The following is a 57,671-nucleotide window of genomic DNA, read 5'->3' as shown; positions in this document are numbered from 1 at the left end:
GCTAAAAACCGTCGTGCCGTACTGGTTTACTAAGAGAATTGCATGAACAGTAACCTCAGACATCACTTGTTGAGTCTGTCGTTACTGGTTGGCATAGCGGCCCCCTGGGCCGCTACTGCTCAGGCGCCAATCAGTAGTGTCGGCTCAGGCTCGGTCGAAGACCGTGTCACTCAACTCGAGCGTATTTCTAACGCTCATAGTCAACTTTTAACCCAACTCCAACAACAACTCTCTGATAATCAAAATGATATTGATTCCCTGCGTGGTCAAATTCAGGAAAGCCAATACCAATTGAATCAGGTTGTTGAGCGTCAGAAGCAGATTCTCTTGCAGATAGACAGCCTTGGTAGTGGTGCAGCAGCAGGCCAGGCGGCAGGCAGTACCGATCAGGGTGCCGCTGCAGCGGCAACACCTGATGCCGGTGCGGCAGCTCAGACACCTGCAGCAGCAGCCCCTGCGCAGGGTGGTGATGCTAACAGCGACTACAATGCGGCTATTGCCATGGTGCAGGATAAGTCCCGTCAGGACGAAGCCATTGCTGCATTTCAGAGTTTTGTTAAGAAGTACCCAGATTCAACTTACCAACCAAATGCAAATTATTGGTTGGGTCAGTTGAATTACAACAAAGGGAAAAAGGATGATGCGGCGTTTTATTTTGCCTCCGTGGTGAAAAATTACCCGAAATCACCTAAGGCACCGGACGCAATGTTTAAAGTCGGTGTGATCATGCAAGACAAAGGCGATACCGCCAAAGCGAAAGCTGTCTATCAACAAGTGATCAAACAGTTCCCAAATACCGATGGTGCACAGCAGGCGCAAAAACGTCTGAATGCAATGTAATGAGTGCGGCCTGACCAGATATCGCTGCTTTTCTGGTCAAGCCGAACAAAACACAAGCCATTAGGTGATCTTGATCGAAATTCTTGTTGCGTCAAAATCTTAAATCAGTAATATATGCCGCCGTTGCCAAGGGATATCAAACAAACCGAAAGTGACACGAAATTGGGGCGTTAGCTCAGTTGGTAGAGCAGTTGACTTTTAATCAATTGGTCGCAGGTTCGAATCCTGCACGCCCCACCAATTTCGATGTAGTACGAAGTCAGTGAATCGTGAAGGGTTTGAACCTGCAGCAGGTTCGAGTTGAGCGAAAGCGAAACAGCGTTGCGTAGCAACGACCCGGAGGGTGAGGCCAAAGGCCGAGTCATCCTGCACGCCCCACCAATTTCGATGTAGTAAGTATTTGAAGAAGCAGTAAACCGCATTGCGGGGCGTTAGCTCAGTTGGTAGAGCAGTTGACTTTTAATCAATTGGTCGCAGGTTCGAATCCTGCACGCCCCACCAAATTAGTTGTAGTGAGTATTTGAATAAGTAGTAAACCGCATTGCGGGGCGTTAGCTCAGTTGGTAGAGCAGTTGACTTTTAATCAATTGGTCGCAGGTTCGAATCCTGCACGCCCCACCAATTTTTAAGTAGTGCGAAGTAAGTGAGTCGTGAAGGGTTTGAACCTGCAGCAGGTTCGAGTTGAGCGAAAGCGAAACAGCGTTGCATAGCAACAACCCGAAGGGTGAGGCCAAAGGCCGAATCATCCTGCACGCCCCACCAATTTTTAAAGCAGTACCGAAGTTTGGGTGATTAGCTCAGTTGGTAGAGCACCTCCTTTACACGGAGGGGGTCGGCGGTTCGAGCCCGTCATCACCCACCATTCGGGGCGTTAGCTCAGTTGGTAGAGCAGTTGACTTTTAATCAATTGGTCGCAGGTTCGAATCCTGCACGCCCCACCAATGTAAAAAGGCGCCCTAAAGGCGCCTTTTTGCTATCTGCAATTCTTCCGAGTTGAAATTAAATTCCCCACGACAATACAGTCATAATTCGCTATCTTGTTTAGCATACAAAACAACCTTAGCCATTTCTGGTCAGTCTTCATCAGAATAGTGCTAATTTGGTTAAGTCAGGCAAACGAGAAAGCACTATGAGCGTAATGTTCGATCCAGAAACAGCGATTTACCCTTTCCCACCTAAACCACAGCCTTTGAGCGCGGATGAAAAGCAATTTTACCGTGAGAAAATCAAGCGTCTGCTGAAAGAGCGGAATGCTGTGATGGTGGCACATTACTACACCGACCCTGAAATCCAGGCTCTGGCCGAAGAAACGGGCGGTTGTATCTCTGATTCCCTTGAGATGGCCCGCTTCGGAGCTAACCATCCTGCATCAACGCTATTGGTGGCCGGGGTTCGCTTTATGGGCGAAACCGCAAAAATTCTGAGCCCGGAAAAAACCATTCTGATGCCAACACTTAATGCAGAGTGTTCTTTGGATCTCGGTTGTCCAATCGATGCATTTAACGCTTTCTGCGATCAGCACCCTGACCGCACAGTCGTGGTCTATGCTAATACTTCCGCAGCGGTAAAAGCGCGGGCGGATTGGGTTGTGACCTCAAGTATTGCCGTTGAATTAATTGAACATCTCGATAGTCTTGGCGAGAAGATCATCTGGGCGCCGGATCGCCATCTGGGGAGCTATGTACAAAAGCAAACCGGTGCTGATGTGCTGTGCTGGCAGGGCGCATGTATCGTGCATGACGAGTTTAAAACTCAGGCGTTGACGCGCATGAAGGCGCTTTACCCTGATGCCGCGGTACTTGTCCATCCAGAGTCGCCGCAGGCAGTGGTAGATTTGGCTGATGCTGTCGGTTCGACCAGCCAACTGATTGCAGCGGCTCAGACATTGCCTAACAAGCAACTTATCGTGGCCACAGACCGCGGTATCTTTTACAAAATGCAGCAGGCGTGCCCGGATAAAGAGTTGTTTGAAGCACCGACTGCAGGCGAGGGTGCAACCTGTCGCACCTGCGCTCATTGCCCGTGGATGGCGATGAACGGCCTTAAAGCCATCGCTGAGGGATTGGAAGAGGGCGGGGCGGCACATGAGATTCATGTTGATGCTGCGCTGCGTGAAGGCGCGCTGGTGCCTTTAAATCGAATGTTAGATTTTGCGGCTGATTTACGACGCAATATTAAGGGTAACGCGTAGGGAATACATCACAGGAGCGAATATGGATTTTTTTAGCACGCAGAACATTCTGGTCCACATCCCCATCGGGGCGGGCGGGTATGATTTATCATGGATTGAAGCGGTTGGTACCATCGCCGGGTTGTTATGTATCTGGCTTGCGAGTCTGGAAAAGATCAGCAATTACGCATTCGGTTTAATTAACGTCACGCTATTTGCGATCATTTTCTTTCAAATCCAACTGTATGCGAGCCTGTTGCTACAGCTGTTCTTCTTTGCGGCCAATATTTATGGTTGGTATGCCTGGTCGCGGCAGAACAGTGAAAATGGGGCGGCACTTCATATTCGCTGGTTACCCTTGCCTAAAGCGTTGGCTTGGATTTCGGTTTGCGTAGGGGCTATAGGTCTGATGACCGTCTTTATTGACCCGGTCTTCGCATTCCTGACCCGTACGGCGGTCGCTGTTATGCAGGCTCTGGGCCTGAATGTCACGATGCCAGAACTTCAGCCTGATGCATTCCCGTTCTGGGACTCTTGCATGATGGTACTGTCGATTGTGGCGATGATTCTGATGACTCGCAAATACGTCGAAAACTGGCTGTTATGGGTGATCATCAACATTATCAGCGTTGTGGTCTTTGCTTTGCAGGGCGTTTATGCGATGTCACTCGAATATTTGATCCTGACATTTATTGCGCTCAACGGTAGCCGTATGTGGATCAACAGTGCGCGTGAACGTGGCTCACGCGCGTTGTCTTAATCAGTGGTGGTGATGAGCATGATCGTGATGGTCATGCTCATTTAAATCACAATCCAGGCCATGGCAAATCTGGTACTCCATTTGCACTGTGGCATGTTCGATTTGATACTCTTCTTTCAGAAAATGGTGGATGCGCGCAAGCAAGGCATCGTGATCGTGCGGTGGCACCACCTGAGCATGCAGCGTCATTAAAGGTTTCTCACCCACTAACCAGATATGCACATGGTGCACGTTACGCACCTCGGGAATCGTTCTGGTTAACTTGCGTTTCAGCACTGCGATATCAATGCTGTGGGGCGCGCCTTCCAGCAATTCATTGAGGCTTTCTTTAAGTAAATTCCACGCACTGCGTAACACCAGGCAGGAGACCAGGATTGAAAGGATCGGGTCAATCGGTGTCCAGCCCGTCCATAGAATGACCAGCGCAGCAGCGATAGCGCCCACCGAACCTAACAAATCCCCCAGCACGTGCAGTGCAGCAGCACGCACGTTAATGTTCTTTTCTTCATTCCCGCGATGCAAAACCCAGAACGAAAACAGGTTCGCTAACAGTCCGGCGAAGGCAATAATCAGCATCGTCCAACCTTGAATGGGTTGTGGATGATAAAAACGAGTAATCGCTTCCCAGACAATCAGAATCGTTATTACCACCAGAGCAATCGCATTCACAAATGCCGCAAGAGTGGTAAGCCTTAGCCAGCCAAAAGTGTGGCGGGCGTTGGGTGGGCGACGGGCAAATTGTACCGCCAGTAAAGCAACCAACAGAGCAGCTGCGTCAGTCAGCATATGGCCTGCGTCGGCAAGTAGGGCAAGTGAGCCTGAAATCACCCCACCGATAACCTCAGCCACCATAAAGAGAGCCGTAACGGCAAAGGCCCAAAACAGGCGTCTGGAGTTAGAATCACCCGAAGAATGTTGATGTGTATGTGCCATGGTTTCTCTGCATTCGAAAGCGATAATGCGCTAATTATAACCACTAACGCTGATTAACTTGTTGAATAAAACACATAAAAAAGGAGAGCCTAAGCTCCCCTCTGGTTTAACCGATTCTCAATTACTGCGAGGTGCCGTCCACTTTCGTGTTTACGTCATCGCCGCTACCAGTTTCAACCTTTTTATTGGTATCCGGGCATTTACCGTCTTTACACATCGAGTTCTTATGAATCTCGTCACTCGTCATACCTTCACCCGTCATACTGCTGTTACTGGTGGTGCCGTTTGGGTGAAGCATTGTGCCGCCATTGTTAATGTTGCCATTATCAACGCCTTTCGGCGCGAGGTTCTGATTCGCATCCGGCGCTACCTGTCCTGCTGATGCAGCGGCGTTCGCCTGGCCGTTATTGTCGCCACTGGTGTCTGCTGCCATAGCCAGACTACTCGCGACGGAAAGGGTTGCTGTCAGGAAAAGTGCGGTTAATTTTTTCATCTTAATGCTCCTGTTCTGGTCGTTATTGCTGGATAACTTCTTCCAACAGTGCACTTACTTATTCTGATTCTGGAGATTTGGTCGGTTAAACATGCCACTAACTAAACCCATGTCAGAATACAATTTTGATAAATGCTTACTTTTTAGTGTTAACAATTAAAAATTGTAGTGGCAAACGGGAGTTTTGCCATTTTTTGACGCCTTTTAGGCCGTTTCCAGGAATATTCTGCCTGAAGTGTAAAAGCCCGTTTACACTTCAGGCTTGAAGCGATAGATTGAAGGGATTGCAACTAGGTTAAAACTCAAGGCCATTCCCGGAAATATCATGAATTATCAGAACGACGACTTACGCATTAAAGAAATCAACGAACTTTTACCGCCAGTAGCGCTGCTCGAGAAATTCCCCGCCACTGAAAAAGCCGCTGCCACCGTCTCTGGCGCGCGCAAAGCGATTCATAAAATTCTGAAAGGAAATGACGATCGTCTGCTGGTTGTCATTGGGCCTTGCTCCATTCACGATGTTAAAGCGGCGAAAGAGTACGGCGCGCGCTTGCTAACACTGCGTGAAGAGTTGCAAGGTGAGCTGGAAATTGTGATGCGTGTTTATTTTGAAAAACCGCGTACCACAGTTGGCTGGAAAGGGCTGATTAACGACCCGCATATGGACAGCAGCTACCAAATCAACGATGGCCTGCGTATTGCCCGTAAGCTGTTGTTAGATATCAACGACTCAGGTTTGCCTGCGGCAGGTGAGTTCTTAGATATGATCACCCCGCAATATCTGGCGGATCTGATGAGCTGGGGTGCCATTGGTGCACGTACTACAGAATCTCAGGTGCACCGTGAACTGGCGTCTGGCCTGTCATGCCCGGTCGGTTTCAAAAATGGTACTGACGGCACAATGAAAGTGGCGATTGATGCGATCAACGCCGCGGGTGCGCCGCACTGCTTCTTGTCTGTGACCAAGTGGGGCCATTCAGCCATCGTAAACACTAGCGGGAATGGTGATTGTCATATCATCCTGCGTGGTGGCAAAGAGCCAAACTACAGCGCCGCTCATGTTGCTCAGGTGAAAACCGATCTGGAAAAAGCGGGCCTGCCTGCTCAAGTGATGATCGACTTTAGCCATGCGAACAGCAGCAAGCAGTTTAAGAAGCAAATGGAAGTGTGCACAGATGTTTGCCAGCAAATTACGAGTGGCGATGCCGCGATTACCGGTGTGATGATTGAAAGTCACCTTGTAGAGGGCAACCAGAACCTGGAAGGTGGCGAGCCGCTGGTTTATGGCAAGAGCGTCACTGATGCGTGTATCGGTTGGGAAGATACTGAAACTGTACTGCGCCAACTGGCAGATGCCGTTAAAACACGCCGCGGTTAAGTTTTACGCGACACAAATAAAAAAGGCGTGGTGAAAACCACGCCTTTTTCACATCTAACGAATTACTTCGCTTTACCCTGGTTTGCTACCGCAGCGGCTTTTGCTGCGATTTCATCAGCATTGCCCAGATAGTAACGCTTCAGCGGTTTGAAGTTCTCGTCAAACTCATACACCAACGGCACACCTGTTGGGATATTCAGCTCAAGAATTTCGTCTTCGCTCAGGTTGTCGAGGAATTTCACCAGTGCACGCAGAGAGTTACCGTGAGCGGCAACAATCACGCGCTCGCCGCTTTTCATGCGTGGCAGAATGGTTTCATTCCAGTAAGGGATAACGCGATCGATAGTCAGCGCCAGGCTTTCTGTTACTGGCAGCTCTTTATCGGTCAGGCTTGCATAACGTGGGTCATGGCCTGGGAAACGTTCGTCATCACGCGTCAGTTCTGGAGGCGTGATAGCAAAGCCACGGCGCCATTGCTTAACTTGCTCATCACCGTATTTTTCTGCGGTTTCAGCTTTGTTCAGACCCTGAAGTGCACCGTAGTGGCGCTCATTCAGCTTCCAGGATTTCTCAACCGGCAACCAGGCCTGGTCCAGTTCATCGAGGATATTCCACAGTGTATGGATGGCACGTTTCAGCACTGAGGTGTAAGCAAAATCGAAGGAGTAGCCTTCATCTTTCAGCAATTTACCTGCAGCTTTTGCTTCAGTTTGACCTTTCTCAGACAGATCAACGTCATACCAACCGGTGAAGCGGTTTTCGTTGTTCCACTGGCTTTCACCGTGACGAACCAGAACCAGCTTAGTAACAGCCATAGTTTACTCCTTAATAAGTCTGCGATTAATGATAACGATTATCATTATATTGCCGCAAAGGGGCCAGCGGCAATGCCAAACGTTTAACATAGCGAAAAAGAGTGTGGAGTGTAAGGTGGATGTGAATGGTTGTTATATTTTTGTCGCTAAATGGCGCGAAATCCAGCGATTCGAAGAAGAATTGCCCTCCGGATGGAGGGCCGGGAAATTTAGAGCGGGGTGAATTCGTATTCTGTAATGCTCAGGTACTCATCTTCAGGCTGTAACCAGCAATCGGGTTGTGGCCATTCCGGGTGATTTGGACTGTCTGGCAGGAACTCACTTTCCAGCGCCAGGCCTTGATAAGCGCTGTAAGTACCTTGTTCCCTTGCAGCCGTCCCCTCCAGATAATTGCCGCTATAAAACTGCAGGGCAGGGGCCGTCGTGTAGACCGTCATTTGCAGCTTGTTATCGCTCGACCAGACATGTGCCGCTGGTTGGCTGGCATCACCTTGTGTCTGCAACAAGAAGGCGTGGTCGTAGCCTTTCACCAGTACCTGGTCGTTATCGCGCAGGAAATCAGCCGCGATCGTTTTTGGTGTGCGGAAATCAAAGCCGGTGTTCGCAACATCGGCAAGCCCGGCTTGGGGAATTCCATCGCTGTCGACAGGCAAATAGCTATCTGCCAGCAATTGCAGGCGATGCTGGCGAATATCGTTTTGTTGACCATCAAGATTGAAATAGGCGTGGTTGGTCAAGTTCACCGGACACGGCTTACTGGTTTTGGCACGGAACTCAACGGTAATGCAGTTATCTTCGGTTAATGCATAACGTGCCGTTGCCCGCAATTCGCCAGGGAAGCCTTGATCGCCATCCTGAGAATCAAGGGTATAAAGCACTTCGTTTTCGTTCTGACGCACAATACGCCAGCGACGTTTGTCGAAGCCATCTGGCCCGCCATGCAACTGATGCGCACCCTGGTTTGCCGTTACTTTTACGGTGACACCATCGCGTTCAAACTGGCTGTTTGCAATCCGGTTAGCGTAACGGCCAACTGTTGCACCCAGATAAGCGGCCTGATTCAGATAGTCTTCCGGCGTTTCACAGCCAAGCAGCGTTTCACGCACCGTTCCATCTTTCATCGGCACACGGCATGACAGCAGCGTAGCGCCCCAGTCCATCACGGTGACCACAATCCCCGCACTATTGCGCAGGGTGGAGATGCGGAAGGGTTGCCCGTCAGGCGCGAGCTGTGGTGTCTCTTTTAGCATTGGCCTGCGCCCTCCGAAGGTTTGCATACATAGAAGGTTTCTTTGATACCGGTTTTAGCTTCGTACTGTTTCTCGACCGCCTGCTGAACGGCTGGAACCAACCCCTCCGGAATCAATGCCACGATACAGCCGCCGAAGCCGCCGCCGGTCATACGCACGCCGCCTTTGTCACCGATAGTAGCTTTGACGATTTCAACTAAGGTGTCGATTTGCGGCACGGTGATTTCGAAATCGTCGCGCATTGATGCATGAGATTCAGCCATCAGTTCTCCCATACGCTGCAAATCGCCTTTGGCCAGCGCATCTGCGGCTTCAACGGTGCGGATGTTTTCAGTCAGCACGTGGCGAACACGTTTTGCGACAATCGGGTCAAGTTCATGAGCCACTGTGTTAAAGCGGGATAATTCAACATCGCGCAGCGCTTTCTGAGTGAAGAAACGCGCACCTGTTTCGCATTGCTCGCGACGAGTATTGTATTCACTGCCAACCAGAGTGCGTTTGAAGTTACTGTTGATGATGACCACGGCCACGCCTTTTGGCATTGAAACGGCTTTGGTGCCGAGCGTGCGGCAGTCGATCAGCAACGCATGATCTTTTTTGCCTAATGCCGAAATCAGCTGATCCATAATGCCGCAGTTACAGCCGACAAACTGGTTCTCTGCTTCCTGGCCATTCAGGGCAATTTGCGAGCCATCAAGTGCCAGGTGATATAACTTCTGGAACACGGTGCCCACCGCCACTTCCAGCGATGCCGATGAACTCAGGCCTGCACCTTGTGGCACGTTACCGCTAATCACTAAATCTGCGCCGCCGAAGTTTTTATCGCGCTTTTGCAGATGTTTAACCACACCGCGAACATAGTTGGACCACTGCTGGGTGTCGTGGCTCATGATGGGTTTATCGAGCGAAAACTCATCTGTCTGGTTATCGTAATCGGCTGCGATAACACGCACCATGCGGTCATCACGCTTCGCGCAACTGATAACCGTCTGGTAGTCGATAGCGCACGGCAGAACAAAGCCATCATTGTAATCAGTGTGCTCGCCAATCAGGTTAACCCGGCCCGGAGCCTGGATTGTGTGGGTCGCCGGATAACCAAATTGTTCGGCAAAGATGTGTTGGGTTTTATCTTTCAGACTCATTTTTTATTCTCCGGATTGGCGAAAGTGAATATCGGATACGGCACGCAAGCGTTCTGCGGCTTGCTCTGCGGTTAAATCACGTTGCGTTTCAGCCAGCATTTCATAGCCGACCATGAATTTACGCACTGTTGCGCTACGCAGCAGTGGCGGATAGAAATGGGCGTGTAACTGCCAGTGACCATTTTCCTCACCGTTAAACGGTGCACCGTGCCAACCCATGGAATATGGGAATGAGCACTGGAAAAGGTTGTCGTAACGGCTGGTCAGTTTTTTCAATGCCAGCGCCAAATCACTGCTCTGTTCGGCGCTAAGATCGGTAATACGCAGAATATGTGTTTTTGGCAGCAGCAGCGTTTCGAACGGCCATGCAGCCCAGTAAGGCACTACGGCAATCCAGTGTTCGGTTTCTACCACTGTACGGCTGCCGTCTTTAAGCTCGCGCTGTGCGTAATCGACCAGCATCGGCGAGCCTGTTTCGGCAAAGTATTCGCGCTGCAGAACATCTTCACGCGCCACTTCGTTTGGCAGGAAGCTATTTGCCCAAACCTGGCCGTGTGGATGCGGGTTGGAGCAGCCCATTGCTGCGCCTTTATTTTCAAAAACCTGCACCCACGGGTAAGTTTTACCCAAATCCGCAGTCTGTTCTTGCCAGGTTTTAACCACTTCTTCTAACGCCGCGACAGAAAGTTGCGGCAGCGTTTTACTGTGGTCGGGTGAAAAACAGATAACCCGGCTGGTGCCGCGTGCGCTTTCACAACGAAGAAGCGGATCGCTGCTTTCAGGCGCATCGGGGGTATCCGTCATTAGCGCGGCAAAATCGTTCGTAAAAACAAACGTGCCGGTATATTGCGGATTTTTATCGCCAGTGACGCGCGTATTGCCAGGACACAAGAAGCAATCCGGGTCGTGCGCCGGTAATGTTTCCTGTGCTGGTGTTTCCTGTGCTCCTTGCCACGGGCGCTTAGCCCGATGCGGAGAAACCAGAATCCATTGTCCTGTCAGTGGGTTAAAACGGCGATGTGGATGATCCACCGGGTTAAACTGCTCCATCACATTTCCTTAGTCTGGATAACCTTGAGGGTGGCGAGACTGCCAGCGCCAGGTATCATCTGCCATTTCTTGCAGAGTCCGGCTGACACGCCAGTTAAGTTCCTGGTCGGCTTTGCTTGCATCAGCCCAATAAGCAGGGAGATCGCCATCACGACGCGGGGCGAAGTGATAATTGACCGGCTTACCGCATGCGGAACTGAAGGCGTTAATCACGTCCAGTACGCTGCTACCAATGCCTGCACCGAGGTTATAGATATGCACGCCTGGCTTGCCTTGCAGCGTTTGCATTGCGGCAACGTGGCCATCGGCGAGATCCATCACGTGAATGTAGTCACGCACACCCGTTCCGTCTTCGGTCGGGTAATCATTACCAAAAACTGCCAGTGAATCACGGCGGCCCACAGCAACCTGCGCGATATAAGGCATCAGGTTGTTGGGAATGCCTTGCGGGTCTTCGCCCATATCGCCTGACGGATGTGCGCCAACCGGGTTGAAATAACGCAGCAGCGCCACGCTCCAGTTCGGCTGGGCTTTTTGCAAGTCAGCCAGAATCTGTTCAACCATTAACTTACTGCGGCCATATGGGCTTGCAGGCGTGCCGGTTGGGAAGCTTTCAACGTATGGAATTTGCGGCTGGTCGCCATAAACTGTAGCGGAAGAACTGAAGATGAAATTGGTGACATTCGCGGCGCGCATAGCGGAGATTAAGCGCAAAGTGCCGGTAACATTGTTGTCGTAATATTCCAGCGGTTTGCTAACGGATTCACCAACGGCTTTCAGCCCGGCAAAATGGATAACCGCATCAACCTGGTGATCGTGGAAAATTTCAGCCAGTAGCGCTTCGTCACGAATATCGCCATCAATGAACAGCGGGTGTTTGCCCCCAAGGCGCTCAATGACTGGCAATACACTACGCTTACTGTTGCATAGGTTATCCAGGATGACGACGTCATGACCATTCTGTAGTAATTGCACACAGGTATGACTGCCAATGTAACCGCTACCACCCGTTACCAATACTCTCATTTTTTGCTCCGTTACGCGTCTGGTATGTAATAAACATAGCATACCAGAGATGTCAAAAGTGTGACATGGGCTAAATTAGTGGAATCGCTTACACTAATGTTTCAATAGCTATTATCATTCAAAAAAATGATTATAAAACAAATGAGTGTGATGACGGTGCTGCAGGTTATCCGAAAGTTGCGCCTGTCTTAAATAGCAGGCGCATGTCGTATGCTGACGTGCTAAAGAGCTGGGGATAAATCGTCAAACTGGTAGCGATAAGCCTCGCCATCTGCCACAAAACTCAGCCGTCTGGTGATACATTCTGGCGCGTCTTCGGCATGGTGAGAGACAAACAGTAATTGCGTTTCGCCTTCACCAATCAAAATATCAATGAAACGACGCACTAGCTGACGGTTTAATGGATCGAGCCCTTGTAGTGGTTCATCCAGAATCAATATCGTTGGGTGTTTAACCAACGCGCGGGCAATCAACGCGAGACGCTGCTGGCCCCATGACAGACTATGGAATGGCGCATCAGCGATAGCGTTATCCATGCCGAGCATGTTCAACCATTCGCGGGCAAGTTTATGTTGGCGGTCCGAAACAGCCTGATAAATACCAATCGAATCAAAATACCCGGACAAGATAACGTTTCGCACAGTCGTGCTGACCCGGTAATCAAGATGCAAATTACTGCTGACGTAACCGATATGCTTCTTGATATCCCAGATGGTTTCACCGCTGCCGCGACGGCGGCCAAATAGCGTCAGATCGTTACTGTACCCTTGAGGATGATCGCCAGTCACCAGACTTAATAATGTCGATTTTCCTGCGCCGTTCGGGCCCACGATTTGCCAGTGTTCACCTGGGCTTACCGTCCAGGAGAGTTTATGAAGAATAGGGCGGTCATTATATTCCACCACGCCATCACGCAGAATAATGCGCGGTTCATCCGCAGGCAAAGTGTGGCGAGCGCTGGGATCGTCGGCTTCCGGCAGCGCAACGCCCGCCAGTTTTTCGCTGTGGGCAAGTTGTGCGATTAACGCCTGTTCGAGCAGCTTGTGCTTTTCGCCGACTTCAATCAACGCACAATCTGCCAGTACGCCAGCATGCTGTACAAAATCAGGAATTTCATCAAAGCGGTTAAGCACCAGCACCAGGGTATAACCCTGAATGCTCAGCGCGCCCAATAAACCGGCCAGTTGTTCACGAGATGCCACATCCAGTCCGTCAAATGGCTCATCAAGAATAAGCAAATCAGGTTTTGGCATCAGCGCCTGGCACAGCAGGGTTTTGCGCGTTTCACCAGTCGAAAGATATTTAAAACGGCGTGTGAGTAACGGTGTGATACCGAAAAGGTCTGCCAACTGCTGGCTGCGGACTTCATCTTTGATTTCATCCTGAATGATTTCCGCCGTTGTGCGGCCAGTATCGTCTTCATCAGGGCTCAATAAGTCAGTGTTATTGCGCTGCCATTCATCGCTGACTAATTTTTGCAGTTGTTCAAAAGAGAGGTGAGCAATGCGTGGAAACGTGCACTGGCGCTCGCCTTTTTGTAGCGCCAGCGTACCGGCCAGTGCACGGGCAAGGGCCGATTTCCCGCTACCATTCGCCCCCACAAACGCCCAGCTTTCACCGGCGTTAATGGTTAAATCATTGAGAGTCAGAACTTTGGTGTCGCTAAGGTGAAAAGTACCTTGCGAAATGTGTAACACAGACATGAATCATCACCATCTTTTGCCGTCATTAAACTCAGATTTACGGATTGCCTGTGTTGTTGTCAATTCGCCTGGCCGTTTTAGCACAGAGTGGCGACAATCACGCGATCGGCATTAAAAAATGCTATGACTTCAGCACCTTCTACCAGTTTCTGGATTTCTACCACGTTATTCGGAACGGTCGCACACAGTGTTTGCCCGTCAGGCAATTGCACCAGCACTTCGCTTTGCTCGGCGCCTTGCTGAATATTACTGATAGTGCCGGTGAGTTGGTTGTCTGCGCCACTGGCTCGTTTTGCATCGGTGGTGATTTCTACCCACGGTGCTTTAATCAGCACCAGGACTTCTTTGCCTGCGCTTAAACCCAGGCGCTCGGCGCTCTGGCGTGTAATCGCCGCCTGCAAACGCGTTGAGCCGTCAGCCAGTAGAATATCAACGTGCTGTTGGACTTGTTCGCCATCCCGATGTAATACCGTACCGAAAAGCTGATTACGGGCGCTGGTTTGCAATGAAAAACGTGAAATGGCAGCGAGCAGGCTATCGAGTGGCAACGCGTCATCACGCAGAACATCAAAGGCTTTTTGTTGGATTTGTGCCAGCAATTCATACAGCTGAATCAGGCGTTCGCCATAGCGTGTAAGCACTGCGCCGCCGCCGCCTTTGCCGCCAGTTGCCCGTTCAACTAATGTCTCATCACTTAACTGATTCATCTCATTGATGGCATCCCAGGCGCTTTTATAGCTGATGCCTGCAAGTTTCGCGCCCTGGCTAATTGATCCGGTATGTTGTATTTGTTTAAGTAGCGCGATACGACGTGGATCGGCGAACAGCCGCTGTTGGAGTTTCAGCGTGAGTAAAATTTCAGCCTGCATAACCGCTCCGCAATAATGAAAACGCCATTTTCCTCTATTGCGACGGGATGGGCAAATGGCACAAAAGGAGAGTGCGTTTTTCTGTCAGGTCGTTAGAATAACAACTCTCACTTTTGTTGGAGGCATCCATGTTAGAGTTATTAAAAAGCTTGGTGTTTGCCGTGATCATGGTGCCAATCGTTATGGCAGTGATTCTCGGTCTTATCTATGGATTGGGTGAAGTCTTTAACGTCTTCTCAAAAGTCGGTCACAACGACCAACCGAAACAAAACCATTGATTCCCTAAGATTTCCCGAACGCCCGCTAATGCGGGCGTTTGCTTTTTTATCTTCCCTTCATAAATTCAGCAACGGCAGCGCCGCAGGTATCTGCGACAACAGGTAAAGCACCAGCCCGATGGAGCCACCCACCAACGTGCCGTTAATACGAATAAACTGCAAATCCTTGCCGATATTCAGCTCGATTTGCCGCGACATATCCTGCGCATCCCAGCTTTTTACCGTGTCACTGATATGGCGGGTTAAAAACGTGGCAAATTCCGGCGCCATTTTCTGCACTGCTTGCTCCAGATGCTCATTCAGAGAGGTGCGCAGCGCGCTATCGGCAACCAGCGTTTCCCCGAGCCACTGCCCGGCTTCTGCAATACGTTGTTTCAGGCGCGAATCTTCAGAATTGACATCCACTTTCAGCCATTGCCGTAAATCCCCCCACAGTTCACCCAAATAGCGGTTGAACGCCTCATCTTCCTTCAAATAGCTTTTAATGCTGTCTGCTTTTTCTGCCATTTGCGGGGAGTGCTTAAGATCCTCGATGAGCTTTAATGTAGCGCGATCAAACGCCTGTCGGATCTGGTGGCCCTGGTCATGGCTGACATCATCAAGGAACGAATTGACCGCATTGGAAACCAGCTGGGCGCTATGTTCCCCTAGCCATTCTGTCGGCAGAATGCTGGCTTTACGTGGGTGCTCCGTTTCCAGCCAGCGCACAATCTGGTGGGCAATAAACGCCCGCGTACTGTCACGCTTAATCAGCGTGAGCATTTGAGCAATCACGGAATCGAGCAATTCCTGGTGGCGGTTATTTTTGGTCAGGCTTTCCAGCAATAGGGCGCTTGAATGCGTTAAATCGACTTTATCAATCGCTTTGTGTACCGCCTGGCGGATCAACCGCTGAATACGCGTATCGTCTGTCAGATCCAAAAATGCGCTCATCACTTGCAACAGATGCTGGCCAACGCGCTGGGCGTTATCGGGCTTGCTGAACCACTGGCCAATCATATGTGCCGGTTCGTGGCGGCGAATCAGCGCTATGAGTGATTGAGTATCAAGAAACTTCTCCTGCACAAAGATGCCAAGGTTTTCACCAATGCGGTCTTTGTTACGCGGAATAATCGCCGTATGGCGGGAAATAAAAGGAATGGGTACGCGATGAAACAACGCGGTAACGGCAAACCAGTCAGCGAGCGCACCGACCATAGCGGCTTCGGCAATTGCTTTTATGCCGCTAACCCAGAAGTTGGGTGGCAAAAAGAGGGTGATCACAAAAGTGACAGCTGCAATCAGCAGCAAGGAAAGCGCAAGGCGCTTGGCTCGTTTCAGTTCAGTCATTTTCTCCATCAGCTAAGCATAGAACGACGAGGACTGAAGCGGTAGGGCAAATTTACGTTGAGATGAATCCTGTGTTGGCGTGTGCTACTTCCGGCCAGCTAAATTTTTCGCGTCTTTTAATTTGTGTTTTCCCTGGAGGAGTGCCCCTGAGCCCGTAGACAAATCTGGTCAATATTTTTATTAATACCACCTTGTCAAAATGTAATATATTTCTCCGGCAGCAAAACTATCGATAATCTTTTATCGGGGCACAGGAAAAGGTTGCCACCACGCTTGTTTACTCGCGGGGTGGCTAATGGTTATTGATACCGGTCAGTCAATAAAAGGGGATCGTTATCTAATACCAGTGTGTCGCGGACATCCCAGCCCCTGAGTTTGCCTGGGTTGAGTAAACCTTTGGGATCAAGACACTTTTTGACAGACACTACCTCAGGTTTAATCTCCCCCTGTTTGCCATCTTCAATCTGATAGACGTGAGGGTTATTTATTTTTACATCATTATTACGAAAGGTATCCATTATTTCGTTCAATCTTTCTTCGGTGGAATAACGGACTAACTGTAAACCGCTGGTGGTTATATTTCCGTCATTGTCCCGCAGGAATTCAATATGCGAAATAACCTCGTCGCCAAATAAATCGGCCATATCGATAATCTGCTGACGATAATTCGTATAATTAAACGCCGTCTGTAAATACGTCAAGGTGCTGTCAATTTTCAGCGCGTGAAGCGTAGTGTGATTCCAGCAATATTCCATCAGTGACGCATTGGCCTCGCATGCTTCTTCAGCGGACTGACGTACCGCGCTGTGTCCGCGATATTTTTCCAGCAGATGGGAACAAAAGCCTTCGCTTTCCTGCGCAATCACGCTGATTACCGCATGCTGACTGGCCTGATAATTCCCGTTCAGATGGCTGAAATATGACGGGATCGGTGCGGCGAAAAGTGCTAGCTGGCGTTTGACCAGGCCTGGCGAACGTGCAAAGGCGTCGGCATAATCCAGTGCATCGGTAAAATCGTCGAACACGTCCAGTCGTTCAATCCACTGATGAACCGGAGCCAGCGCCAGTTCGACTTCGAGCACAATGCCATTGCTACCGTAGGCATGATGCAACAGCAACGCCTGTGGGGCTGGAATATGCAGAATGCGCGGTTCGGCTTCCATGGTCATGACTTTGACGCTGAGCACATTGCCTGGCGCGCCGAGCGGACCGTAATTGATCGATCCGATGCCGCCAAAGCCGCCGCCGTAAAGGCCGCCCAGGCTGGCAAGCCGGTAAGTTGATGGCATGCAGCGCAGCTCCCAGCCTGACGGACGGGTCAGCATTTCGATCTCGGCCAGGCGGATCCCCGCCTGTGCACGCACCACGCCGCTAACCAGTTCGCAGATCTGATTGAATCCGGTCATATCCACCAGAATTCCGCCTTCCAGCGGCACCAACTGGCCATAGTTGCCGGTCGCCCCACCGCGAAGGATCAGCGGTAACTGATGCTGAACACAGGTCTTCACCAGTAATCTCAGTTCTTCCTCGCTGCGCGGCCGGACCACTGCATCGGCCTGTTTGTCTTCCAGCAGCCGTTTCAGCACCGGACTGAACCAGTGAAAATCGCGCGAAAGACGTTTGACTTTCGGTGCATGCAAAGTCCAGTCAAGCTCAGGGAGCGCCTGCTGTATCAGAGCAAGCGCATGTTTACGTTGTTCACTGTCCATATTTTTCCCGCCTGAAAATCAATGGGGTTAATGAGATTGTACGGCTTCGCTTTCATGCCAGGTGCTCAGGGCGCGCCGCGAAATCCACGACATCACGCCGAACAGCGCAATACCGGTGAGTGAAATTAACAGCAGGGCGGCAAACATCAGCGGGATATCCAACTGGTAACCTGCCTGCAGTATCTGGTAAGCCAGGCCGGTGTTAGTGCCACCCGTACCGGCAACAAACTCAGCGACCACAGCCCCAATCAGCGACAGGCCGCTGGAAATACGCAGTGCGCCAAAAAAATACGGCAGGGCAGAAGGAATACGTAAGCGAATGAGTATCTGCAGGCGGCTGGCTCGGTTTAGCTTGAAGTAACTCAGCAGGCCGGGCGACACACTGCGCAGCCCCTGTGTGGTATTGGAAATGATCGGGAACACCGCCATCAGCGTCGCACACACCACCAGCGACAGCGTGGTGTCTTTGACCCAGATGATAATCAGCGGCGCGATGGCGACAATCGGCGTCACTTGTAGAAACACGATGTAAGGGAACAGCGCGGTTTCAACAAAGCGGTTTTGCACCAGCACGAAAGCCACCGCCGCGCCGATAACAATCGACAGTAAAAACGAAATCAGAGTGATTTTCAGCGTAAACAGTAGCGACATCATCAGCGAGCCGAAGTTGGTCCACAGGCTTTGTAACATCACACCCGGTGACGGCACGAGAAACTGAGGGATTTTGAAATAGCTCACCCAGCCTTGCCATAGCAAAATCACCACCACGGCCACGATTGCCGGATACAGCACTTTGCGGAAGGTTTGGTTATTGATCCACGGAGAAGATTTTTGAGTTTGCATAACGTTACTCCATACCCGATTGACTGGCTTGCAGCAGGCTGTCCTGCAACTGTTTCGCATAACGTGAGAACGCCGGAGTGACACGGAAATCTTCGTTGCGCGGGAAAGGCTCGGTAATGGCGATATCCTCCACGACACGTCCCGGACGGGCGGCCATCATGATCACCCGTTGTGAGAGAAATACCGCTTCGTGGATCGAGTGGGTGACGAACACCACCGTCAGGCCCTGTTCCCGCCACAGACGTAGCAGATCGCTGTCGAGCTTGTTGCGGGTTATTTCATCGAGTGCGCCAAAGGGTTCATCCATCAGCAACAGTTTCGGACGGGTCACCAGACCGCGGGCAATCGAAACGCGCATCTGCATGCCGCCCGACAGTTCACGTGGCAGGACTTTGGCAAATTTGCTCAGCCCGACCAGTTCCAGTGCTTCACTGACGCGGGTATTGGCTTCGGCACGCGGCACGCCCGCAAGATCCAGCGGCAAACGCACGTTATTTTGCACATCGCTCCACGGCATCAGCGTGGCTTCCTGGAATACAAAAGACAGCGGAACCTGCGCTTTTTCACGGCTGTCGCGCCGCCATAGCAACAGTTTTCCATCGCTGGATTCTGTCAGCCCAGCGACCATTTTTAGCAACGTGCTTTTGCCACAGCCCGACGGACCAAGCAGGGTCACGAATTCTCCCTGATTAATGGTCAGATTGACCGGCAGCAGAGCGCGCGTGCCGTTGCTGTAAATTTTCTCTGCCGACAACACTTCGATGGCGGGCACGGGCGGGGGATTGGCTGAGCGGACATCGCTCATCACGGTCAGTTTGAGGGATGAATTCATGGCATTACCTTCGCGTCTTTGATCATGTCGAGGGTATAAGTCTGCTCAAACGGTACTTTGTCCGCATCGATCAGCTTGTTTTTCACCAGCATGTCCCAGGTCTTTTTCAGACGCGTTTCAGTGATGATACCGATACCGTTGATTTGCGCGTCGCCGCCAGTCACCAGCTCATACTTCTTCATCTGTGCGATACCGAAAGCGATCTGGTCAGCACCCATACGTGGGTTGGCCTGAGTGATAAGCTGGTTGCCCGCGGTCGGATCCTGCAAGTACTCCTTCCAGCCCTGCATTGAGGCCTTCACGAAAGCAGCCACTGCCGCCGGGCGTTTTTTAACGGTGTCAGCCATACAGATAATTGAGTTACCGTACGGCGGATAACCCCAGTCGCTGAGCATGTAGACGTAGAATGGTTTGCCGCCTTTTTCGATCGAGAAAGGCTCGGAGGTGACATAACCCTGTTGCACCAGATTATTGTCCGCCAGGAATGGCTGCACGCTGAAGGTGTAAGGGCGGATTTTGGCGCTCCCCAGCCCCAGTTCACTCTTCGCCCACGGCCAGAAAGAGGTATAAGCCTCGGTCGCCAGCAGGAAGGTTTTGTCTTTCAGCTCCTGACCTTTCTCCACTTTGTCATGGCTGATAAATACCGTCGGCGAATGCTGGAACACTGTCGCCACGGTCACCGCGTGCACGCCCGCCTGCCAGGTTTCCAGCGCCTGTCCGTTGTCGCCGAGCGTACAGTCAGCCTGTCCGGCGGCCATCAGTTGCATCACGTTGACCTGCGGGCCACCCATCTTGATGCTGACATCCATACCGGCGGTTTTGTACAACCCTTTGGCCTGCGCCTCGTAAAAACCACCATGCTCCGCCTGCGCGTACCAGTTGGTCAGAAAGGTAAATTTCTCTTCCGCCCTGCTGGAGGTGGAAACCCCGGCCAGCAGCACGGTCAGCAGGCTGTAAGTGAAGGGACGCTGTGTTTTCATCGTGAGAATTCCTTTATTCAGAGGCCAGAGAAGACGAAGGAGGAGTGAAGCTGGTTTGCACAAAGCCGTTCCAGTGGTGTTTTCCCCAGGTGGGCTCACTGCGGGCTTTCCATTGCATGTGATGGATTTCGATGATCGCCTGCGCCCAGCTCGCCGCAAGCGAATCAAGGATCGCGTGGCCCTGTTCAGCGGTCGCGCCGGTCGGGTCGCCGATCACGCCACTCGGGCCAAAATCATAGGAAGCCCAGGCGGCGGCAGGGCGGCCTGATGACAGCGTCGGACACGGGAATTCCGGCGGATAGTTGGCGACCGCGTGTTCGATGTGGACACATTCCGGCGCCAGCGCCAGCATCACCGCGGTTTCGCTGTGACCGGCGTGCATCGCCATTTTTTGCTCCAGCGGACTCAGGAACTGGTTTTCCACATTGGGCACACGAAATACATCGTGAGGGATCATGATCATATCGCCATGACGCAGGCGCATTTCTCGCGATGCCATTTGCAGTACCTGCGGCTGTCCACCGTGACCATTAATCATCAGCAGCTTGCGGAAACCAGCGCGGTAAAGCGATTCGGCAATTTCTAAAATGGTTTGAAGCAGCGTGTCGCCGGTTAAGGTCAGCGTGCCGGGGAAATTCAAATGTTCGTCAGATTTGCCGTAGGTGATCGGAGGAATGGCGTAGGCCGGAATATCTTCCGGCAGCCGCGCCAGCGCGTGACCCGCCACACCGGAGGATATCACGCTGTCCACCGAACACGGCAGATGCGGCCCGTGTTGCTCAATCGCACCGGTCGGCAGGACGATCACCGTATTGGCTTTATCAGGCAGGGCAGCAATGGCTGTCCAGCTCAGAAAAGGGAGAAAACGATTTGCAGGAATATAACCGTTAATCATGCTGTGCCTCGTGGTCTGACATTATTGGGTTGAGCGGGATTGCGGTAACCAGGCGGTGGCTTCGACTTCAATCAGCACCCCGGCATCTGGCAGCATTTCGCTGACCTGCACCACGGTGGAAACCGGCGGTTGTCCGGGATAAAAAAGTTTTCTGACTTGGCTGTAATACGGAAAATGATCGAGATTGCGAAAATACTGCACCAGCTTGATCACATCGCTCATTTGCCCGCCAGCGTCTTCAATCGTGTGGCGAATGCTTTCGAGCACATACCAGCTCTGGGCGAGGATCGGCCCCTGTTTGGCGTCGGTTGAGAACTCGCCGGTTTCGCCCAGCAGCAGGCGCGCGTCGGCGGGAATATCCTGAAAACCACGCACGATCGTCGCAGTCTGCGGGTTAACGGGAATAATGCCGGAGAGAAAAACGAAATCACCGGCACGCCGCCACGCGGCATATTTGGCAAGCGGTTTACCCGCTCCCGCTTCAAGACTCATGGGATAACTCCTGATTCCAGGTGCGTTTATGGGTCAGCCTGCCATGGTGGATAACCACACGGGCCGCGCTTTGTAAAGGCCAGGTCATGCTGTCGCTGCCCGGGAAGAGAACCAGACTGGCATCTGCACCGGGCGCGAGCGGCATGCCGCTGTGAGCATCACCGGTCAGTGCGGCGACATCGCAGATAAGCCGCGACTGCCGGTCAAAAACGTTATCAAGCTGAAGCGCAAACAGGGCGCAGCTCAGCGTATCCAGCGGGTCATAACTGCCTGCCGGACAAAAGGCATCCTGCACGTTATCGCAGCCGAGCAGCAGCGGAATGCCTGCCGCCTGTGCTTCTTTGAGCAGAGTGATGCCGCGCTGGCGGGGCGTACGACCGGTGACGGCGTCCTGCAACAGCAGGTTGGTCATCGGCAGTGCAATCAGCGTGACGCGCTGCGCCGACAGCAAACGCAGCACGTCCTGCGCCTGTTGTTCACTGCTGGAGGACAGGGCACAGCCGTGGCTGCAAAAGATATGACCGTTGAATTTATTGTGGGATAAATAGTGCGCAAGCCAGCTCAGGCCGTGTGCCAACGGAGAAAGTTCTTCGTCGATGTGCAGATCCAGACTCAACTGCCAGCGTGAAGCGCTTTGCATTAGGTGGGTCATCGCCGCCGGATCCCAGTTTGAGGAGTGGATAAATCCGCCCAGCAGGCAGTGTTTTCCGCTGTGTGCGACCGCGCGGGCGATGCGGTCAGCCGCGTCGGTATCGGCGAAAAAGCTCAGCGGTACCAGCGCCACCCGCTCAAGCGTAATCCCCGGTTGTTCCATGTCAGCCAGCTCAGACCAGGCCAGCGGCGGAACCACGTCGAACCAGTCAATGTGGGTACGCAACCGGGTTACGCCGTTAGCGGCCGCCCACGTCAATCCCTTGCGGGCACGCTGACGCAAATCATCCGCTGTCCAGTGCTGACGATCCTGATGCAGAGTTTCAATAGCCGCCAGCAGCCCGGGTTTGGACGGGCGGCTGCGGGCAATGGTGAAGGTTTTATCGAGATGCGCGTGGGGTTCAATCAGCCCCGGCAGAGCCAACGCGCCGTGTGTGTTCCAGAAATTATTTTGTTCTGGCTGATAAGGCGTCACGGATGTAATTTTGCCTGCGTCAAAATGCAGATCTGCCGTAACCGGTTCGCCTGCCTGCAAAGGCCATCCGGCGGGAAGCAGCCACGCGGGCAGACGAGCGTTGGCAATGCCGTTTAGCGGTGTGGTGGGATCGGGTAGGTTCATTATGTCGCTCCGCGTTGACATTACAGGTCGAGCACCAGAACGGGACTTTTGGAGCGCGAACAGCACAGCGTTATTTGCGTGTTCTCCGCTTTCTCTTCTTCTGTCAGCACGCAGTCGCGGTGATCGGGAATTCCGTCGATCACGTCGGTAATGCAGGAACCGCAAATACCTTGTTCACACGACAGCATAATATCGACTTTGGCGCTTAATAAGACTTCGGCAATGCTCTGTTTCGGACCAACTAAATAACGTTGTCCGGTGGAGTTAAGCTGGATATGAAATGCCTGATTATCTGCATTCTTATCAATATTCGCATTACTGAAGCGCTCGAAAGATAATTGATTTTCCTGCCAGTGATGGCTGCGCATAATGTGTTCAAGACGCTGAATAAATCCGTTCGGACCACAGGCCAGTACCCGCGTATTTTCATCCGGCTGACATAAACTCAGCGGCGTGTTATGGCGCAGGGAATCGTTTGCGCTGCTGTCATGTATAAAGACATTTTTCGCTAAGACAGGCGTAGTTAAGCGCGGCAGAAACGCGATGTGCTCACTGTCTGAAACCGAGTAATGCAGTTCAAACTCAATCTGTTGCTTTGCAATGTGTTCCGCCATTGCCAGCAGCGGCGTGATGCCAATACCGCCGGCAAATAAAAGATATTTACCTGCGTCGGGCAAAGGAAAATGATTGCGCGGCGCCGAAATGGTCAGGCTGTTGCTGGGGCGGAAATGATGATGAATAAAATGTGAACCGCCGGTTGAGTTTTCCGCGAGTTTCACGCAGATTTCGTAATATTCTCCGTTGTCGTTTTCACCGCAAAGAGAATATTGCCGCGGGCCGAGTTCCGGAATAAAAACGTCAATGTGTGCGCCGGGTAAATAAGCCGGTAATACCCCCCCTTGCTGTGCGACAAGCTGCACTGAAATATTTCCAGTACCATTGGGATTTATCGATTTTATCGTGACTGGAATTAATCCGGCATCTTTCATCATTATTTACCGTATTTATTTAGATGAGTCATTTATAAAAAGGGGATCCTCTCATTCGCCGCATAACCCGCTGTCTTAACGCACATTCCCTTGCAGAGCCGGCCCGATATGCTGTGAAACGATTGTTCCCGTTGCAATGAAAGCTACGTTATTGTTATAAAACTGTTGCGTCCAGCGCTTTGATTCGCACATCCCGTTGCATAAAAGAGAGCACTCCCTATGTTCGCATTCTCCCGATTTCTGCTGTACTTCACCGAGGTTGCCCGCCAGGGATCGTTCCGTAAGGCCTCCGAAACCCTGCATGTCGCAGCTTCGTCGATTGACCGGCAGATACTGCGGGTCGAAAAAGAATTGGCGATGCCGTTGTTTGAGCGGCATCCCACCGGGTTGCGCCTGACGGCGGCCGGTGAGCTGTTGCTGCATGCCGCCAATAATTGGAAAAAGGATTTCTCGCGTGTCTGCGAACAGCTCGATGATCTGCGCGGGTTGCGGCGCGGGCACGTGCGGATTGCCACCATCGACGCCATCAACCGGCAATTTTTTTCCTCTATGCTCAAAAAAGTGCATCTCGATTATCCGAACATCTCATTCACGCTGACGACCATGAATAACGTGGATATTCAACAGGCGCTGATGTCGGGCGATGCCGACTTCGGACTGATGCTCAATCCGCAAAGTTCCAGAGAATTACAGGTACGCGCCTTTGCTGAAATTGAACTGGGTGTTGTGGTGCCGGAAGGGCATCCGCTTAGCGGCAGAAACGGCGTGCGTTTTAATCAGTGCATGGAATATCCATTTATCCTGCCCGCCGCACCGCTGATGCTGGCCGAGCCGTTTCAGGCGCTGATGAATATCAACGGCGACATGATCCACGAAGTCGCGGTATCAAATAACATCCATATGATCCGCTCGCTGATTAAAGAGAAAATGGGCATCGGTATTCTGTGCTGGCTCGATATCATGGATGAGGTGGAAAGCGGCGAGCTGCAGTTTATTCCGCTGACCGATCCGCAGTTAAAGACTTTCACGCTTTCCCTGTGCGTTGCCCCTACAAGGCAGCTTTCTCTCGCCGCCTCGATGATGCTCAAACAGCTGGAGATGTTATTCAGTCAGATTCAAACCAGGGGCATGACCAACCCTGATATGCACTAAGATAGTGCTTCATGCTCTATAGTGAATCAAAAGTTGCAGAACATAGCAGCTTGATTCCCCTGCAAAGCCCATAGGAATCGGATCAGCGAAGTTGGCATCCTTTTTGTATAGCTAAACGTGAGTATAAGCGGTCAGTGCAGGCAACTGCGCGGGACATTGCTCAGCAACCATTTGTTGGTTCATTTTGAGCCGGTAAGGGGGGCTGAGCAGCGCTTGCTCGTCCTCCTTCCAGCGATGATTAGGAGAGGAGCAATGAAGTCAATATCCCGCATTCCCCTGTCTTGCTGCGTGCTGAGCACGCTGATTCTTGGATCATTTTCTGTCTCAGCGCATGCCGAAGAGAAAATCGCGTTACTCACGTCCTGGTACGCCCAGGCAGAGCAGGGTGGTTATTATCAGGCGCTGGCCACAGGTATTTACAAACGTTACGGGCTGGATGTCAGCATTCAGTCCGGCGGCCCACAGATCAACGGCATGCAGTTGCTGTTATCAAAACGCGCCGACGTGATCATCGGTTATGACCTGCAGCTGCTCGAGTCGGTGCAGCGCGGTTTCCAGGCTAAAGCCATTGCCGCTCCCTTCCAGTTCGATCCACAGGGGCTGCTGACGCATGCCTCCGTTACGTCCCTCGACGGCTTGAAAGACAAAACCATTCTGGTCTCCAGCTCCGGCCAATCGACCTGGTGGCCATGGCTCAAGGCGCGTTATCAGCTCAGTGATTCTCAGGTTCGCCCGTATACCTTCAACATCCAGCCTTTTGTCGCCGATGATAATGTGGCCCAGCAGGCGTATGTCAGCTCGGAAGTTTTTCAGGCGCAAAAGGCAGGTGTGAAATCCAATTTCTTCCTCTTCTCGGAGCACGGGTATCCGCCTTACGGCGGGATCCTGATCACCCGTCCTGACCTTATCAATACTCGTAAAGAGGCTATGGCGAAGTTTGTGCGGGCATCCATGGAAGGCTGGGTGAGTTATCTGCAAAATCCGGCACCGGGTAACGCGCTGATTAAAAAGGATAACCCGAAGATGACTGATGATCTGCTGGCCTGGGGCGTTCAGCAAATCAATGAACATCACCTGATTGATGGCGGCGATGCAACGACGCAGGGCTGGGGCACCATGACTGAAGCACGCTGGCAGAAAACCCGTGATTTCATGGTGAACGCCAAACTGCTGAATGCGGATACCGACTGGAAGCAGGCTTATACCACTGAATTTACTGAGCACATGCAGGTTAAACCTTGAGGAGCGCTGTGATGTCATCTGACTCTTTATTGATTAAAAATGCGCACGCGATCATGACCGGCCTGCCGGGGGATGCGGCGCGTCATGCCGGGCCGGATATTCGCGTCCGTAACGGCGTGATCGAAGCGATGGGCTCCCTGACGGCATTGCCCGACGAGCGGCTGATTGATGCCCGCGACTGCGTGGTCTATCCGGCCTGGGTTAATACGCACCATCATCTGTTTCAATCATTGCTCAAAGGCGAACCGCAGGGGCTGAACAAAAGTCTGACGGCGTGGTTAAGTGCCACGCCGTATCGCTTTCGCGCCACGTTTGACGAATCCACCTTTCGCCTCGCGGTGCGCATCGGACTGATCGAGTTGCTACGTTCCGGCTGCGCCACCGTGGCCGACCACAACTATCTCTACTGGCCGGATATGCCGTTCGATGCCTCAGACATTCTGTTCAGTGAAGGGGAGGCGCTGGGAATGCGCATTGTCTTGTGCCGCGGCGGTGCGACGCAGGGGCGGGTGATTGAGAAAGATTTGCCGCAGGCACTGCGTCCGGAGAACTTCGACCACTATATGGCGGATATGGAACGGCTGGTGCGGCGCTATCACGATCCGAAACCGACGTCGCTGCGCCGCGTGGTAATGGCACCGACGACGCTGTTGCATTCAGCACCTGGCGCACAACTGCGCGAAATGGCGAAACTGGCGCGCAGTTTAGGTATCCGGCTGCACAGTCATCTGTCGGAAACGGTGGATTATCTCGATGCGGCGCGCGCTAAATTCGACATGACGCCGGTACAGTTTTGCGCCGAACACGACTGGCTGGGCGACGACGTGTGGTTTGCGCATCTGGTCAAGCTGCTGCCACAGGAGATTGCGATACTGGGGCAGACGCGAACCGGCATTGCGCATTGTCCGCAAAGTAACGGACGTCTGGGCAGCGGCATTGCCGACCTGCTGGCGCTGGAAAAGGCGGGCGTTCCGGTTTCGCTGGGCGTTGACGGCGCGGCATCGAATGAGGCCGCTGATATGCAGAGTGAGGCACATGCCGCGTGGCTTTTACAGCGCGCCAGAAAAGGCATGCTGGCGAAGCCGCGCTATGACGGGGGCTCTTTCGAAGGCGGCGGTGACGCGGCATCTATCGAAGACGTGGTGCGCTGGGGCAGCGCGGGCGGCGCGCAGATCCTCGGCCTGCAACAGAGCGGTACCGTGCAGGTGGGCATGCTCGCTGATATTGCGATTTACCGGCTTGACGATCCGCGCTATTTCGGCCTGCATGACATGGCTATCGGCCCGGTGGCGTGTGGTGGTCGTGCTGCGTTGAAGGCGCTGATGATCAACGGCCGCGTTATCGTTGAGAACGATGTCATCCCCGGCCTGGATCTGGACGCAATGCGCCATGACGCGATGTCTGCCGTCCGTACCATGCAACAGCGCGCTGCGCGCTAACCCAATTGATTAAGAAGGATAAGAATAATGACGCAATCACCTCAAACACAGTCTGCTCAAACAGCAGGTTATGCATTACAGGAACTGGAAAAAGAAGCGGGAATGGGCGCGATGGGCGAAGAGACGTTTGCCCGTGAAGTCCGTTGCATAGACCTGTCAGATTTCGAAAATCGTAAAAGTGAGATTGCCGACGAACTCTGGCGTGCAGCTGTCGAAATCGGCTTCTTTCAGGTCAGCCATCACGGTATCGCGCTGAGCGATATCCGTCAGGCATTCAGCATGACGGAAGATTTCTTCTCGCTGCCCGACGAGGTAAAAGCGCAGTATCCGCTGGCGCGTAACGCTGGCTGGGAGAATAAATCGCAGGTGCGGCCGTCAACCAAAACGCCGGATCAGAAAGAGTCCTATCAGATCACCCGCCCGCTGATGGCACCGCTGTGGCCGGGCGAAGAGGAACTGCCGGCGTTTAAAGACACTATGCTGAGTTTTGAATCGCAATGCTGGCAACTGGGCATGAAATTGCTTTCCTGTTTTGCTATGAAACTGGGCTTCCCGGAACACTTTTTCGAGCAGGCACATAATCCGGATCAGCAAACCTACCAGAGCACGCTGCGTATGCTGCACTACTATGCCACCGAACAGTCGGAGCAGGGCATGTGGCGCGCCGGTGCGCATACGGATTTCGACTGCCTGACGCTGCTTTTCCAGCGTCCTGGTCAGGGCGGATTGCAGGTTTGTCCGGGCAAAGACCTCGAAAGCCAGCGATGGACCAGCATTGAGCCGCGCGAAGAGGTGATCACCTGCAACATCGGCGACATGCTGATGCGCTGGAGCGACGACCAGTTGCCATCAAACTTCCATCGTGTCAGAAGCCCGTTGCCCGGTGAATATCAGGGGGCGCGCTACAGCCTGGCGTTTTTCTGTCAGGCCAATAAAGACGTCGAAATTCTGGGCCCGCAGGCGAAGTATCCGGCCATCAGTGCCGAAGATTATTTGCAGCAGCGCATTCAGGCGAACTTTGCGAAAGTTTAATCACTCCACCCAAATTGCAGACATTAAAAAAGCAGCCATAAAAGGCTGCTTTCTAAAGGATTTTGGTCGGCACGGAGAGATTTGAACTCTCGACCCTCGCCACCCCATGACGATGCGCTACCAGGCTGCGCTACGTGCCGACGCATAAAAAATAATACTACTTATCTGGCGGTCGTTTGCAAGATGGGTTCTTGCTAACTGCATCATAAATATACAATCAATTGGCGATGAAACGTTTTTCATCAGTCAGCACTTGCAGTAATAACCCAAGCTGCGGCTTGGTTTCTTTGATGCTTTCACCTTTCAAATCGTACATTCGATAGTTGCCGTTGTTATCAAGCACCAGAGTCATGGTTGGCAAGGTAATCGCGAGGCTGTTGTTATCAGCGCCCACCACCCAGTTATTGCGGCGCGTTGCTGCGAACAGATCTTCACCCTGCGAATACTCATTTGCTGGATTTTTAACATGCAGCAGGCGCTGCATCAGCGTCGTCATGACATCCTGATGATCGGTAAGCTTGGTGATGGTTTGCGCAGGAGTACCAGGCCAGTGGATGACCAGCGGTACCTGAATACGTGAGCGTGACCATGCGAACGACCCTTGCTCTTTGCCAAGCGGCACACCATGGCCTGCGGTAATAATCACAACCGTATTCTGGAGTTTCCCGGAAGCATCCAGCGCATCGAGCACACGCTTGATTTGCTCATCAACATTATTTGCTGCACGGGCATAACGGCGATTAAAGGCCTGCTGATTGCTGTCCTGGGTAATAGATGTGCCATTAAAGGCAACCCATGAGAACCAGCGGTTATCATCAGAGGCGTACTGTGTCAGCCAGTTAATCCATTGCGATGCCGTTTGCCCGTCAGACTGGCTCTGTGCCGATGGCAAAGAGAAGTCAGAAAGCAGAGCCTGGCGGTACATTGACGAGTCAAAACCATCGGAAGCAAATAGCCCTAATTGATAGCCTTGCTGGTTTAATGCGGTAATTAATGCCGCTGGAATTCGGGCAGACAACACGCCATCCATATAAGCCGGTGAAATACCGTAGAACAGGCCAAAGATACCGTTATCAGTGCCGTTACCCGCGCTCATATGCTGGGTAAAGTTAATATTGCTGGACGCAAATTGGCTAAGGTTTGGCAGATCTTTCTGCGCACTGTCGGCATTCAGGCCATCAACAGTAATCAGTAATACATTATGCCCGGTACCCATATCGCGGAATTGTAAGTCGCTGAGCGGGTACTGCACGGATACGGCTTCAGGATTCCCCTGTTCCACAAGGCGGCGTTGATAATCTTTCGCATCCAGCAGGCCATGTTTTTCGAGGAAGCGGCGAGCCGTCATCGGGTAGGAGAGCGGCAGGTTGGCGCGCTGCATAGTAATCGGGCGATAGAAATTCGCATCGGCCCAGATATACATAATATGGCTGCTGAAAAACGCGACGAAGAACAGCACAACGACAGGTTTTGCGTAGTGCTTTCGGCGCCCCAGGCTGCGCAATTTCTGCCAACTCCAGGTCGCAAACAGCATTTCAATCAATAAAATGACTGGCACGCTGATAAACATCAGCTGCCAGTCTCGCGCCATTTCACTCTGGTCAGGGTTAATCACCAGTTCCCAGACGATCGGATTAAGATGGAGATGGAAGCGAGTAAAGACTTCACTGTCGATAAGCAGGAGCGTCATACCTGCGGTAGCCAGCGTCGCCGAAATAAAGCGCATCAGGCGTTGCGACATGACAACGAAGGTCAGCGGGAAGAGGATCAGCAAGTAAGTGGCGAAAACCACAAAGCTGAAATGGCCGATAACACTCAACCAGGAATAGATACGACCCGTGAGCGTTGCCGGCCAGTCAGCGACAAACAGATAGCGGCTACCCAGCAGCGTTGCCAGCAGGATATTGAACAGGGCGAACCAATGTCCCCAACTGACCATCTGGGAAACTTTTTCGCGGTAGCGCTGACGGTTAGTCACCATAACGTGTAACTACAATCCCTTAATGAGCTTAGTCTTCGCTCACGGAGGCTTGCAGCGCCTGCGCGAATGAGCTAGCCAGCGAGCGGCGTTGAGCAGAAGCCACACTGGTATTAATCAGGTTGGTGACCATATTTCCCAGAACCATCAGGGAAAGATCGGTAGGCGTTTGGTGCTTTTCCAGCACGTTCGCCAGTTCACTCAACAGTTCTTCGACGCGTTCGTCACTATAACGGGATATTTGTGGCATAAATTAACAATCAATTAGATTCAGGAAAGGGCGTTATCTTACCGTAGCAGGACCTATTTTTCTGCTTTTTTATCTTTCCCCTGCATACTTCAAGCTGCACATGCGTTGGCTGCCTTCTGCCGCTTGAATTATTGAGCGGATATTGCGTAAGGCTTCTGGCAATGGTTGAATACCGCCGAGTCTAAAAGGAGAGTTTATCATGAGTCTGGATATCGACCAGATTGCCTTACACCAGTTGATCAAGCGCGGCGAGCAGACACTTGAAGTCGTGCTGCGCGATTCTCTGTTGGCAACGAACGGCGCCGTAGAAGAAATGATGGCCGAATTGCACCGTGTCTACAGTGCAAAAAATAAAGCATATGGTCTGTTCAGCGAAGAGAGTGAATTAGCGCAAGCGTTACGTTCGCAGCGTAAAGGCGATGAGGATTTCCTCGCGTTCAGCCGTGCTGCGACAGGTCGCTTGCGTGATGAACTGGCGAAATATCCGTTTGCTGATGGCGGCATTGTTCTGTTTTGCCAGTATCGCTATCTGGCGGTGGAATATTTACTGGTCGCCGTGCTGAATAATTTAAGCAGCATGCGCGTTAACGAAGAGCTGGATATCAGTTCAACGCACCACCTGGATATCAACCATGCCGATATCGTGGCGCGTATCGATCTAACCGAGTGGGAAACCAACCCGGAATCGACCCGTTACCTGACGTTCCTGAAAGGGCGAGTAGGGCGTAAAGTTGCCGATTTCTTTATGGATTTCCTGGGCGCAAGCGAAGGCTTGAACGCGAAAGTGCAGAACAAAGGTTTGTTGCAAGCGCTGGATGATTTCACCAACGAAGCTCAACTGGATAAAAACGAGCGTCAGGCTGCGCGCCAGCAGGTTTATGCTTACTGCAACGAGCAACTCCAGGCGGGAGAAGAGATTGAGCTTTCCTCGCTTGCCGATGAGCTTCCGTGGGCCGTAGACGACAAAAACTTCCACGAATTTACCGCTGACAAAGGCTATGAACTTGAAGAAAGTTTCCCGGCTGACCGTGGCACATTGCGCCAGTTAACTAAATTTTCCGGTAGCGGTGGCGGGTTGACGATCAGTTTTGATGCGATGTTACTTGGCGAGCGTATTTACTGGGACCCGGCGACCGATACGCTGACCATTAAAGGCACGCCACCGAATCTGCGCGATCAGTTACAGCGCCGTAGTTCGGGGAAATAAACTGCACGGTGTATGTCGCTTGCGCTAATTCACCCTACAATTTAATTGCGTGTAGGTCGGATTAGTGTAGCGACATCTGACAATCCCTTGAGCAGAATGCAAAAAACCCGCCGAAGCGGGTTTTTTTCGAGCTAAATTCGCGATTAAGCGCGAACGAAGTCGATGTGGCTCAGTTTTGGCTTGAACGGGTGACGCTGAACAGCCTGAACTTTAACCTTAACTTCTTTACCGTCTACAACCAGAGTCAGAACTTCTTCGTAGAAACCTGGTTTAGCTTGCAGGTTCATTACGTTGTCGTGATCCAGTTCGATAGAGATCGCAGCTTCGGAACCACCATAGATGATTGCCGGGAATTTGTTAGCTGCACGCAGGCGGCGGCTCGCACCCTTGCCCTGCTCTTTGCGTTCTACTGCATTGATAGTAAACATTAACTGTTTCTCTCTTAAATATTCCTGTTACAGGCGACCCAGCAACAGGTAAGTGATCTGCTTTGCGGATGCAAAAGCGGGCGCATTATAGCCATTTCACGCGACATCAGCAATTAAAAGAACCTTTAGCCACGTAATTCATTTGCCCGGCGGAATCGACCTTCGTAATCAAATACCTTTTCACGCACGTTCCAGAAGTTGCCGTTCTTGCGGGCGACGACAAAATCCGGGTGGCGAAGCGCTGATTGCTGGGCCACCACATCGGCGGCATTGATCCAGCGCAGCGGCACACCAGGTGCTTTGCTGTGTGGGCGTATAAATAGCTGCTCGAAGGCCATACGTTGGGCAGGTGTTTGCAGGCGGAAGCGCTCACTAACATCAGCCCCATCTTCATCAAAATAGGTGATCTTCAGCCAGTCACCTTTTTCATCGCCACCGTGTTGTAGCGTCATTCCACCGCAACGCAGCACCAGCGCATCTTTTAATTTCAGCGCCGCTTTTAGCATATCGTCGGGATCGACCAGAACGTGGTCACACTGATGGCAGCGTCGTGCAGCGATATCGTTTTCAGCATGGCATTGTGGGCAATTTTTAAAGCGGAAGCGGTAATCGCACTGCTCGCGGGTTCCGTCATCATCTTCAAACCAGCCCTGGCAGCGGCGGCCAAAGTGCTCAATTAACTTGCCGTCGCTGGTGGTTTTGCCCCAGAACGTGTTGGCAAAACCGCATGAAGGGCAAAAAACCTGAACGGGCACATTGTCACTTTTGCCTTTTGCCGCACCGACCTCTGGGGTGAACAGGTCATGAGGGTTCCCGGCGTAATCGAGAATCAAACAATCTTTCTTGCCGGGAGCCAGGCGCAGGCCTCGGCCCACAATTTGCTGATACAAGCTGACGGATTCTGTCGGGCGCAAAATGGCGATTAAATCGACATGGGGCGCGTCAAAACCCGTGGTAAGTACCGACACGTTCACCAGAAAACGGAATTGCTGGTTTTTAAACGCTTCGATTAATGTATCGCGGGCAGGGCTTGGGGTATCTGCGGTAATCAGAGCCGCATCGTTTGCGGGCAGCAGCGCGGTGACTTCTTTGGCGTGCTCAACGGTTGAGGCAAAAACCATCACGCCATGCCTGTCGGCGGCAAACTCAACAATCTGGCTGACGATATGTGGGGTGATACGCTTTTGCTGTTTCAGTTCACGGTTAAGGTCGGCTTCGCTGAATAAACCGTTCGATTGTGCCTGCAATCGGCTAAAATCGTACTGCACCACGGGCATATCGAGGCGCTCGGGTGGCGTTAAATAGCCGTGCTTAATCATGTAACGCAGCGGTAATTCGTAAATGCAGTCGCGGAAAAGGGCATTTTCATTGCCACGAACCATGCCGTGATAGTGAAAATGGTAGATCCAGCCTTTCCCCAGCCGATAGGGTGTTGCGGTCAGGCCAAGCAGACGCAGTTTAGGGTTCGAGGTGCGTAAATGGGCGAGGATTTGCTGATACTGGCTGTCGTCAGAATCACCGATACGGTGGCATTCATCGACAATCAGCAACGAAAACTCGCCGTGGAATTGCTCTAGATTGCGGGCTACGGACTGGACGCTACCGAAAACGACTTTGCCGTTGCTCTCTTTGCGTTGTAGACCGGCGGCGAAAATATCGGCTTCCAGGCCAAGCGCGCAATATTTTGCATGGTTTTGCGCGACCAGCTCTTTAACGTGTGCAAGTACTATCACTCGCCCTCGCGCCACACGGGCAAGTTCGGCAATCACCAGGCTTTTTCCCGCGCCCGTGGGCAGCACAATCACCGCTGGGGTAATGTTTTTACGGAAATAGTGCAGCGTGGCGTCTACTGCTTCTTGTTGGTAGGGGCGTAAGGTAAAAGACATCGGCATTCCTGGCCTTCATCTTTCGAGCCACGGGGATGTTGGCTGTAACTCGAAATCTAAAGGGTATAAAAATTTTCGTACATGATAACGATGGCGGGATTATGGCATGAAACGGGGTTTTAGCTTGAGAGACTTTTCTATCTCGCTATACTGGCAAACTAATTAACAGGCAAACGAATTTTACCCATATAAACGGGCTGATGCCCGGCCAGCGGTTTTGTCCTGGTACCTCTTAGAAACAGGCAATATTTAATGCGACTCGATAAATTTATCTCTCAGCAGCTCGGTGTGAGCCGTGCTATCTCTGGCCGTGAAATCCGCGCAAGCCGTGTCACGATTGACGGTGAAGTGGTGCGTGATGCTTCTTTTAAACTGAACCCTGAGCACCAGGTGGAGTTTGATGGTCGTTCACTGACTCAGCAAGTTGGCCCGCGTTACTTTATGCTTAATAAGCCACAAGGTTACGTCTGCTCAACGGAAGACCCGGATCACCCAACCGTGCTCTATTTCCTCGACGAACCAATGGCGCACAAACTGCATGCTGCTGGGCGTCTGGATATCGACACCACCGGTCTGGTATTGATGACTGATGATGGTCAATGGTCACACCGTATTACTTCTCCGCGTCACCATTGTGAAAAAACTTATCTGGTGACACTTGAGAATCCGATCTCCGATGACACAGCAGAACAATTCACCGCTGGCGTTCAATTGCATAATGAAAAAGATCTGACGCTGCCTGCAACACTTGAAGTGATTACTCCGCTTGAAGTGCGTTTGACCATCAGCGAAGGCCGTTACCACCAGGTAAAACGTATGTTTGCGGCGGTAGGCAACCATGTGGTTGGCTTGCATCGTGAACGCATTGGCGCAATTGCTATGGATGCAGATCTCGCACCCGGCGAATACCGCACATTAACCGAAGAAGAAGTTGCCAGCGTTGGCATGCCACCACGTTAATTCCAGGAGGAAGCTTGAGCAGTAAGCAAAACTCGTCAATTGGTATTGTGGTGATACTTGGCCTGCTGGCCATGTTAATGCCGTTATCAATAGATATGTATTTACCGGCCCTGCCGGTTATTGCCTCGGAATTTGGCGTGCCAGCGGGCAGCGCACAAATGACGTTAAGTACCTATATTCTTGGCTTTGCTATTGGGCAGCTATTTTATGGTCCGATGGCAGACAGCATTGGCCGTAAGCCAGTGGTGCTGGGTGGTACGCTTGTCTTTGCTGCGGCGGCAATTGCTTGCGCGCTCTCACAAACGATTGATCACCTGATTGCAATGCGTTTTCTGCATGGCCTTTCTGCTGCAGCGGCAAGCGTGGTGATCAACGCCTTGATGCGCGATATTTATCCAAAAGAAGAGTTCTCGCGCATGATGTCGTTTGTCATGCTGATCACCACCATTGCACCGCTTGTTGCGCCGATGGTTGGCGGGGCAGTGCTGGTGTGGTTTAGCTGGCATGCAATCTTCTGGATCCTGGCACTGGCAGCACTGCTTGCATCAGCGATGATTTTCTTCCTGATCCACGAAACGCTACCTGTTGAACGCCGTCAGAAGTTTCACTTACGAACCACGATAGGCAACTTTGCGACGCTGTTCCGCCATAAACGCGTGCTGAGTTACATGCTGGCGAGTGGTTTTAGCTTCGCGGCAATGTTCTCATTTTTGAGTGCCGGGCCGTTTGTGTACATCGAACTGAACCACGTTGCACCGCAACACTTTGGCTACTACTTCGCGCTTAACATTGTCTTCTTGATTGTGATGACGCTGATTAACAGCCGTTTTGTGCGTCACTTTGGCCCACTGGCGATGTTCCGCTTCGGGTTATTCGTGCAGTTTGCGATGGCAATTTGGCTGGTGGTCAGTACCGGGCTGGATTTAGGCTTTTGGTCAATGGTGCTGGGGATTGCAGTGTTTGTCGGGTGCGTGTCGATGGTGTCGTCAAATGCAATGGCGGTTATTCTCGATGAATTCCCTCACATGGCAGGAACAGCATCTTCGTTAGCGGGCACGTTCCGTTTTGGTATCGGTGCGTTAACCGGCGCGCTGTTATCCATCGCCACATTTAATTCAGCATGGCCAATGATTTGGTCGATTGCCGTGTGTGCGACTTGCTCCATTGTGTTCTATCTCTACGCCAGCCGCCCGCGCTTAACCACTAAAAAATCCTAAAGTATGAAAACGGGTATCGCCAGGTGCCCGTTCTTTAATCCAAATCAACGAAATTCTCTCACAAACGCCTACACTTTGTTTCTTAAATGTAAACGCATCAACAACAAAAAGTCACATTCTTGTAGTTAAAAAGGTTGAGTTACATCGCAGAAAGCGTTACATATAGCGCCGAAACGTGTGCAGCACCACAAAAATAAAACGTTAAATATGAAATGGTAGACAAATAATTACAACGGATGTAAGCGGTTTCCAGGTTGTTTACACACAAAACATCAACATTGTGTTAACCTTTATGTAAATCGTTTGTGAAATAATTTTGGATTTTTTTGGGGACACCACAGTGAATACGTTACAACTTTCCATCGTTCATCGCTTACCACAGCGCTATCGTTGGCTGGCGGGCTTTGCAGGTTCCAGAGTTGAACCGATTCCGCAAAATGGGCAGAGCGCTGAAAATTGTCTGGTTGGGCTGAAATTACTGAGCGACAACAGCGAAGCAGCATGGCCGACTATGCAAAAGCTGAGCCTGGCGTTGCGCGATATTGAAGTGGACTCATCCATTGTTGAATGCGAAGGCGAGCCATGCCTGTTTGTAAACCGTCAGGACGAACTTGCAGCCACCTGCCGCCTGAAAAACTTTGGCGTCGCGATTGCGGAGTCGTTTTCCAGCACAAATCCCTTTTGACTCCCCGGTTTATACATCAGGCGAGTGACAGTAACTGGCGTGTATATTCCGCCTGAGGCGCGGCAAAAATCTGCTGACATGCCCCTTGCTCAACCACTTCTCCCTGTCGTAATACGACCACCTGATGGCATAACGACTTCACCACCCGCAAGTCATGGCTGATAAAAATGTAGGCCAGCTGATGCTTTTCCTGTAACGACTTCAGCAACGCAAGAATTTGCGCTTGTACGGAACGGTCGAGCGAAGAGGTGGGCTCATCAAGAATAATCAATTCCGGCTGCAAAATGAGCGCCCTGGCAATAGCAATACGCTGCCTCTGACCACCAGAAAACTCCGCCGGATATCGGTGCATTGTTTGCGGATCTAATCCTACTTCCTGCATGGCCACGATAACTTTTTGCTCACGTTCTGCCGCACTTAATGCGGGCTGATGGACACGCAACCCTTCTTCAATAATCTGCAAAACGTCCAGTCTTGGGTTTAACGACGAGTTTGGATCCTGGAAAACCACCTGAATACGATGGCGCACGGGCAACAACTTTTTGCGGGTAAGCCCATGTAGGCCAACCCCGTCGAACCAAATCTCACCGCTGGAATGAATAAGCCGGAGTAGCGCAAGACCAGTGGTACTTTTCCCGGAACCAGACTCCCCAACCAACCCGATGCTTTCACCTGCCCGCAGGGTAAAACTCAGACCTTTGATTCCGTAGTGATAACCCACCGTTTTTTTAAGTAGCCCTCGGCGAATAGGGAAGGAGACTTGTAACCCTTTTACGCTCAGAAGCGGTGCCGTGGTTTCATCGACCGGGCGTGGGCTGCCCGTTGGTTCGGCGGCCAGCAATTGTTGCGTGTAAGGGTGTTCGGGGGCGGATAACAATTTAGCCGTCGAGTTTTGCTCGACACATTTTCCGTGGCGCATTACCGCCACGTTATCCGCCAGCTTTTTGACGATATTCAGATTATGGGTGATGAACAACAGTCCCATATTGAGCTCTTGTTTGAGCTCGTTGAGCAGTTGCAAAATCTGCGCCTGCACCGTGACATCCAGTGCAGTTGTAGGCTCATCGGCAATCAGCAGTTCCGGGCGTGTGAGCAGCGCCATAGCAATCATCACGCGCTGGCGTTCACCACCGGAAAGCTGGTGCGGGAAGTCAGTTAAACGACTTGCGGCATTACGAATCCCGACTCTATCCAGGCAGGTCAGCATTTCAGCTCGTGCCGCTTCCCGGCGCATGCCGCGATGCAGTGATAACACTTCGTAGAGCTGCTTTTCGATATTGTGTAGCGGGTTCAGAGAAACCATCGGCTCCTGAAAAATCATGGCGATTTTATTACCGCGCACGGTGCGCAGTGTGCGCTCGGGAGCATGTAACAACTCCTGGCCTTTAAAGTAAATTTCACCCGACGGATAGACAACCGGGGGCGCTGGCAATAAACGCAGCACTGATAATGCCGTCACGCTTTTCCCCGAACCGGACTCACCAACCAACGCCAGCGTTTCACCGGCATTCACTTCAAGCGATAAATCATCGACCACTTGCCGTAGCGTGTCGCCGCTGCGAAAAGCCACAGACAGATGATTAATGGAAAGCAGTGGAGTTGTCATATCAGTGCGCCTTGCTCGGATCGAAGGCGTCGCGCACTGCTTCGCCAATAAAAATAAGTAACGTCAGCAATATTGCCAGCGAGAGAAATGCGGTGATGCCAAGCCACGGAGCTTGCAAATTGTTCTTACCTTGCAGCAGCAGTTCACCCAGTGACGGTGAGCCAAGCGGCAACCCAAAGCCCAGAAAATCCAGTGAGGTAAGGGTGGTAATCGAGCCACAAAGAATAAATGGCAGGAATGTGAGCGTGGCAACCATGGCATTTGGCAGCATATGACGGGTCATTATCGACCAGTCACTGACGCCCATCGCCTGAGCGGCGCGAATATAGTCGAAGTTACGCGTGCGAAGAAACTCCGCGCGAACGACACCCACCAGGCTCATCCAACCAAATAAAACCGTGATACCAAGCAACCACCAGAAGTTGGGCTGGATAACGCTCGACAGCAGGATTATCAAAAACAGCGTCGGCATGCCGGACCACACTTCGATAAAACGCTGGCCCCATAAATCCACACGACCACCGTAATAACCTTGCACGGCTCCCGCCAGCACGCCAATCACGCTGGAAAATAGCGTTAGCATCAGGCCGAACAGCACCGAAATACGCGTGCCATAAAGAATGCGTGCCAGTACATCGCCACCATTGGCATCAGTCCCTAACCAGTTTTGCTGGCTTGGCGGCGAAGGGAAGGGGACCGTGGTGGCGAAGTTAACGGCATTCGCACCAAAGCGAATCGGTGCCCACAACACCCAACCATTTTGGCTCAGGCGGTTGGCAAGCCATGGGTCCTGGTAATCAGCGGGAGTCGCCAGTGGGCCGCCAAAATCGCTCTCGCTATAATTGGCCATAAACGGGAAATACAGCCGCTCCTGGTAGTGCACGATTAACGGCCGATCGTTGGCGATCAGTTCCGAACCGAGGCTAAAGAGAAACAGAATGCCGAAGATCCATAACGACCAGTAGCCACGTTTATTTTGCCGAAACCTGGCCCAGCGAGCCTGATTGACTGGATTTAACTGCTTCATCCCCGGCCCTCAAAATCAATACGCGGATCAACCAGCGTGTAGGTAATATCACTCAAAATATTCAGCAACAGGCCAATCAGGGTGAAGATGTAGAGCGTGCCAAACATCACCGGATAGTCGCGAGAAATAGTTGAGTCGTAACCCAGCAAACCTAAACCGTTAAGCGAGAACATCACTTCAATGAGTAATGAGCCGGTAAAAAACATACTGATGAACGTGGCAGGAAAACCAGCTATCACCAGCAGCATGGCATTGCGAAATACATGGCGATAGAGGATTTTCTTTTCATCCAGCCCTTTGGCTCGCGCCGTAACCACGTATTGTTTACGAATCTCATCGAGAAATGAGTTTTTGGTCAGCATGGTTAATGTCGCGAAACCACCCACCACCGTTGCCAGCACCGGTAGCGTGATGTGCCACAGATAATCAAAGATCTTGCCGTACCACGGCAAGCTATCGAAATTGGTCGAGACCAGGCCGCGCAGGGGGAACCAGTCCAGGTAACTGCCACCGGCAAATAATACAATCAGCAAAATAGCGAACAGGAAGGCAGGGATGGCATAGCCAATAATAATGAACGTGCTGCTCCAGATATCAAAACTGCTGCCGTTGCTGACGGCTTTGCGTATGCCCAGTGGAATCGACACGATGTAGATGATCAATGTGCTCCACAGGCCAATTGAGATTGAAACGGGCAGGCTGTCTTTAATCAGATTGAGAACAGATGCGCTGCGAAACAGGCTATCGCCGAAGTCGAAACGCAGGTAATCGCCAAGCATTTTGAAATAGCGCTCATGAATCGGTTTATCAAAACCGTATCGGTGCGTGATTTCGGCGATCACTTCCGGATCAAGGCCGCGTGCGCCACGGTACTGGCTGTCGCCAACATTACCCACACCAACCCGCGCATGCCCGCTTCCCATCGAGTCTGTCGCCATTCCCGGCATCCCTGAGCCATGGCCAAATTGTATCGCGGCGATCGCCTGATCAACTGGCCCACCAGGTGCTATCTGCACGATGAAAAAATTGATGGTGATAATCGCCCACAGCGTAGGGATTATCAGCAGCAAGCGGCGTAACAGATAACTTCCCATATGTTCCCTTAACGCCGGTTTTCAGGTAGTTGAGCGGCTTTATTAACGTCATACCACCAGGTGTCAAACCCGGTTGTGTATAGCGGATGAATAGCCGGTTTTGAGAATTTGTTCCACCAGGCGAAGCGGTCTGAGGCCATGTACCACATCGGAATCATGTAATTATTCCAGGTTAGTACGCGGTCCAGCGCTCGCCCCAAGGGTAACAATTTTTGTTTATCGCCCTGGTTAGCGACAATCTGATTAATCAGTTTGTCGACTACCGGGCTTTTCACCCCGGGCGCATTATACGTGGAGTCGACATATTCTGAGGCCCATGAGATTTGCACGTCAGCGCTGGGATAAGGCATGGCGCTGTAAACCGTTGGCATCATATCGTAGTCACGACTGCGCAGGCGGTTAGTCAGTTGTGAGTTATCAACCTGGCGAATGTCCATCGTGATGCCCAGGCGCTGCAAATTATGCTGGAAAGGGAGCACCCACTGCGTGTTGCCCGTGGAGGGAATCAATAATTCAAAGGTAAAGGGTTTTCCCGTTTTAACGTTGATGAGCTTCTGGTCTTTAAGCTCCCACCCGGTCTCTTTTAGCATCGACAGTGCTTTAAGCAGATTGGCACGATCAAAACCATTGCCGTTGGTTTTCGGCGGGTTGTAGACAGTCGTGAAGACCTCTGGCGGCAAATCTTTTTTCATCGGAGCCAGTAGCGTGAGTTCATCCGCATTCGGAAAATCACGAGCGGCATATTCCGTATTCTGGAAATAACTGTTCGCCCGGCTGTATGCCCCATAGAAAAGCGCTTTATTCATCCATTCAAAATCAAAAGCCAGGCCAATGGCTTCACGCACTTTTCGGTCTTCAAAAATGGGGCGCTGAATGTTAAACGCCAGCCAGCGTGCATCTTGTGCCGCATCGTTTGGCCGTTCTTCTTTTACGATGAAATGGTTGGCAAAGTTTTTACCGATATAACGCGTGGCCCAATTTTTGGCTGACACTTCGCTACGATAATCGAACGCACCTGCTTTGAAAGCTTCGAAGGCGACGTTGTCGTCGAGGTAATAATCATAGCGGATGGAGTCAAAATTCCAGCGGCCACGGTTTATGGGCAAGTTTGCCGCCCAGTAATCCTTAACGCGGGAATAGGTGATGTACTGCCCCATGCGCCACGCCGTAATTTTATAAGGGCCGCTGGCCGGTGGGGGAGCAGAAAGTGGGTCACTGAGTTTGTGGTCTTTCCAGAACTTTTCAGGGAACACTGGCAGCGAGAACAGCCCTAACATCCGTTCTTTACTGGGTTGTGCAAGTTCGATTCGCACCGTTAATGGCGCGATGGCTTTCACGGTCGCGCCCTTATAAACCAGGCGAAACTGCGGCACACCTTCAGTCATAAACTTATTGAAGGTAAAAGCGACATCGCTGGCCTTAATGGGGGTTCCGTCATGAAAACGCGCTTGCGGATTAATTTCGATTTCGGCCCACGCAAAGTTACCTGGGTAGCGCGCCATTTCACCGACCAATGGGTAGTAACTTCCGGGCTCATCATCTGAGGTGGCAAACAGCGAGTCATACAAGGATTCGGTGCGCACGCCTGGATTGCCACGCAGGGCATAACGATTGAAGTTATCAAAAGTACCAATCGCTGACAGCGTGATGTTTCCGCCTTTAGGTGCCGCAGGGTTTACGTAATCAAAGTGAGTGAAGTTGATGGCGTATTTAGGCTCACCTAAAACGGCAAAGGAATAGCTTTCCTTGATGTTTTCAGCAAGGCCTGGGGCTGCAATCAGGCAAAGGCTCAGCAGGGCGAGGGTGCGGGCAAACATCGTATTGGCCAATCCTTGTTAGGGGGGAGATTACCTTATCATTTCATCCCGAAACAATATCAATACCCAGGTAATGCACCACCGCATTATAACATCATGATGGTAAATCATAAGTTATGCCTGTGATACTTCAAGCTGCATCTTCTGGGCCATGGATATTGCTGGCAGGGAGTTTGACATTACTGGCGGATAACCAGCTCATCGTACGTTTTTTGCTGGTCTTCCCAATGCTGCAATTGTTCAAGGGTGAGAGGGCGTGAGAAATAATAGCCTTGTAAGTAATTTACACCCTGGTCAATCAACCATCTGGCCTGTTCAGGCGTTTCCACGCCTTCAGCAACCGTTGTCATACTCAGCTTGCGTGCAAGCGTAAGCACCGCATCAAGAACCGGAGAGGTGACGGTTTCAAAGCCGATAGAGTTAACAAAGCCGCGATCTATCTTCAAATAATCCAGGTTGAAACGCTCGAGATAGATAAGCGCACTGTGCCCGGTACCAAAATCATCCACTGCGATTTCATACCCTTGCTCATGCATCCAGGTAAACAGGCAACTGGCTTCGTTTTCTTTAATCATATCGCGTTCGGTAATTTCGAAAATAAGCTGGAAATGATGAGGAGGTAACGAGGCTGCAAAAGCTTGAATATCTTCTTTAAAGGTCGGGGAGTGCAGGTGGCTGGGCGCCAGGTTCACACCGAGTCGGGCACCAGGTGGTAAAACATGCTGGAGTTTTTTAGCATCACGCGCGATCAATTCAAACAAATGGCGAGTGAGGGGAACAATCAGCTGTTGAGCTTCTGCGAAAGCGATAAACGCATCCGGAGGAATGGGGCCGGCAATTGGATGGTTCCAGCGCATTAACACTTCAACGCCAGACATCTTTAAATCTTTGGCATTCACCACGGGCTGATAGACGACATAAAATTGCCCGCGTTTGATGCCGGTCAGAATTTCTTTGCCAGAGCGTAAACGCATCGTCAGTAAATAAGCGCACAGCGCAGAGCACAGAATGCCGAAGATAAGCCCGGTAAGGATTGAGATTTGAATATCTTCAGCAGGCCAGGTTTTGCCATACAGCGCAATCTTGATGGGGTAACCCTGAAGGGAGATAACGCGCGTAGGGTGTGGCGGCAGCTCGGAAACATTCATCACGTTGCTGGAAAGCGTGGTGAGTGCTTTATCACCCGCGATTATCGCCATCGAAACCATATTACTCTGGCGAGTTGAGAAGAGTAAATACGGAGTGAGGTTGACATTCAGCGTGGCAAAAACACCGCGTTCGGCCATCACCGGGTTTTTAAACCACGCTGCGATGGTTGGCTTTCCCGGCATCATAGGTGTTCCTGACAAAATGACCAGATCGATGTTTTCATTAATGTCGATATCAGGAACAAGCTGGTGCATGTCCATCAACATGCTGCCGGTTGCCGAAGAGCAGTAGGCGTCGCCGTCACGCACCAGCACAAAGGCCCGGACGTTGGCATTGAAGGCTGCGAGTGAAGTGAGTTCGCCTGAAACCTGGTGGCAATCAGCAAGGGTCAACGGCTGAATGCTGCTGGTGGTGGACTGAAGCTCCCGGAAGAAGGTGCCCAGATATTCGCGCATGTCTTCCGTGAACGTGTCATAACTTGCTTCACGTTTGCTGTGGAGCGTCAGGCTGGTTATTCCACCAATCAGCAGCGCGGCAAGTACGCCCGCCAAAATACTGAAGGCGGCAATTTGCCGGACAGAGGTAAAGTAACGTGAAAAAATATTTTTAGAAAACATGTCTGAATGGTTCCTGCAGGCGCAAGAGACTTATTGTTTATTTGCGTTTTTTTGGACTATAACGCAAAAACTATCAATACGTCATAAAGTTTCGAACGAAAATCACCATCATTTTATAATTGTTTAATTGGGTGAATTTTAAGCAATAAAAAACGCTGCATTAAGCAGCGTTTCTTGTCTCGTCATATTGTTGTTTTGCAGTACAGCCAAGGGAGTAACTGTCTGCAACGTTCGCATTAACTGCGACTCAATACACGTCGGGCTTCGTTGTAGCGCTTTTTCCAGTAAGGCTCATCCATGCTTGAAATCGTCACACCACTGCTGGTGGAAGCATGTACAAACTGATTATTACCGATATAAATACCAACATGTCGACCCGTTGAACCTGCGCGGAACAGAACTAAATCGCCAGTACGTAATTTGCTACGTGAAATCGATTTACCTGAATCCTGCTGTTCAGAAGTTGAACGAGGCAACTCTAACCCAAATTGTTCACGGAATGTGCGCTGTACGAATGCAGAACAATCAATACCGCTTTTATTACTACCACCGAGGCGATAACGCACGCCTTTCCAACTTGCATATTGATCCATAAGACGTGATTTCACATCTACATTACGGACCATCTCTTCGAATTCATCCTGAGAAGCTTGCAGTAAAAAACCATCTTTATTGCCGACTGCATGCGTCTCAGAATGCATATTTGCGGTGTTTGTCGAACTACATGCTGACAGCAATACTGCCACAGCAACAGCGGGAATTACCCGCAAGATATATCTCAAAATAGGCTGAGACTTGACCATTATGTTTGTTATCCCTTGATGTCCTTAACGATAAATATCGTTATACAAAATACCAACGTGACGAGACTAATTATCTATACGTAATGAAACAATTGCTTATGAGCAAAACTGTGGCATGACGCACAAATTTATTCACACTGCGAATGAATTGGCTAAAAGCACAAAACGTTCTCGAGGTTACCTCATCAACACAGGCATGGCGAGTGGTTTTCACTGAATTTTTATAAGAAATTGTGATGTTAAAATCTAATGAGTAATATTGCGCGTTTGTTAACCATAGCGGTTGCTTATCTGTGCAGGTGACTCATTTGCCTGGGGAATGGAAGGGGTTAAAAATCGAACGGAATTTGGCAGTTGGAACGGAATTATCAGGGATCGTTTCCAATCCCTGATGATTAGCGTTAAACCATGTTTATTTTATGTTAATGAATGGGTTTGTTTTTGCCTGGTAAATAGCGATCCAGTAGATTAATTAACCCATCGCTTATTGTGGTTAATAGCACCCACGGTAAGCAAACAAGCGCAACAGATAACGAGCCAACAAAGATATCCGTAAACCAATGTGCGCCGATCATCATGCGCGGCATGATGAAAATCAGGAAAATAATAACGGCTATAACGAACGCTTTTTTGCCGAAATAGCGCAGCATGAACCCAGTGAAAATCAGCAGCATTAATCCGTGATCGCCAGGAAAGCTGTCTTTCGAAGCATCTTTCGTAGGGAAATGCAGCAATTCACTGACGCGATGGATATCGGTGAAATACAGCGTTGGGCTGACGTGAGACTCCGGAATCAAATGGCCGAGCTGGTTAATAATAATTGCGCAAAATAGCATCACAATACCCATGATAACGCTGCGTCGGCGTCCGGTTGCTGACTCTTTGCGCCAGTAACAGAAAAACAGTGAGCCCATCGCTAATAGCGAAATGGCATCGAACACCCGGTTGTTGGTCACGGCAACAAACACCAGGAAGGCGTGGCTCTTCACCAGCTCGCGGTTAAAGAAATGGAAGACCCCTGAGTCCAGGGCAAACCAGAAACCATGCCCTTCGGGTAGGAACCAACTAAAAAATAGTGCTAACCCCAGTGCATTGAGCACCAGGATTGGAGTAAATCGAATAGTATTCATACAAAATCACGAGATATTTTAACAAAGGTGAAAGGGTAGGCTTACAAACTTAAACGGAGTTTCAACAGCGAGTTTTGTAGCGCATTCCAGTCAGTGTCACCGCTATGAATTAACTCAATGCGGCTGTCAGGTGGGGCTACGTTCTGCGTTTCGATATGAAAATCATGGCCCTGGCGGTTGATACGCACTAAACCTTCTTTAATGCGTAGCACGCCTTTAACGCGGTCAACGGGGGCCAGTCTAGCCCATTCCAGGATCCCGACTGTGTCGAAAAGTGTGTCGGCGTCAAAAATCCAACCGCAACCCACATAACCCTGACCACTGTTAATGCTGCGTCTCCAGCGCTGGTGTTCGGGCAGGCTTAATGCTGCAAGACCACGTGTTGCGGCATGACTGTGATTATGTTCCGGGCTGGAAGGAAGCTCGCGCAGGTTCTGACGTGGTCGGTCGAGAAGAGTGATGTCAATGTTGCCGTTTTGCGCACCGATAATGTCACGCCCGCTAGCTTCACGCTGTTGCCACTGCGCCAGCGCAAGGCGGCTTTCATCACTTGCGCGGTCTTCTTTATTCGCAATGATGATATCGGCAGCTGCGAGCTGATCGCGGAAATTATCATTACTGACAGCCCGCTCATCGAGCAACTGGCGCGGGTCCAGCAGGCAGAGTGTGGCATTGAGTTCAATCCACGGATGGTAAACTTCGGCGGTCAGCATATCGAGGATTTGTTTCGGGTGGCCTAGGCCCGTGGGTTCAATGAGCAGGCGATCGGGCTTGCCCTGGCGCAGCAGTGTGTTCAGACCAACTTGCATCGGCAGCCCGTTGACACAACACATACAACCGCCGGGGATCTCTTTTAATAATGCACCGCTGTCGGCCAACAATGCGCCGTCGATTCCGACCTCACCGAATTCGTTGACCAGCACGGCCCATTTTTCATGTTCAGGTTTATTTGCCAGCAAATGCAAAATGGTGGTGGTTTTACCGCTACCGAGAAAACCGGTAATCAGATTGGTTTTAGTCACAAGCGCTCCGGACAGGTTAAGTGAACCTTACGTGATGGTTAATTATCACTATCCTGAACAACAATTGCCAAAAAATGAAGCCTGAGCGCACTTCACATCCTTGTGAAGCGGGTTAAAGGCATTGATTGTTAAATTAACGGGCCAGATCTGCGACCGCAGCACGTGCACCTTTTTTGCCTAACTCATTCCAGGCAGCAGTGATACGCTCGACGAATAGCTCATCTGCGGGTAAGTCGCTGCCAAAGATTTCATGCAGGCTGAGCAGGGCAGGGACACGTTCGTTAAGGGTGCTACTTTCGACCAGCGTTTTAATTTTTCCAGCTAATGGGTCGCGAATATCAATTTCGTTGCCCGCGTCGTCAATGCCGCTGACATAACGCATCCACCCGGCAACGCCCAAAGCAAGGCAAGGCCACTCATCACCCTGTTGCAGATGCCAGCGAACACTCTCAAGCATACGTTGCGGCAGCTTCTGGCTACCGTCCATGGCGATTTGCCAGGTGCGGTGTTTCAGCGCCGGGTTATCAAAACGCTCGAGCAGGTTGTGGGCATACTGCTGTAGATTTACGCCCGTAACGCGCAGTGTTGGCGCTTGTTCTTGCATCATTAAACGATGCGCTGCCTTGCGGAAATTCTCGTCTGCCATGCAGTCATTAATATGTTGATAGCCTGCGAGGTAGCCGAGATAAGCAAGGAATGAGTGGCTGCCATTGAGCATGCGCAGTTTCATTTGTTCCCAGGGCATCACATCGTCAACCATCTCGACGCCCACTTCTTCCCACGCCGGGCGGCCTGCAACGAAATTATCTTCAATCACCCACTGGATAAATGGTTCGCCGGAAATAGCACACGGGTCTTCAACACCTAATGTATCGGTGATCTCTTGCAAGGATTCTGGCGTTGCCGCAGGCACGATTCTGTCGACCATGGTGCTCGGGAATGTCACATGTTCGCGGATCCAGTCGGCCAATTCATGGCTGCGGGTTTCAGCCATGCCAATCACAGCATTGCGCACCACATGGCCGTTGTCAGGAATGTTGTCACATGAAAGAACTGTAAACGGGCGCAGCCCGCGTGCGCGGCGGCGATTCAGGGCTTCCACCAGGATTCCTGGCGCGGAGTGCGGCTCTGCCGGGTTTTGCAGATCGTGAATAATACGTTCGTTGTTGTTGTCGAGTTTGCCCGTTGCCGGGTCGATGCAGTAACCCTTTTCCGTTACGGTAAGTGAGACAATCGCGACCTGTGGCTCGCAAAATTTCTCAATAATGGCATCAAGGCCATCAAGTTTTGCATTCAGGCATTCATTTACCGCGCCAACAATAATCGCCTGATTGCCGTCGCGACCTTTTTCCAGCACGGTGTATAAATGATCCTGCGCACGCAGCGAACTCATCAGCTTATCGCCGCTAAACAGGCTAATTTCGCAGATACCCCAGTCACCCCCTAATTTATTCAGTACTCGATTGGTCAACAGCGCTTGGTGCGCGCGATGGAACGCCCCAAAACCAAAATGGACGATGCGAGTTTTTAAAGCCTTGCGGTCATAAAGAGGCTGTTGAATATCGGCAGGTAACGTGACTGAAGCAATTGTGTTCATAAAATGCAAATCCTGGTTAACTAATTAGTAACATGGCTCAGTCTAAAGTTATATGACAGCAAATTAAATTGGTCTGCTGTCTTTATCCCTTTAATGTGAGCTGGATCAACCAATGTCACCGCAAAATTTGACCAGAAAGAAGAATCCGGTATGGTAGTAGTCAATACAGCATTATAGAATTGGTATGACAACTTAACTGAGGAACTGTCGATGGAACAAACATGGCGTTGGTATGGCCCGAAAGACCCGGTATCTCTGGATGATGTGCGTCAGGCGGGCGCGACCGGTGTCGTTACTGCTCTGCATCACATCCCAAATGGTGAAGTCTGGCCGGTTGCTGACATTAAAGAGCGTCAGGCCGTGTTGGCAGCAAAAGGGCTGACCTGGTCAGTGGTAGAAAGTATTCCGGTGCACGAAGAAATTAAAACTCACTCCGGAGACTTCGATAAGCATATCGCAAACTACCAGCAAAGCATTCGTAACCTGGCAGAATGTGGCATCGACACCGTGTGCTACAACTTCATGCCAATTCTGGACTGGACACGTACCGATCTGGAATATGAATTGCCAGATGGTTCACGCGCTCTGCGTTTTGACCAGATTGCTTTTGCAGCATTTGAGCTGCACATCCTCAAGCGCGAAGGTGCTGAAGCTGACTACAGCGAAGAAGAGCAGCGCCAGGCGCTGGGCTACTTCAACAATATGTCTGATGCTGAAAAAGAAAAACTGACCCGCAATATCATCGCTGGTTTGCCGGGCGCGGAAGAGGGTTACACCCTCGACCAGTTCCGTGCACGTCTTGCGGAATATGACGGCATCAATAAAGATCAACTGCGCGAAAATATGGCGTACTTCCTGCGTGCGATTGTTGCCGTAGCGGAAGAAGTCGGTGTTCGTCTGGCGGTTCACCCGGATGATCCACCGCGTCCAATTCTCGGCCTGCCACGCATCGTTTCTACCATTGAAGATATGCAATGGCTGAAAGAAACTGTTGATAGTATTTATAACGGCTTCACCATGTGTACCGGTTCTTACGGCGTTCGCGCTGACAACGACCTGGTTCGCATGATTGAAACCTTCGGCGACCGCATTCACTTTACCCATCTGCGCGCAACGTGCCGCGAAGATAACCCGAAAACCTTCCATGAAGGCGCTCACCTGCAAGGTGATGTGAACATGGTTGCGGTAGTGAAAGCGATTCTGACTGAAGAGCAACGTCGTAAAAATGCTGGTGATGTGCGTCCGATTCCAATGCGTCCGGATCACGGTCATCAGATGCTTGACGATCTGCACAAGAAAACCAACCCAGGTTATTCAGCGATTGGCCGTCTGAAAGGTCTGGCTGAAGTTCGCGGTGTGGAGCTGGCTCTGAAACAAGTCATGTTCCCTGACTTGTTGAAGTAAGTCGTCACGCTGTAATAAAAAACGCGCCGAACGGCGCGTTTTTATTATCAATACATTCTTATTAGCAGATCTGTTAATTAATACAGATGATAGTGACTATCAAGATAGAGAAAATATTCATAATTTTTATAATTAATGGTCAGAAGTTATAACCCAGCCCCATACGATAACGGGTTTGACGATCGGAAGTTGTCGCCGTGTTATAACCAGAGGAAACATTACCCACTTCAACAAAAGGAACCCAGGAACCTATTTTATAGGCTACACGGAAATTGTATTCGTAATCTTCTTTTTTGTTATTGTACAACTCCTCGTTATCGGCAATCTTATAAATCCCATTGAGTTCAAACATCCAGTTATTGATATTATAACCAAGCCATGCTTCAGGGCGGTAAACCATGCGATCATCTTTCCCATCACTATTGCGGCGGGTATACTCAAAGCGGTAACGGAAGGCGGTCCACCAACTATCATTTAAATTATATTGCACACGAATATAAGGTTTGTAGATGGCTATGTTATCACCCATCTCCACTGCGATACCCGGTTGCCAGACCAGGTTCTGCCAGCCAAACTGGTAGCTTGCTGTGTACTCGTTACTGTTACTCTCCATGTTATTGAGTGCATCATTAGATTGCGAGTCATCGGAGCGTGAGACAGCCTCCACAGCCACACCAAATCCTGTTGCGAAGCGGTGAGACATATAAACACGGTCATAATTTCGGCCATCATCATAATATTCATGTCTATAATCTACATAGCCAGCATGAGCAGTCGCTGTTAATAACGGAATCAGTAATAAAGCATATCCATATTTCATGGTAATCCCTTTGAATGAAAAATAAGATAATATCCCGTTTAACCTGCACCATTCAAAAAATGAGGCAGGTAAATAAGGAGTGGTTTTCAGGTGGTGCGGGTGATTTTATTTAAGCGGGAAGATTTAAACCTTTTTGTTTTTGCCACGCAATTAAACTTGTGGCAAAAAACAAAAGAATAAACAGACAAGGATCACTATGTGGATTTTTAATTCAAAAAATTAGAAATAGTGTTTTTATTTATATATTAAAGCGGCGCATACATAATATCAATGTTTTGCAAAATGCATAATTAAAAATGAAAGGATTTTTAGCATAATCTTGTTGAGTTGGTCGTGTCGTTACAAAAAAAGGACCCCACAAAAGCGTGGGGTCTTGCTTCAATTTGCAACGTACCGTACAGGCTCGTTTTAGGTTTCTTAATCTGCGCGACCCATAGAACGCTTCTCAGCGATATGGATGCGGATTTTCTCACCGGTCACCATATATTCTGGAACCTGAATCACCAGGCCAGTAGATAAGGTTGCAGGCTTAGTACGGGAGCTTGCTGACGCGCCTTTAATGCCAGGTGCGGTTTCAACAATTTCCAGGTCCACAGTTTGTGGCAGTTCAAGCGCCAGCAACTGGCCATCCCAGGTCAGAACTTGCATGTCTGGCATGCCGCCTTCCGGAATGAATTGCAGCTCTTCTTCAATCTGATCTTTGGTGAAGATATACGGTGTGTAATCTTCTTTATCCATGAACACGTATTCGTTGCCATCAATGTAAGAGAAGTCAACGTAACGGCGGGTCAGAGTGATGGTGTCGACAATATCATCACCTTTGAAGCGCTCTTCAACTTTCTGGCCAGAACGGACATCAGAAAAACGCATTTTATAAAGCGTTGCTGCGCCACGGGCGCTGGGTGCCTGGATATCGATATCTTTAACAATCAGCAGCTTGCCGTTGTAATTAAGTACCATACCCTTTTTGATTTCATTAGCTCTTGGCATCGGTGTTTCCTGTAAAAAATTGAGGGGCGAAAATATTGCGTCAAATTACTCGGGAGGCGTCTTTCAGGCAAGCGGATTTCATTGCAAATAGTGCATAAATCTACGTAGTAAAGCCGCACTGCTACTGCTAGAGTCCTGATCCTTGTCAGCCCACTGGAGTATTGTTGATGGACTGTCGTCCAGATTGCGGCGCATGTTGTACTGCGCCTTCGGTATCAAGCCCGATTCCTGGCATGCCAAATGGCAAACCAGCCAATACGTTATGTGTTCAGCTTGGCGATGATATGCGCTGTAAAATCTTTCTTTCGCCACTCAGGCCAAAGGTTTGCGCAAACCTGCAACCGTCACGGGAAATGTGCGGTACAACGCGCAAGCAGGCAATGGATTACCTGATCTATCTGGAAGCTGCGACTGCGCCCTAGATATCTTTAATTTTCACCATGCAATAAGCCGTGATGGCTATCATTCCCAGCGCGATATAAAACACGGTGTGGTAGTTCCAGATTTCAGCCACTACACCGGCCATCGAACCTGCAATAATCCAACCGACACGCGTCGTATTGGTATATAGCGTGGTAGCCGCTCCCGCCTGTCCTGGCATTAAATCCTGAAAATACAACATCCCAATACCCGCCAGAATGCCGATGAAAATAGCGTTCAGCAGTTGCAGGCCCAGCAGCATGAATTCGTTATGTAGCGTGAGCATGCCAATGTAAAACAGCAGGCCCGCAACGCCTGCAATGCGCATCAGGAAGCGTTTACCAAAGCGTTTGGCATAGTAGCCTGCGATAAGCATGGTCGGGATCTCAAGACCGGCTGCTGTCCCCATCATCACACCCGCCAGTTTTTCCGGCAGATGTAATTCATTAATGATGTAAAGCGGCATATTGATGATGTAGAGGCTGTTACAGCCCCACATCATGGTACAGGCGACAAACAGCAGCAGAGCGTCACGACGGTTACGACGGGGCGCTTCGAGCGTGGTGGTTTTTGTCTGGACCTCTTTGCGCATCGACGGCAACAGCATTCTCACCATCACACTGCAAACGACAAACGCAAAAGCGGCACACAGGTACATGGCGGTGAAGCCAAAACCCAGCGCCAGTGCGTAGGCGATAGGCGGGCCAATCACCCAAGCCAGTGAAACCTGAGCACGTAAAATTGAGCTGAACATCACCGCTTCACGGCCCGTACGGTCTGCGTGTTCACGCGCAAGGGCAAACATTTGCGGGTTGGCGGTGGAGCCAAAGCTGCTGAGGAAAACCCCAACGAACAGCAGTACAAAGTAGTTACGGTTCCAGGCGAACAACACGCAGGCTAACGCACCCAATAAGCAGCAGACAAAAATCAACGATTTACGATCGCCTTTCCTGTCAGAGCGCCCCGCTAAAAATTGGCTGACCAAAATCCCGATGATTGCGCTGCCGGTGAAAAAGAAACCCACCATCGCCGGGCGAGCATGGACTTCTTCGGTCAGAAAAAGACTCAGCGTCGGGGTTTGTAATGCGCCCGCAATTCCGGTTAAAAAAGCTACAATCAAAAAGGCACTAGACGTGATATCAAGGGGCTTACGTGTTGCTGCTATGGGGGAGTTTTGCATGCTCTCAGTGTCGGCTGGTCAATGAACGCGCGGATTTTACGCGCCTTGTCAGTAAATAAACAGTTGTTCAAATCAAAAGCAGCCCAAAAAAATAAAACGCTGTTCCTGTGGTGTTCAGCAACAGCTGAAGTTCCGGAATTGTGTGCTGAACGTACCGTGATGCTGCTCACTTTTTCGGCTTCGATGGGAGTGAAAATGTGCGTAACCTCTAACTTCCGGTAACGAAATCACAACAACTCTTGCCTGAATCGTGGGGAATAAGCACACTCCTTGAAACGTTTCAGCGTCGTCTTATTTTGTATCAGGAGTGGGATGGCGCATTTTTTCTCATTGCAGCTGAATCGTTTCAATTCAGCAGGAGAGGAGAACCATGTTCCAGTTATCTGTACAAGACATCCACCCAGGCGCAAGCGCCGGGAGTAAAGAAGAAGCCATACGTCAGGTTGCCACGGCGCTCGCGCAGGCCGGCAACGTCAGCATTGGCTACGTTGAAGGCATGCTGGCCCGCGAGCTGCAAACTTCTACCTATCTGGGCAACGGTATTGCTATTCCACATGGCACCACCGATACCCGCGATCTGGTGCTGAAAACCGGCGTTCAGGTGTTTCAGTTCCCGCAAGGAATCGAGTGGGGCGAAGGGCAAAAAGCCTATGTCGTGATTGGCATCGCCGCACGCTCAGACGAACACCTGGCTTTACTGCGTCAGCTGACTCATGTACTCAGCGATGACGAAGTTGCTGAACAACTCAAAACTGCAACTTCAGCTGAAGAGCTGCGGGCGCTGTTGATGGGCGAAAAACAGTCCGCATCTTTGCTGTTTGATAACTCTTTACTGGCACTGGATGTCACGGCAACTGACTTGATGACGCTGCAAGCATTGAATGCCGGGCGTATTAAACAAGCAGGTGCGGCAAATACCGCCTTTGTCAGCCACGTTGTTTCCAGCAAACCCCTCTATCTTGGGCAAGGTATCTGGCTGAACGACAGCACCGAAGGTAACCTTGCCAGCGCTGTGGCGATTAGCCGTCCAGCCTCTGTTTTTGAAGCTGAAGGCCAACCGGTATCGCTTTTGATGACGGTTGCTGTGGCCGATGACCAACCCCTGCAGGTTCTGAATCGCCTGAGCGATATGCTGATCAGCAACACGGCTGACCGTTTGCTGAACGCTGATGCACCAGAGTTGCTGACGCTGCTGACGACCGATGTAGCACCCGAGCAAAACAGCCTGAGCGCAGAGTTCCAGATTCGTAACGAACATGGTCTGCACGCGCGTCCAGGCACTGTGCTGGTGAACACCATCAAACAATTTAATAGTGAGATTACCGTGACAAACCTTGATGGTACTGGCAAGCCTGCCAATGGACGCAGCCTGATGAAAGTCGTTGCGCTCGGTGTGAAAAAAGGTCACCACCTGCGCTTTACCGCACAAGGTGATGATGCTGAACAGGCGCTGAAAGCCATTGGTGAAGCTGTCGCAGCCGGTCTTGGCGAGGGGGCAGCATGAGTCGTCGCGTCGCAACCATCACGCTAAACCCGGCATACGATCTTGTCGGTTACACCCCTGAAGTTGAACGTGGTGAAGTTAACCTGGTGCGTACCACCGGCCTGCACGCTGCGGGCAAAGGGATTAACGTCGCTAAGGTTCTGAAAGATCTGGGCATCGACGTCACCGTGGGTGGCTTCCTTGGCAAAGACAACCAGGACGGTTTTCAGCAACTGTTCAGCGAACTGGGCATTGCTAACCGTTTCCAGGTTGTACAAGGCCGTACACGCATCAACGTTAAGCTGACTGAGAAAGACGGTGAAGTTACCGACTTCAACTTCTCTGGCTTTGAAGTGACGCAGTCCGACTGGGAGCGCTTTGTTGCCGATTCCCTGAGCTGGCTTGGTCAATTTGACATGGTCTGCGTGAGCGGCAGTTTACCTGCGGGAGTCTCCCCGGAAGCGTTCACTGACTGGATGAAGCGTCTGCGTAGTCAGTGCCCTTGCATCATTTTCGACAGCAGCCGTGAAGCATTAGTCGCGGGGCTGAAAGCGGCGCCATGGCTGGTGAAACCAAACCGTCGCGAGCTGGAAATCTGGGCCGGTCGTAAATTACCGGAAATGAAAGATATCATTGAAGCTGCTCACGCACTGCGTGAACAGGGCATTGCTCATGTGGTGATTTCTCTGGGCGCAGAAGGCGCACTTTGGGTTAACGCATCAGGTGAATGGATTGCAAAACCGCCAGCTTGTGAAGTCGTCAGCACCGTAGGTGCCGGGGATTCCATGGTGGGTGGACTTATCTACGGCCTGTTAATGCGCGAGTCCAGCGAACATACCTTACGCCTTGCGACCGCCGTCGCCGCTTTGGCAGTAAGCCAGAGCAATGTTGGTATCACCGACCGCCCTCAACTGGCGGCGATGATGGCCCGTGTTGATCTGAAACCTTTTAACTGACAGCAGGAGAGGAACAATGAAAACGCTGCTGATTATCGAACCTGGTCTTGGGCAAGCTCGCGCGTATCTCGCGAAAACGCTGCTGGGTTCAGCTGCGCAAAAAGCGCATTTACAGATTATCGACAACCCGAACGATGCTGATATGGCGATTGTGGTGGGGACTTCCATTCCTGCTGATAGCGCGCTGAACGGCAAAAATGTTTACCTCGGCGATATTAACCGTGCGGTACAACACCCTGAGCTGTTTTTAAGCGAAGCAAAGGGCAAAGCAAAACCTTACACCGCACCAGCCAACGCGGTACCTGCGGCAGTTGCCACTGGGCCGAAACGTGTTGTTGCTGTTACCGCTTGCCCAACGGGTGTCGCGCATACTTTTATGGCTGCTGAAGCCATTGAAACCGAAGCAAAAAAACGCGGCTGGTGGGTAAAAGTTGAAACACGCGGTTCCGTTGGTGCAGGGAATGCGATTACACCAGAAGAAGTTGCACAAGCCGATCTGGTGATTGTGGCGGCTGATATCGAAGTGGATCTGGCTAAATTTGCCGGCAAGCCGATGTACCGCACTTCAACGGGTCTCGCACTGAAGAAAACAGCGCAAGAACTCGATAAAGCCGTGGTTGAAGCGAAACCTTTCGAAGCGACAGGGCAGAGTGCTGCCAGCGCTAAAGAAGGGAAGAAAGAAGGCGCTGGTGCATATCGCCACCTGTTGACCGGCGTGTCGTTTATGCTGCCGATGGTTGTTGCGGGTGGTTTGTGTATCGCGCTGTCGTTCGCTTTCGGTATCGAAGCCTTTAAAGAGCCAGGTACGCTGGCGGCGGCATTGATGCAAATCGGTGGGGGTTCCGCCTTTGCGTTGATGGTGCCAGTTCTTGCAGGTTATATCGCGTTCTCTATCGCTGACCGTCCAGGTCTGACGCCGGGTCTTATCGGCGGTATGTTGGCAGTAAGCACCGGTTCTGGTTTTATCGGCGGGATTATTGCGGGCTTCCTCGCAGGTTATATTGCGAAGTTGATCAGCACCAAGCTGAAGCTGC

The 57,671-nt window shown here is 51.1% G+C and carries 53 protein-coding genes, 6 tRNA genes and 2 other RNA genes (2 of these 61 cut by a window edge); 26 read left to right on the top strand and 35 right to left on the bottom strand.

Annotation, left to right across the window (positions count from 1 at the left end; genetic code table 11):
- The 11 genes from pal to pnuC form a co-directional block, all read left to right on the top strand.
- Positions 1-33, top strand: the 3' end of a protein-coding gene (gene pal, locus M975_RS12405; RefSeq protein ID WP_064559836.1) for a peptidoglycan-associated lipoprotein Pal. 489 nt of this gene lie to the left of the window's left edge; only the last 33 of its 522 coding nucleotides appear in the window; its start codon lies off the left edge, out of view; its stop codon occupies positions 31-33.
- Between the two features lie 9 nt (positions 34-42).
- Entirely contained in the window at positions 43-840 is a 798-nt protein-coding gene (gene cpoB, locus M975_RS12400; RefSeq protein WP_064559835.1) for a cell division protein CpoB, read from the top strand.
- Between the two features lie 164 nt (positions 841-1,004).
- Positions 1,005-1,080 (top strand) — tRNA-Lys (locus M975_RS12395).
- A gap of 15 nt (positions 1,081-1,095) precedes the next feature.
- Positions 1,096-1,221, top strand: a non-coding RNA gene (locus M975_RS12390) — RtT sRNA.
- A gap of 44 nt (positions 1,222-1,265) precedes the next feature.
- Positions 1,266-1,341, top strand: a tRNA-Lys gene (locus M975_RS12385).
- A gap of 44 nt (positions 1,342-1,385) precedes the next feature.
- Positions 1,386-1,461 (top strand) — tRNA-Lys (locus M975_RS12380).
- Positions 1,462-1,476: 15 nt separating this feature from the next.
- Positions 1,477-1,602: non-coding RNA, RtT sRNA (locus M975_RS12375), on the top strand.
- 24 nt (positions 1,603-1,626) lie between these two features.
- Positions 1,627-1,702 (top strand) — tRNA-Val (locus M975_RS12370).
- A gap of 3 nt (positions 1,703-1,705) precedes the next feature.
- Positions 1,706-1,781 (top strand) — tRNA-Lys (locus M975_RS12365).
- 188 nt (positions 1,782-1,969) lie between these two features.
- On the top strand, positions 1,970-3,031 hold the full coding sequence (nadA, locus tag M975_RS12360) for a quinolinate synthase NadA (protein WP_064559833.1): 1,062 nt from the start codon (positions 1,970-1,972) through the stop codon (positions 3,029-3,031).
- A gap of 22 nt (positions 3,032-3,053) precedes the next feature.
- The gene (gene pnuC / locus M975_RS12355) at positions 3,054-3,770 is read left to right on the top strand and encodes a nicotinamide riboside transporter PnuC (protein ID WP_064559829.1); all 717 of its coding nucleotides are present in this window, start codon (positions 3,054-3,056) and stop codon (positions 3,768-3,770) included.
- On the opposite strand, the gene zitB is transcribed toward pnuC, so the two are convergent.
- Complete coding sequence (zitB, locus tag M975_RS12350) at positions 3,771-4,703, bottom strand: CDF family zinc transporter ZitB (RefSeq protein WP_064559826.1); 933 nt, start codon at positions 4,701-4,703, stop codon at positions 3,771-3,773.
- Between the two features lie 121 nt (positions 4,704-4,824).
- Positions 4,825-5,202 carry a YbgS-like family protein gene (locus M975_RS12345; RefSeq protein WP_064560074.1) on the bottom strand — a complete coding sequence of 126 codons (378 nt, stop codon included), beginning with the start codon at positions 5,200-5,202 and terminating at the stop codon, positions 4,825-4,827.
- A 319-nt stretch (positions 5,203-5,521) separates the two neighbouring features.
- Between M975_RS12345 and aroG the strand changes: the two genes are divergently transcribed.
- Positions 5,522-6,574, top strand: coding sequence for a 3-deoxy-7-phosphoheptulonate synthase AroG (gene aroG / locus M975_RS12340; RefSeq protein WP_064559823.1), 1,053 nt, complete (start codon positions 5,522-5,524; stop codon positions 6,572-6,574).
- 62 nt (positions 6,575-6,636) lie between these two features.
- Here aroG and gpmA read toward each other — a convergent pair whose 3' ends face one another.
- The 7 genes from gpmA to modE all read right to left on the bottom strand — a co-directional run bounded on the left by gpmA (position 6,637) and on the right by modE (position 14,429).
- Positions 6,637-7,389 carry a 2,3-diphosphoglycerate-dependent phosphoglycerate mutase gene (gene gpmA, locus M975_RS12335; RefSeq protein WP_064559820.1) on the bottom strand — a complete coding sequence of 251 codons (753 nt, stop codon included), beginning with the start codon at positions 7,387-7,389 and terminating at the stop codon, positions 6,637-6,639.
- A gap of 209 nt (positions 7,390-7,598) precedes the next feature.
- Positions 7,599-8,639 (bottom strand): galactose-1-epimerase, encoded by a 1,041-nt coding sequence (galM, locus tag M975_RS12330; RefSeq protein ID WP_064559817.1) that lies wholly within the window; start codon positions 8,637-8,639, stop codon positions 7,599-7,601.
- Positions 8,633-9,781 carry a galactokinase gene (gene galK, locus M975_RS12325; RefSeq protein ID WP_064559813.1) on the bottom strand — a complete coding sequence of 383 codons (1,149 nt, stop codon included), beginning with the start codon at positions 9,779-9,781 and terminating at the stop codon, positions 8,633-8,635. The genes galM and galK overlap by 7 nt, the downstream gene beginning before the upstream one ends.
- A 3-nt stretch (positions 9,782-9,784) precedes the next feature.
- Complete coding sequence (gene galT, locus M975_RS12320) at positions 9,785-10,831, bottom strand: galactose-1-phosphate uridylyltransferase (RefSeq protein ID WP_064559810.1); 1,047 nt, start codon at positions 10,829-10,831, stop codon at positions 9,785-9,787.
- Positions 10,832-10,840: 9 nt separating this feature from the next.
- Positions 10,841-11,857 carry a UDP-glucose 4-epimerase GalE gene (gene galE, locus M975_RS12315; RefSeq protein ID WP_064559807.1) on the bottom strand — a complete coding sequence of 339 codons (1,017 nt, stop codon included), beginning with the start codon at positions 11,855-11,857 and terminating at the stop codon, positions 10,841-10,843.
- A gap of 221 nt (positions 11,858-12,078) precedes the next feature.
- Positions 12,079-13,560, bottom strand: coding sequence for a molybdate ABC transporter ATP-binding protein ModF (modF, locus tag M975_RS12310; RefSeq protein ID WP_064559804.1), 1,482 nt, complete (start codon positions 13,558-13,560; stop codon positions 12,079-12,081).
- Between the two features lie 77 nt (positions 13,561-13,637).
- Positions 13,638-14,429 carry a molybdenum-dependent transcriptional regulator gene (gene modE / locus M975_RS12305; RefSeq protein ID WP_064559801.1) on the bottom strand — a complete coding sequence of 264 codons (792 nt, stop codon included), beginning with the start codon at positions 14,427-14,429 and terminating at the stop codon, positions 13,638-13,640.
- Positions 14,430-14,557: 128 nt separating this feature from the next.
- Between modE and M975_RS12300 the strand changes: the two genes are divergently transcribed.
- On the top strand, positions 14,558-14,707 hold the full coding sequence (locus tag M975_RS12300; protein WP_064559799.1) for an AcrZ family multidrug efflux pump-associated protein: 150 nt from the start codon (positions 14,558-14,560) through the stop codon (positions 14,705-14,707).
- A gap of 57 nt (positions 14,708-14,764) precedes the next feature.
- On the opposite strand, the gene M975_RS12295 is transcribed toward M975_RS12300, so the two are convergent.
- The 9 genes from M975_RS12295 to M975_RS12255 all read right to left on the bottom strand — a co-directional run bounded on the left by M975_RS12295 (position 14,765) and on the right by M975_RS12255 (position 24,052).
- Complete coding sequence (locus M975_RS12295) at positions 14,765-16,045, bottom strand: DUF445 domain-containing protein (protein ID WP_064559796.1); 1,281 nt, start codon at positions 16,043-16,045, stop codon at positions 14,765-14,767.
- A gap of 290 nt (positions 16,046-16,335) precedes the next feature.
- Positions 16,336-17,745 carry an FAD-binding oxidoreductase gene (locus M975_RS12290; protein ID WP_064559792.1) on the bottom strand — a complete coding sequence of 470 codons (1,410 nt, stop codon included), beginning with the start codon at positions 17,743-17,745 and terminating at the stop codon, positions 16,336-16,338.
- A gap of 27 nt (positions 17,746-17,772) precedes the next feature.
- A complete protein-coding gene (locus M975_RS12285) occupies positions 17,773-18,588 on the bottom strand; it encodes an ABC transporter permease (protein ID WP_064559789.1) in 816 nt (271 codons plus the stop codon).
- A gap of 4 nt (positions 18,589-18,592) precedes the next feature.
- Positions 18,593-19,420, bottom strand: a complete 828-nt coding sequence (locus M975_RS12280; protein WP_064559786.1) for an ABC transporter ATP-binding protein — start codon at positions 19,418-19,420, stop codon at positions 18,593-18,595.
- Positions 19,417-20,400 (bottom strand): ABC transporter substrate-binding protein, encoded by a 984-nt coding sequence (locus tag M975_RS12275; RefSeq protein WP_064559783.1) that lies wholly within the window; start codon positions 20,398-20,400, stop codon positions 19,417-19,419. Before M975_RS12275 ends, M975_RS12280 begins: the two co-directional genes overlap by 4 nt.
- Before the next feature lie 13 nt (positions 20,401-20,413).
- Positions 20,414-21,295, bottom strand: a complete 882-nt coding sequence (locus M975_RS12270) for a creatininase family protein (protein WP_064559780.1) — start codon at positions 21,293-21,295, stop codon at positions 20,414-20,416.
- A gap of 21 nt (positions 21,296-21,316) precedes the next feature.
- Positions 21,317-21,787 (bottom strand): RidA family protein, encoded by a 471-nt coding sequence (locus tag M975_RS12265; protein WP_064559777.1) that lies wholly within the window; start codon positions 21,785-21,787, stop codon positions 21,317-21,319.
- The gene (locus M975_RS12260) at positions 21,777-23,057 is read right to left on the bottom strand and encodes an amidohydrolase family protein (RefSeq protein WP_064559774.1); all 1,281 of its coding nucleotides are present in this window, start codon (positions 23,055-23,057) and stop codon (positions 21,777-21,779) included. The genes M975_RS12265 and M975_RS12260 overlap by 11 nt, the downstream gene beginning before the upstream one ends.
- Positions 23,058-23,077: 20 nt before the next feature.
- Positions 23,078-24,052 (bottom strand): PDR/VanB family oxidoreductase, encoded by a 975-nt coding sequence (locus M975_RS12255; RefSeq protein ID WP_064559771.1) that lies wholly within the window; start codon positions 24,050-24,052, stop codon positions 23,078-23,080.
- 213 nt (positions 24,053-24,265) lie between these two features.
- Between M975_RS12255 and M975_RS12250 the strand changes: the two genes are divergently transcribed.
- From M975_RS12250 to M975_RS12235, 4 genes are all read left to right on the top strand, one after another.
- Positions 24,266-25,198 (top strand): LysR family transcriptional regulator, encoded by a 933-nt coding sequence (locus M975_RS12250; protein WP_064559768.1) that lies wholly within the window; start codon positions 24,266-24,268, stop codon positions 25,196-25,198.
- Between the two features lie 252 nt (positions 25,199-25,450).
- A complete protein-coding gene (locus M975_RS12245; RefSeq protein WP_064559765.1) occupies positions 25,451-26,440 on the top strand; it encodes an ABC transporter substrate-binding protein in 990 nt (329 codons plus the stop codon).
- Between the two features lie 11 nt (positions 26,441-26,451).
- Complete coding sequence (locus M975_RS12240) at positions 26,452-27,879, top strand: amidohydrolase family protein (protein ID WP_064559762.1); 1,428 nt, start codon at positions 26,452-26,454, stop codon at positions 27,877-27,879.
- A gap of 27 nt (positions 27,880-27,906) precedes the next feature.
- Positions 27,907-28,911: an isopenicillin N synthase family dioxygenase gene (locus tag M975_RS12235; RefSeq protein ID WP_064559760.1), complete on the top strand. Its 1,005-nt coding sequence runs from the start codon at positions 27,907-27,909 to the stop codon at positions 28,909-28,911.
- 63 nt (positions 28,912-28,974) lie between these two features.
- On the opposite strand, the gene M975_RS12230 is transcribed toward M975_RS12235, so the two are convergent.
- The 3 genes from M975_RS12230 to M975_RS12220 all read right to left on the bottom strand — a co-directional run bounded on the left by M975_RS12230 (position 28,975) and on the right by M975_RS12220 (position 31,139).
- Positions 28,975-29,051 (bottom strand) — tRNA-Pro (locus M975_RS12230).
- Positions 29,052-29,128: 77 nt separating this feature from the next.
- Positions 29,129-30,892: an LPS biosynthesis-modulating metalloenzyme YejM gene (gene yejM / locus M975_RS12225; protein ID WP_064559757.1), complete on the bottom strand. Its 1,764-nt coding sequence runs from the start codon at positions 30,890-30,892 to the stop codon at positions 29,129-29,131.
- Between the two features lie 28 nt (positions 30,893-30,920).
- A complete protein-coding gene (locus M975_RS12220; RefSeq protein ID WP_064559754.1) occupies positions 30,921-31,139 on the bottom strand; it encodes a YejL family protein in 219 nt (72 codons plus the stop codon).
- 199 nt (positions 31,140-31,338) lie between these two features.
- Here M975_RS12220 and yejK point away from each other — a divergent pair, with 199 nt between their 5' ends.
- Entirely contained in the window at positions 31,339-32,346 is a 1,008-nt protein-coding gene (gene yejK / locus M975_RS12215; protein ID WP_064559752.1) for a nucleoid-associated protein YejK, read from the top strand.
- A gap of 143 nt (positions 32,347-32,489) precedes the next feature.
- Here the strand turns inward: yejK and rplY are convergent, their stop codons facing one another.
- Positions 32,490-32,774: a 50S ribosomal protein L25 gene (rplY, locus tag M975_RS12210; RefSeq protein WP_034497069.1), complete on the bottom strand. Its 285-nt coding sequence runs from the start codon at positions 32,772-32,774 to the stop codon at positions 32,490-32,492.
- A gap of 125 nt (positions 32,775-32,899) precedes the next feature.
- On the bottom strand, positions 32,900-34,660 hold the full coding sequence (gene radD / locus M975_RS12205) for a DNA repair helicase RadD (RefSeq protein ID WP_064559749.1): 1,761 nt from the start codon (positions 34,658-34,660) through the stop codon (positions 32,900-32,902).
- A gap of 252 nt (positions 34,661-34,912) precedes the next feature.
- Between radD and rsuA the strand changes: the two genes are divergently transcribed.
- The 3 genes from rsuA (at position 34,913) to M975_RS12190 (ending at position 37,522) form a co-directional block, all read left to right on the top strand.
- Positions 34,913-35,620, top strand: coding sequence for a 16S rRNA pseudouridine(516) synthase RsuA (rsuA, locus tag M975_RS12200; RefSeq protein WP_064512560.1), 708 nt, complete (start codon positions 34,913-34,915; stop codon positions 35,618-35,620).
- Between the two features lie 14 nt (positions 35,621-35,634).
- Positions 35,635-36,837 (top strand): Bcr/CflA family multidrug efflux MFS transporter, encoded by a 1,203-nt coding sequence (locus tag M975_RS12195; protein ID WP_064559746.1) that lies wholly within the window; start codon positions 35,635-35,637, stop codon positions 36,835-36,837.
- A 340-nt stretch (positions 36,838-37,177) separates the two neighbouring features.
- A complete protein-coding gene (locus tag M975_RS12190) occupies positions 37,178-37,522 on the top strand; it encodes a YejG family protein (RefSeq protein WP_064559743.1) in 345 nt (114 codons plus the stop codon).
- 16 nt (positions 37,523-37,538) lie between these two features.
- Here the strand turns inward: M975_RS12190 and yejF are convergent, their stop codons facing one another.
- The 9 genes from yejF to M975_RS12145 form a co-directional block, all read right to left on the bottom strand.
- Positions 37,539-39,128 carry a microcin C ABC transporter ATP-binding protein YejF gene (gene yejF, locus M975_RS12185; RefSeq protein ID WP_064559741.1) on the bottom strand — a complete coding sequence of 530 codons (1,590 nt, stop codon included), beginning with the start codon at positions 39,126-39,128 and terminating at the stop codon, positions 37,539-37,541.
- A 1-nt stretch (position 39,129) separates the two neighbouring features.
- The gene (locus tag M975_RS12180) at positions 39,130-40,155 is read right to left on the bottom strand and encodes a microcin C ABC transporter permease (RefSeq protein ID WP_064559738.1); all 1,026 of its coding nucleotides are present in this window, start codon (positions 40,153-40,155) and stop codon (positions 39,130-39,132) included.
- Positions 40,152-41,249 (bottom strand): microcin C ABC transporter permease YejB, encoded by a 1,098-nt coding sequence (locus tag M975_RS12175; protein ID WP_064559736.1) that lies wholly within the window; start codon positions 41,247-41,249, stop codon positions 40,152-40,154. Before M975_RS12175 ends, M975_RS12180 begins: the two co-directional genes overlap by 4 nt.
- An 8-nt stretch (positions 41,250-41,257) precedes the next feature.
- Positions 41,258-43,066, bottom strand: a complete 1,809-nt coding sequence (locus M975_RS12170) for an extracellular solute-binding protein (RefSeq protein WP_064559734.1) — start codon at positions 43,064-43,066, stop codon at positions 41,258-41,260.
- Positions 43,067-43,245: 179 nt separating this feature from the next.
- Positions 43,246-44,832: a cyclic di-GMP phosphodiesterase gene (locus M975_RS12165; protein ID WP_064559731.1), complete on the bottom strand. Its 1,587-nt coding sequence runs from the start codon at positions 44,830-44,832 to the stop codon at positions 43,246-43,248.
- Between the two features lie 236 nt (positions 44,833-45,068).
- Positions 45,069-45,635: a bifunctional murein DD-endopeptidase/murein LD-carboxypeptidase gene (gene mepS, locus M975_RS12160; protein ID WP_064559728.1), complete on the bottom strand. Its 567-nt coding sequence runs from the start codon at positions 45,633-45,635 to the stop codon at positions 45,069-45,071.
- Positions 45,636-46,057: 422 nt separating this feature from the next.
- Positions 46,058-46,765, bottom strand: a complete 708-nt coding sequence (locus tag M975_RS12155) for a phosphatase PAP2 family protein (RefSeq protein ID WP_064559725.1) — start codon at positions 46,763-46,765, stop codon at positions 46,058-46,060.
- Positions 46,766-46,806: 41 nt separating this feature from the next.
- On the bottom strand, positions 46,807-47,787 hold the full coding sequence (locus M975_RS12150) for a CobW family GTP-binding protein (RefSeq protein ID WP_064559722.1): 981 nt from the start codon (positions 47,785-47,787) through the stop codon (positions 46,807-46,809).
- A 133-nt stretch (positions 47,788-47,920) separates the two neighbouring features.
- Complete coding sequence (locus M975_RS12145; protein ID WP_064559719.1) at positions 47,921-49,384, bottom strand: mannitol dehydrogenase family protein; 1,464 nt, start codon at positions 49,382-49,384, stop codon at positions 47,921-47,923.
- A gap of 210 nt (positions 49,385-49,594) precedes the next feature.
- Between M975_RS12145 and uxuA the strand changes: the two genes are divergently transcribed.
- Entirely contained in the window at positions 49,595-50,788 is a 1,194-nt protein-coding gene (gene uxuA, locus M975_RS12140) for a mannonate dehydratase (RefSeq protein ID WP_064559716.1), read from the top strand.
- A gap of 139 nt (positions 50,789-50,927) precedes the next feature.
- Here the strand turns inward: uxuA and M975_RS12135 are convergent, their stop codons facing one another.
- Both M975_RS12135 and yeiP read right to left on the bottom strand, forming a co-directional pair.
- Complete coding sequence (locus M975_RS12135; protein WP_064559713.1) at positions 50,928-51,608, bottom strand: oligogalacturonate-specific porin KdgM family protein; 681 nt, start codon at positions 51,606-51,608, stop codon at positions 50,928-50,930.
- Positions 51,609-52,025: 417 nt separating this feature from the next.
- Positions 52,026-52,598 carry an elongation factor P-like protein YeiP gene (gene yeiP / locus M975_RS12130; RefSeq protein WP_064559710.1) on the bottom strand — a complete coding sequence of 191 codons (573 nt, stop codon included), beginning with the start codon at positions 52,596-52,598 and terminating at the stop codon, positions 52,026-52,028.
- Positions 52,599-52,765: 167 nt separating this feature from the next.
- Between yeiP and M975_RS12125 the strand changes: the two genes are divergently transcribed.
- Positions 52,766-53,020, top strand: coding sequence for a YkgJ family cysteine cluster protein (locus M975_RS12125; protein WP_064559707.1), 255 nt, complete (start codon positions 52,766-52,768; stop codon positions 53,018-53,020).
- Here the strand turns inward: M975_RS12125 and setB are convergent.
- Positions 53,017-54,198: a sugar efflux transporter SetB gene (setB, locus tag M975_RS12120; protein ID WP_064559705.1), complete on the bottom strand. Its 1,182-nt coding sequence runs from the start codon at positions 54,196-54,198 to the stop codon at positions 53,017-53,019. The two genes, M975_RS12125 and setB, sit on opposite strands and share 4 nt — an antisense overlap.
- A gap of 370 nt (positions 54,199-54,568) precedes the next feature.
- On the opposite strand from setB, the gene fruB reads away from it, so the two are divergent.
- The 3 genes in view from fruB to fruA are tightly spaced (at most 16 nt apart) and all read left to right on the top strand, a layout consistent with a single transcriptional unit that may run on beyond the window.
- Positions 54,569-55,702, top strand: coding sequence for a fused PTS fructose transporter subunit IIA/HPr protein (gene fruB, locus M975_RS12110; protein WP_064559698.1), 1,134 nt, complete (start codon positions 54,569-54,571; stop codon positions 55,700-55,702).
- Entirely contained in the window at positions 55,699-56,637 is a 939-nt protein-coding gene (fruK, locus tag M975_RS12105; RefSeq protein ID WP_064559695.1) for a 1-phosphofructokinase, read from the top strand. The genes fruB and fruK overlap by 4 nt, the downstream gene beginning before the upstream one ends.
- Positions 56,638-56,653: 16 nt before the next feature.
- Positions 56,654-57,671 carry the 5' portion of a PTS fructose transporter subunit IIBC gene (gene fruA, locus M975_RS12100; RefSeq protein ID WP_064559693.1) on the top strand. Its footprint extends 677 nt past the window's final position, so only the first 1,018 of its 1,695 coding nucleotides appear in the window; its start codon is at positions 56,654-56,656; the stop codon falls past the right edge of the window.

Origin of the sequence: Buttiauxella brennerae ATCC 51605 (assembly GCF_001654925.1) — a bacterium.
Classification (GTDB): Bacteria; Pseudomonadota; Gammaproteobacteria; order Enterobacterales; family Enterobacteriaceae; genus Buttiauxella; species Buttiauxella brennerae.
This window is presented reverse-complemented; position numbering and strand designations above follow the sequence as displayed.

Bases quoted from the DNA above. Each gene is read 5' to 3' on its own strand.
- M975_RS12170 (WP_064559734.1), bottom strand. From the start codon at position 43,066: ATGTTTGCCCGCACCCTCGCCCTGCTGAGCCTTTGCCTGATTGCAGCC.
- M975_RS12135 (WP_064559713.1), bottom strand. From the start codon at position 51,608: ATGAAATATGGATATGCTTTATTACTGATTCCGTTATTAACAGCGACT.
- M975_RS12270 (WP_064559780.1), bottom strand. From the start codon at position 21,295: ATGATTAACGGTTATATTCCTGCAAATCGTTTTCTCCCTTTTCTGAGC.
- yejM (WP_064559757.1), bottom strand. From the start codon at position 30,892: ATGGTGACTAACCGTCAGCGCTACCGCGAAAAAGTTTCCCAGATGGTC.
- galT (WP_064559810.1), bottom strand. From the start codon at position 10,831: ATGGAGCAGTTTAACCCGGTGGATCATCCACATCGCCGTTTTAACCCA.
- M975_RS12280 (WP_064559786.1), bottom strand. From the start codon at position 19,420: ATGAATTCATCCCTCAAACTGACCGTGATGAGCGATGTCCGCTCAGCC.
- uxuA (WP_064559716.1), top strand. From the start codon at position 49,595: ATGGAACAAACATGGCGTTGGTATGGCCCGAAAGACCCGGTATCTCTG.
- fruK (WP_064559695.1), top strand. From the start codon at position 55,699: ATGAGTCGTCGCGTCGCAACCATCACGCTAAACCCGGCATACGATCTT.
- M975_RS12240 (WP_064559762.1), top strand. From the start codon at position 26,452: ATGTCATCTGACTCTTTATTGATTAAAAATGCGCACGCGATCATGACC.
- galM (WP_064559817.1), bottom strand. From the start codon at position 8,639: ATGCTAAAAGAGACACCACAGCTCGCGCCTGACGGGCAACCCTTCCGC.
- M975_RS12220 (WP_064559754.1), bottom strand. From the start codon at position 31,139: ATGCCACAAATATCCCGTTATAGTGACGAACGCGTCGAAGAACTGTTG.
- M975_RS12180 (WP_064559738.1), bottom strand. From the start codon at position 40,155: ATGAAGCAGTTAAATCCAGTCAATCAGGCTCGCTGGGCCAGGTTTCGG.
- M975_RS12250 (WP_064559768.1), top strand. From the start codon at position 24,266: ATGTTCGCATTCTCCCGATTTCTGCTGTACTTCACCGAGGTTGCCCGC.
- mepS (WP_064559728.1), bottom strand. From the start codon at position 45,635: ATGGTCAAGTCTCAGCCTATTTTGAGATATATCTTGCGGGTAATTCCC.
- galE (WP_064559807.1), bottom strand. From the start codon at position 11,857: ATGAGAGTATTGGTAACGGGTGGTAGCGGTTACATTGGCAGTCATACC.
- fruB (WP_064559698.1), top strand. From the start codon at position 54,569: ATGTTCCAGTTATCTGTACAAGACATCCACCCAGGCGCAAGCGCCGGG.
- setB (WP_064559705.1), bottom strand. From the start codon at position 54,198: ATGCAAAACTCCCCCATAGCAGCAACACGTAAGCCCCTTGATATCACG.
- M975_RS12300 (WP_064559799.1), top strand. From the start codon at position 14,558: ATGTTAGAGTTATTAAAAAGCTTGGTGTTTGCCGTGATCATGGTGCCA.
- yejK (WP_064559752.1), top strand. From the start codon at position 31,339: ATGAGTCTGGATATCGACCAGATTGCCTTACACCAGTTGATCAAGCGC.
- M975_RS12235 (WP_064559760.1), top strand. From the start codon at position 27,907: ATGACGCAATCACCTCAAACACAGTCTGCTCAAACAGCAGGTTATGCA.
- M975_RS12265 (WP_064559777.1), bottom strand. From the start codon at position 21,787: ATGAGTCTTGAAGCGGGAGCGGGTAAACCGCTTGCCAAATATGCCGCG.
- zitB (WP_064559826.1), bottom strand. From the start codon at position 4,703: ATGGCACATACACATCAACATTCTTCGGGTGATTCTAACTCCAGACGC.
- M975_RS12275 (WP_064559783.1), bottom strand. From the start codon at position 20,400: ATGAAAACACAGCGTCCCTTCACTTACAGCCTGCTGACCGTGCTGCTG.
- M975_RS12260 (WP_064559774.1), bottom strand. From the start codon at position 23,057: ATGAACCTACCCGATCCCACCACACCGCTAAACGGCATTGCCAACGCT.
- modE (WP_064559801.1), bottom strand. From the start codon at position 14,429: ATGCAGGCTGAAATTTTACTCACGCTGAAACTCCAACAGCGGCTGTTC.
- cpoB (WP_064559835.1), top strand. From the start codon at position 43: ATGAACAGTAACCTCAGACATCACTTGTTGAGTCTGTCGTTACTGGTT.
- M975_RS12175 (WP_064559736.1), bottom strand. From the start codon at position 41,249: ATGGGAAGTTATCTGTTACGCCGCTTGCTGCTGATAATCCCTACGCTG.
- pnuC (WP_064559829.1), top strand. From the start codon at position 3,054: ATGGATTTTTTTAGCACGCAGAACATTCTGGTCCACATCCCCATCGGG.
- M975_RS12165 (WP_064559731.1), bottom strand. From the start codon at position 44,832: ATGTTTTCTAAAAATATTTTTTCACGTTACTTTACCTCTGTCCGGCAA.
- galK (WP_064559813.1), bottom strand. From the start codon at position 9,781: ATGAGTCTGAAAGATAAAACCCAACACATCTTTGCCGAACAATTTGGT.
- M975_RS12290 (WP_064559792.1), bottom strand. From the start codon at position 17,745: ATGGACAGTGAACAACGTAAACATGCGCTTGCTCTGATACAGCAGGCG.
- M975_RS12145 (WP_064559719.1), bottom strand. From the start codon at position 49,384: ATGAACACAATTGCTTCAGTCACGTTACCTGCCGATATTCAACAGCCT.
- radD (WP_064559749.1), bottom strand. From the start codon at position 34,660: ATGTCTTTTACCTTACGCCCCTACCAACAAGAAGCAGTAGACGCCACG.
- M975_RS12285 (WP_064559789.1), bottom strand. From the start codon at position 18,588: ATGCAAACTCAAAAATCTTCTCCGTGGATCAATAACCAAACCTTCCGC.
- M975_RS12155 (WP_064559725.1), bottom strand. From the start codon at position 46,765: ATGAATACTATTCGATTTACTCCAATCCTGGTGCTCAATGCACTGGGG.
- aroG (WP_064559823.1), top strand. From the start codon at position 5,522: ATGAATTATCAGAACGACGACTTACGCATTAAAGAAATCAACGAACTT.
- yejF (WP_064559741.1), bottom strand. From the start codon at position 39,128: ATGACAACTCCACTGCTTTCCATTAATCATCTGTCTGTGGCTTTTCGC.
- M975_RS12125 (WP_064559707.1), top strand. From the start codon at position 52,766: ATGGACTGTCGTCCAGATTGCGGCGCATGTTGTACTGCGCCTTCGGTA.
- rsuA (WP_064512560.1), top strand. From the start codon at position 34,913: ATGCGACTCGATAAATTTATCTCTCAGCAGCTCGGTGTGAGCCGTGCT.
- rplY (WP_034497069.1), bottom strand. From the start codon at position 32,774: ATGTTTACTATCAATGCAGTAGAACGCAAAGAGCAGGGCAAGGGTGCG.
- nadA (WP_064559833.1), top strand. From the start codon at position 1,970: ATGAGCGTAATGTTCGATCCAGAAACAGCGATTTACCCTTTCCCACCT.
- M975_RS12295 (WP_064559796.1), bottom strand. From the start codon at position 16,045: ATGGAGAAAATGACTGAACTGAAACGAGCCAAGCGCCTTGCGCTTTCC.
- M975_RS12245 (WP_064559765.1), top strand. From the start codon at position 25,451: ATGAAGTCAATATCCCGCATTCCCCTGTCTTGCTGCGTGCTGAGCACG.
- modF (WP_064559804.1), bottom strand. From the start codon at position 13,560: ATGTCTGTGTTACACATTTCGCAAGGTACTTTTCACCTTAGCGACACC.
- gpmA (WP_064559820.1), bottom strand. From the start codon at position 7,389: ATGGCTGTTACTAAGCTGGTTCTGGTTCGTCACGGTGAAAGCCAGTGG.
- yeiP (WP_064559710.1), bottom strand. From the start codon at position 52,598: ATGCCAAGAGCTAATGAAATCAAAAAGGGTATGGTACTTAATTACAAC.